General features: G+C 69.8%; 58 protein-coding genes, 1 tRNA gene and 2 pseudogenes (1 of these 61 running past the window's edge). 32 read left to right on the top strand and 29 right to left on the bottom strand.

The features are described 5' to 3' along the window. The 3 genes from ACFFC4_RS05920 to ACFFC4_RS05910 all read left to right on the top strand — a co-directional run. A protein-coding gene (locus ACFFC4_RS05920) for a C40 family peptidase (RefSeq protein WP_375498740.1) crosses the window boundary here: on the top strand, positions 1 to 147 show its final stretch. 1,275 nt of this gene lie to the left of the window's left edge; only the last 147 of its 1,422 coding nucleotides appear in the window; its start codon lies beyond the left edge, outside the window; the stop codon is at positions 145 to 147. A gap of 16 nt (positions 148 to 163) precedes the next feature. After that, on the top strand, positions 164 to 1,189 hold the full coding sequence (gene moaA, locus ACFFC4_RS05915) for a GTP 3',8-cyclase MoaA (RefSeq protein WP_375498738.1): 1,026 nt from the start codon (positions 164 to 166) through the stop codon (positions 1,187 to 1,189). Positions 1,190 to 1,303: 114 nt separating this feature from the next. Continuing rightward, the gene (locus ACFFC4_RS05910; protein WP_375498736.1) at positions 1,304 to 2,689 is read left to right on the top strand and encodes a hypothetical protein; all 1,386 of its coding nucleotides are present in this window, start codon (positions 1,304 to 1,306) and stop codon (positions 2,687 to 2,689) included. On the opposite strand, the gene ACFFC4_RS05905 is transcribed toward ACFFC4_RS05910, so the two are convergent. Continuing rightward, positions 2,680 to 2,913, bottom strand: coding sequence for a hypothetical protein (locus ACFFC4_RS05905; RefSeq protein WP_375498734.1), 234 nt, complete (start codon positions 2,911 to 2,913; stop codon positions 2,680 to 2,682). The genes ACFFC4_RS05910 and ACFFC4_RS05905 overlap by 10 nt on opposite strands. Positions 2,914 to 3,087: 174 nt before the next feature. Between ACFFC4_RS05905 and ACFFC4_RS05900 the strand changes: the two genes are divergently transcribed. Genes ACFFC4_RS05900 through ACFFC4_RS05890 form a run of 3 tightly spaced genes read left to right on the top strand, consistent with a single transcriptional unit; the run spans position 3,088 to position 6,089 of the window. Further along, the gene (locus ACFFC4_RS05900; protein WP_375499012.1) at positions 3,088 to 4,140 is read left to right on the top strand and encodes an AAA family ATPase; all 1,053 of its coding nucleotides are present in this window, start codon (positions 3,088 to 3,090) and stop codon (positions 4,138 to 4,140) included. A gap of 24 nt (positions 4,141 to 4,164) precedes the next feature. Beyond that, the gene (locus ACFFC4_RS05895) at positions 4,165 to 5,124 is read left to right on the top strand and encodes a DUF58 domain-containing protein (RefSeq protein ID WP_375498732.1); all 960 of its coding nucleotides are present in this window, start codon (positions 4,165 to 4,167) and stop codon (positions 5,122 to 5,124) included. A gap of 11 nt (positions 5,125 to 5,135) precedes the next feature. Then, positions 5,136 to 6,089 (top strand): VWA domain-containing protein, encoded by a 954-nt coding sequence (locus ACFFC4_RS05890; RefSeq protein ID WP_375498730.1) that lies wholly within the window; start codon positions 5,136 to 5,138, stop codon positions 6,087 to 6,089. Here ACFFC4_RS05890 and ACFFC4_RS05885 read toward each other — a convergent pair whose 3' ends face one another. Continuing rightward, the gene (locus ACFFC4_RS05885) at positions 6,090 to 7,043 is read right to left on the bottom strand and encodes a zinc-binding alcohol dehydrogenase family protein (RefSeq protein ID WP_375498728.1); all 954 of its coding nucleotides are present in this window, start codon (positions 7,041 to 7,043) and stop codon (positions 6,090 to 6,092) included. It lies immediately after the preceding gene. Positions 7,044 to 7,118: 75 nt separating this feature from the next. On the opposite strand from ACFFC4_RS05885, the gene fabG reads away from it, so the two are divergent. Genes fabG through ACFFC4_RS05870 form a run of 3 tightly spaced genes read left to right on the top strand, consistent with a single transcriptional unit; the run spans position 7,119 to position 9,678 of the window. Beyond that, positions 7,119 to 7,838 carry a 3-oxoacyl-ACP reductase FabG gene (gene fabG, locus ACFFC4_RS05880; protein WP_375498726.1) on the top strand — a complete coding sequence of 240 codons (720 nt, stop codon included), beginning with the start codon at positions 7,119 to 7,121 and terminating at the stop codon, positions 7,836 to 7,838. 21 nt (positions 7,839 to 7,859) lie between these two features. Next, complete coding sequence (gene fabI / locus ACFFC4_RS05875; protein ID WP_375498724.1) at positions 7,860 to 8,627, top strand: enoyl-ACP reductase FabI; 768 nt, start codon at positions 7,860 to 7,862, stop codon at positions 8,625 to 8,627. 1 nt (position 8,628) lies between these two features. Further along, a complete protein-coding gene (locus tag ACFFC4_RS05870) occupies positions 8,629 to 9,678 on the top strand; it encodes a ferrochelatase (RefSeq protein ID WP_375498722.1) in 1,050 nt (349 codons plus the stop codon). On the opposite strand, the gene ACFFC4_RS05865 is transcribed toward ACFFC4_RS05870, so the two are convergent. Together ACFFC4_RS05865 and ACFFC4_RS05860 are read right to left on the bottom strand one after the other, a co-directional pair. Further along, the gene (locus tag ACFFC4_RS05865) at positions 9,671 to 10,681 is read right to left on the bottom strand and encodes an alpha/beta fold hydrolase (RefSeq protein ID WP_375498720.1); all 1,011 of its coding nucleotides are present in this window, start codon (positions 10,679 to 10,681) and stop codon (positions 9,671 to 9,673) included. The two genes, ACFFC4_RS05870 and ACFFC4_RS05865, sit on opposite strands and share 8 nt — an antisense overlap. 62 nt (positions 10,682 to 10,743) lie before the next feature. Further along, a complete protein-coding gene (locus tag ACFFC4_RS05860) occupies positions 10,744 to 11,502 on the bottom strand; it encodes a hypothetical protein (RefSeq protein WP_375498718.1) in 759 nt (252 codons plus the stop codon). 93 nt (positions 11,503 to 11,595) lie between these two features. On the opposite strand from ACFFC4_RS05860, the gene ACFFC4_RS05855 reads away from it, so the two are divergent. The 3 genes from ACFFC4_RS05855 to ACFFC4_RS05845 are packed head-to-tail and all read left to right on the top strand — an operon-like array spanning position 11,596 to position 14,206. Beyond that, complete coding sequence (locus tag ACFFC4_RS05855) at positions 11,596 to 12,414, top strand: DUF3097 domain-containing protein (protein ID WP_375499010.1); 819 nt, start codon at positions 11,596 to 11,598, stop codon at positions 12,412 to 12,414. 44 nt (positions 12,415 to 12,458) lie between these two features. Next, positions 12,459 to 12,929 carry an NfeD family protein gene (locus ACFFC4_RS05850; RefSeq protein WP_375498716.1) on the top strand — a complete coding sequence of 157 codons (471 nt, stop codon included), beginning with the start codon at positions 12,459 to 12,461 and terminating at the stop codon, positions 12,927 to 12,929. After that, a complete protein-coding gene (locus ACFFC4_RS05845; RefSeq protein ID WP_375498714.1) occupies positions 12,926 to 14,206 on the top strand; it encodes an SPFH domain-containing protein in 1,281 nt (426 codons plus the stop codon). Before ACFFC4_RS05850 ends, ACFFC4_RS05845 begins: the two co-directional genes overlap by 4 nt. Positions 14,207 to 14,283: 77 nt before the next feature. On the opposite strand, the gene ACFFC4_RS05840 is transcribed toward ACFFC4_RS05845, so the two are convergent. The 3 genes from ACFFC4_RS05840 to ACFFC4_RS05830 are packed head-to-tail and all read right to left on the bottom strand — an operon-like array spanning position 14,284 to position 17,767. Next, entirely contained in the window at positions 14,284 to 15,537 is a 1,254-nt protein-coding gene (locus tag ACFFC4_RS05840) for a GNAT family N-acetyltransferase (protein WP_375498712.1), read from the bottom strand. Positions 15,538 to 15,565: 28 nt separating this feature from the next. Further along, positions 15,566 to 16,363, bottom strand: a complete 798-nt coding sequence (locus ACFFC4_RS05835; RefSeq protein WP_375498710.1) for a CPBP family intramembrane glutamic endopeptidase — start codon at positions 16,361 to 16,363, stop codon at positions 15,566 to 15,568. 54 nt (positions 16,364 to 16,417) lie between these two features. Next, positions 16,418 to 17,767: an ice-binding family protein gene (locus ACFFC4_RS05830; protein WP_375498708.1), complete on the bottom strand. Its 1,350-nt coding sequence runs from the start codon at positions 17,765 to 17,767 to the stop codon at positions 16,418 to 16,420. Between the two features lie 386 nt (positions 17,768 to 18,153). Between ACFFC4_RS05830 and ACFFC4_RS05825 the strand changes: the two genes are divergently transcribed. From ACFFC4_RS05825 to ACFFC4_RS05815, 3 genes are all read left to right on the top strand, one after another. Then, a complete protein-coding gene (locus tag ACFFC4_RS05825) occupies positions 18,154 to 19,227 on the top strand; it encodes a helix-turn-helix transcriptional regulator (protein WP_375498706.1) in 1,074 nt (357 codons plus the stop codon). 253 nt (positions 19,228 to 19,480) lie between these two features. Next, positions 19,481 to 20,446, top strand: a complete 966-nt coding sequence (locus ACFFC4_RS05820) for a hypothetical protein (protein ID WP_375498704.1) — start codon at positions 19,481 to 19,483, stop codon at positions 20,444 to 20,446. Continuing rightward, positions 20,443 to 20,799, top strand: a complete 357-nt coding sequence (locus ACFFC4_RS05815) for an STAS domain-containing protein (protein ID WP_375498702.1) — start codon at positions 20,443 to 20,445, stop codon at positions 20,797 to 20,799. The genes ACFFC4_RS05820 and ACFFC4_RS05815 overlap by 4 nt, the downstream gene beginning before the upstream one ends. Here the strand turns inward: ACFFC4_RS05815 and ACFFC4_RS05810 are convergent. Further along, positions 20,741 to 21,274, bottom strand: a complete 534-nt coding sequence (locus tag ACFFC4_RS05810; protein ID WP_375498700.1) for a DUF4395 domain-containing protein — start codon at positions 21,272 to 21,274, stop codon at positions 20,741 to 20,743. The genes ACFFC4_RS05815 and ACFFC4_RS05810 overlap by 59 nt on opposite strands. Positions 21,275 to 21,287: 13 nt before the next feature. After that, entirely contained in the window at positions 21,288 to 22,109 is an 822-nt protein-coding gene (locus ACFFC4_RS05805; RefSeq protein ID WP_375498698.1) for a thioesterase family protein, read from the bottom strand. A 196-nt stretch (positions 22,110 to 22,305) separates the two neighbouring features. On the opposite strand from ACFFC4_RS05805, the gene ACFFC4_RS05800 reads away from it, so the two are divergent. The 5 genes and pseudogenes from ACFFC4_RS05800 to ACFFC4_RS05780 all read left to right on the top strand — a co-directional run bounded on the left by ACFFC4_RS05800 (position 22,306) and on the right by ACFFC4_RS05780 (position 26,657). Further along, positions 22,306 to 23,565 carry an NAD(P)/FAD-dependent oxidoreductase gene (locus ACFFC4_RS05800; protein WP_375498696.1) on the top strand — a complete coding sequence of 420 codons (1,260 nt, stop codon included), beginning with the start codon at positions 22,306 to 22,308 and terminating at the stop codon, positions 23,563 to 23,565. Beyond that, positions 23,496 to 24,251 (top strand): annotated as a pseudogene (locus ACFFC4_RS05795) (DUF1365 domain-containing protein); the annotation flags it as partial. The gene ACFFC4_RS05800 and the pseudogene ACFFC4_RS05795, both read left to right, overlap by 70 nt. A gap of 57 nt (positions 24,252 to 24,308) precedes the next feature. Beyond that, positions 24,309 to 25,598: a class I SAM-dependent methyltransferase gene (locus ACFFC4_RS05790; RefSeq protein ID WP_375499008.1), complete on the top strand. Its 1,290-nt coding sequence runs from the start codon at positions 24,309 to 24,311 to the stop codon at positions 25,596 to 25,598. After that, a complete protein-coding gene (locus tag ACFFC4_RS05785) occupies positions 25,595 to 26,404 on the top strand; it encodes a DUF1295 domain-containing protein (protein ID WP_375498694.1) in 810 nt (269 codons plus the stop codon). The genes ACFFC4_RS05790 and ACFFC4_RS05785 overlap by 4 nt, the downstream gene beginning before the upstream one ends. Before the next feature lie 40 nt (positions 26,405 to 26,444). After that, positions 26,445 to 26,657, top strand: a complete 213-nt coding sequence (locus tag ACFFC4_RS05780) for a hypothetical protein (protein WP_375498692.1) — start codon at positions 26,445 to 26,447, stop codon at positions 26,655 to 26,657. Between the two features lie 27 nt (positions 26,658 to 26,684). Here ACFFC4_RS05780 and ACFFC4_RS05775 read toward each other — a convergent pair whose 3' ends face one another. The 8 genes from ACFFC4_RS05775 to ACFFC4_RS05740 form a co-directional block, all read right to left on the bottom strand. After that, the gene (locus ACFFC4_RS05775) at positions 26,685 to 27,059 is read right to left on the bottom strand and encodes a hypothetical protein (protein ID WP_375498690.1); all 375 of its coding nucleotides are present in this window, start codon (positions 27,057 to 27,059) and stop codon (positions 26,685 to 26,687) included. Between the two features lie 13 nt (positions 27,060 to 27,072). After that, positions 27,073 to 27,810 carry an anti-sigma factor domain-containing protein gene (locus ACFFC4_RS05770; RefSeq protein ID WP_375498688.1) on the bottom strand — a complete coding sequence of 246 codons (738 nt, stop codon included), beginning with the start codon at positions 27,808 to 27,810 and terminating at the stop codon, positions 27,073 to 27,075. Further along, entirely contained in the window at positions 27,807 to 28,370 is a 564-nt protein-coding gene (locus tag ACFFC4_RS05765; protein WP_375498686.1) for an RNA polymerase sigma factor, read from the bottom strand. Before ACFFC4_RS05765 ends, ACFFC4_RS05770 begins: the two co-directional genes overlap by 4 nt. Positions 28,371 to 28,394: 24 nt before the next feature. Continuing rightward, positions 28,395 to 29,702, bottom strand: coding sequence for a citrate synthase (locus ACFFC4_RS05760; RefSeq protein WP_375498684.1), 1,308 nt, complete (start codon positions 29,700 to 29,702; stop codon positions 28,395 to 28,397). A 14-nt stretch (positions 29,703 to 29,716) separates the two neighbouring features. Further along, complete coding sequence (locus tag ACFFC4_RS05755; protein ID WP_375498682.1) at positions 29,717 to 30,112, bottom strand: PaaI family thioesterase; 396 nt, start codon at positions 30,110 to 30,112, stop codon at positions 29,717 to 29,719. Positions 30,113 to 30,183: 71 nt separating this feature from the next. After that, on the bottom strand, positions 30,184 to 31,689 hold the full coding sequence (locus tag ACFFC4_RS05750; protein ID WP_375498680.1) for a flavin-containing monooxygenase: 1,506 nt from the start codon (positions 31,687 to 31,689) through the stop codon (positions 30,184 to 30,186). A gap of 8 nt (positions 31,690 to 31,697) precedes the next feature. Then, positions 31,698 to 32,204 (bottom strand): NUDIX domain-containing protein, encoded by a 507-nt coding sequence (locus tag ACFFC4_RS05745; protein ID WP_375498678.1) that lies wholly within the window; start codon positions 32,202 to 32,204, stop codon positions 31,698 to 31,700. A gap of 2 nt (positions 32,205 to 32,206) precedes the next feature. Beyond that, entirely contained in the window at positions 32,207 to 32,710 is a 504-nt protein-coding gene (locus ACFFC4_RS05740) for an SRPBCC family protein (RefSeq protein ID WP_375498676.1), read from the bottom strand. A 63-nt stretch (positions 32,711 to 32,773) separates the two neighbouring features. Here ACFFC4_RS05740 and ACFFC4_RS05735 point away from each other — a divergent pair, with 63 nt between their 5' ends. Beyond that, positions 32,774 to 33,412, top strand: a complete 639-nt coding sequence (locus ACFFC4_RS05735; protein WP_375499006.1) for an HD domain-containing protein — start codon at positions 32,774 to 32,776, stop codon at positions 33,410 to 33,412. Here ACFFC4_RS05735 and ACFFC4_RS05730 read toward each other — a convergent pair. Next, positions 33,391 to 34,875 (bottom strand): flavin-containing monooxygenase, encoded by a 1,485-nt coding sequence (locus ACFFC4_RS05730; protein WP_375498674.1) that lies wholly within the window; start codon positions 34,873 to 34,875, stop codon positions 33,391 to 33,393. The two genes, ACFFC4_RS05735 and ACFFC4_RS05730, sit on opposite strands and share 22 nt — an antisense overlap. Positions 34,876 to 34,937: 62 nt before the next feature. On the opposite strand from ACFFC4_RS05730, the gene ACFFC4_RS05725 reads away from it, so the two are divergent. The 3 genes from ACFFC4_RS05725 to ACFFC4_RS05715 are packed head-to-tail and all read left to right on the top strand — an operon-like array spanning position 34,938 to position 38,894. After that, entirely contained in the window at positions 34,938 to 36,278 is a 1,341-nt protein-coding gene (locus ACFFC4_RS05725; RefSeq protein WP_375498672.1) for a threonine/serine exporter ThrE family protein, read from the top strand. Positions 36,279 to 36,296: 18 nt separating this feature from the next. Further along, on the top strand, positions 36,297 to 37,538 hold the full coding sequence (locus ACFFC4_RS05720; protein ID WP_375498670.1) for a threonine synthase: 1,242 nt from the start codon (positions 36,297 to 36,299) through the stop codon (positions 37,536 to 37,538). A 9-nt stretch (positions 37,539 to 37,547) separates the two neighbouring features. Continuing rightward, on the top strand, positions 37,548 to 38,894 hold the full coding sequence (locus ACFFC4_RS05715) for a cytochrome P450 (protein ID WP_375498668.1): 1,347 nt from the start codon (positions 37,548 to 37,550) through the stop codon (positions 38,892 to 38,894). Here ACFFC4_RS05715 and ACFFC4_RS05710 read toward each other — a convergent pair. Then, positions 38,891 to 39,733 carry a class I SAM-dependent methyltransferase gene (locus ACFFC4_RS05710; RefSeq protein ID WP_375498666.1) on the bottom strand — a complete coding sequence of 281 codons (843 nt, stop codon included), beginning with the start codon at positions 39,731 to 39,733 and terminating at the stop codon, positions 38,891 to 38,893. The two genes, ACFFC4_RS05715 and ACFFC4_RS05710, sit on opposite strands and share 4 nt — an antisense overlap. Positions 39,734 to 39,860: 127 nt before the next feature. On the opposite strand from ACFFC4_RS05710, the gene ACFFC4_RS05705 reads away from it, so the two are divergent. The 4 genes from ACFFC4_RS05705 to ACFFC4_RS05690 all read left to right on the top strand — a co-directional run bounded on the left by ACFFC4_RS05705 (position 39,861) and on the right by ACFFC4_RS05690 (position 43,567). After that, entirely contained in the window at positions 39,861 to 40,697 is an 837-nt protein-coding gene (locus ACFFC4_RS05705; protein ID WP_375498664.1) for a class I SAM-dependent methyltransferase, read from the top strand. Continuing rightward, on the top strand, positions 40,688 to 41,671 hold the full coding sequence (locus ACFFC4_RS05700; protein ID WP_375498662.1) for a phytanoyl-CoA dioxygenase family protein: 984 nt from the start codon (positions 40,688 to 40,690) through the stop codon (positions 41,669 to 41,671). Before ACFFC4_RS05705 ends, ACFFC4_RS05700 begins: the two co-directional genes overlap by 10 nt. 64 nt (positions 41,672 to 41,735) lie before the next feature. Further along, entirely contained in the window at positions 41,736 to 42,317 is a 582-nt protein-coding gene (locus tag ACFFC4_RS05695; protein ID WP_375499004.1) for a TetR/AcrR family transcriptional regulator, read from the top strand. Further along, a complete protein-coding gene (locus tag ACFFC4_RS05690) occupies positions 42,314 to 43,567 on the top strand; it encodes a glycosyltransferase (protein WP_375498660.1) in 1,254 nt (417 codons plus the stop codon). The genes ACFFC4_RS05695 and ACFFC4_RS05690 overlap by 4 nt, the downstream gene beginning before the upstream one ends. Before the next feature lie 51 nt (positions 43,568 to 43,618). Here ACFFC4_RS05690 and ACFFC4_RS05685 read toward each other — a convergent pair whose 3' ends face one another. The 3 genes from ACFFC4_RS05685 to ACFFC4_RS05675 all read right to left on the bottom strand — a co-directional run bounded on the left by ACFFC4_RS05685 (position 43,619) and on the right by ACFFC4_RS05675 (position 44,870). Further along, positions 43,619 to 43,810, bottom strand: coding sequence for a hypothetical protein (locus ACFFC4_RS05685; protein ID WP_375498658.1), 192 nt, complete (start codon positions 43,808 to 43,810; stop codon positions 43,619 to 43,621). Beyond that, positions 43,807 to 44,202, bottom strand: coding sequence for a gamma-glutamyltransferase (locus ACFFC4_RS05680; RefSeq protein ID WP_375498656.1), 396 nt, complete (start codon positions 44,200 to 44,202; stop codon positions 43,807 to 43,809). The genes ACFFC4_RS05685 and ACFFC4_RS05680 overlap by 4 nt, the downstream gene beginning before the upstream one ends. Before the next feature lie 230 nt (positions 44,203 to 44,432). Beyond that, on the bottom strand, positions 44,433 to 44,870 hold the full coding sequence (locus ACFFC4_RS05675; protein ID WP_375499002.1) for a pyridoxamine 5'-phosphate oxidase family protein: 438 nt from the start codon (positions 44,868 to 44,870) through the stop codon (positions 44,433 to 44,435). 104 nt (positions 44,871 to 44,974) lie between these two features. Between ACFFC4_RS05675 and ACFFC4_RS05670 the strand changes: the two genes are divergently transcribed. Then, complete coding sequence (locus tag ACFFC4_RS05670; RefSeq protein ID WP_375498654.1) at positions 44,975 to 46,030, top strand: aldo/keto reductase; 1,056 nt, start codon at positions 44,975 to 44,977, stop codon at positions 46,028 to 46,030. A gap of 24 nt (positions 46,031 to 46,054) precedes the next feature. Here ACFFC4_RS05670 and ACFFC4_RS05665 read toward each other — a convergent pair whose 3' ends face one another. From ACFFC4_RS05665 to ACFFC4_RS05650, 4 genes are all read right to left on the bottom strand, one after another. After that, positions 46,055 to 46,987, bottom strand: a complete 933-nt coding sequence (locus tag ACFFC4_RS05665; RefSeq protein WP_375498652.1) for a zinc-binding alcohol dehydrogenase family protein — start codon at positions 46,985 to 46,987, stop codon at positions 46,055 to 46,057. Positions 46,988 to 47,068: 81 nt separating this feature from the next. Next, on the bottom strand, positions 47,069 to 47,479 hold the full coding sequence (locus tag ACFFC4_RS05660) for an ATP-binding protein (protein ID WP_375498650.1): 411 nt from the start codon (positions 47,477 to 47,479) through the stop codon (positions 47,069 to 47,071). Positions 47,480 to 47,595: 116 nt separating this feature from the next. Beyond that, the gene (locus ACFFC4_RS05655) at positions 47,596 to 48,345 is read right to left on the bottom strand and encodes a hypothetical protein (protein WP_375498648.1); all 750 of its coding nucleotides are present in this window, start codon (positions 48,343 to 48,345) and stop codon (positions 47,596 to 47,598) included. Between the two features lie 389 nt (positions 48,346 to 48,734). After that, a tRNA-Leu gene (locus ACFFC4_RS05650) sits at positions 48,735 to 48,819 on the bottom strand. A gap of 483 nt (positions 48,820 to 49,302) precedes the next feature. Here ACFFC4_RS05650 and ACFFC4_RS05645 point away from each other — a divergent pair. From ACFFC4_RS05645 to ACFFC4_RS05635, 3 genes are read left to right on the top strand one after another with little or no spacing between them, the layout of a single operon-like run. Further along, positions 49,303 to 49,773, top strand: coding sequence for a hypothetical protein (locus ACFFC4_RS05645; RefSeq protein ID WP_375498646.1), 471 nt, complete (start codon positions 49,303 to 49,305; stop codon positions 49,771 to 49,773). Positions 49,774 to 49,815: 42 nt separating this feature from the next. Beyond that, positions 49,816 to 51,120, top strand: coding sequence for a M20/M25/M40 family metallo-hydrolase (locus tag ACFFC4_RS05640; protein ID WP_375498644.1), 1,305 nt, complete (start codon positions 49,816 to 49,818; stop codon positions 51,118 to 51,120). Continuing rightward, positions 51,114 to 52,658: an ATP-dependent DNA ligase gene (locus ACFFC4_RS05635; protein WP_375498642.1), complete on the top strand. Its 1,545-nt coding sequence runs from the start codon at positions 51,114 to 51,116 to the stop codon at positions 52,656 to 52,658. The genes ACFFC4_RS05640 and ACFFC4_RS05635 overlap by 7 nt, the downstream gene beginning before the upstream one ends. A gap of 6 nt (positions 52,659 to 52,664) precedes the next feature. Here the strand turns inward: ACFFC4_RS05635 and ACFFC4_RS05630 are convergent, their stop codons facing one another. The 3 genes and pseudogenes from ACFFC4_RS05630 to ACFFC4_RS05620 all read right to left on the bottom strand — a co-directional run bounded on the left by ACFFC4_RS05630 (position 52,665) and on the right by ACFFC4_RS05620 (position 54,198). Further along, positions 52,665 to 53,102, bottom strand: a complete 438-nt coding sequence (locus tag ACFFC4_RS05630) for a DUF5313 family protein (RefSeq protein WP_375498640.1) — start codon at positions 53,100 to 53,102, stop codon at positions 52,665 to 52,667. A gap of 87 nt (positions 53,103 to 53,189) precedes the next feature. After that, positions 53,190 to 53,515: pseudogene (locus tag ACFFC4_RS05625) on the bottom strand (HNH endonuclease family protein); the annotation flags it as partial. A 464-nt stretch (positions 53,516 to 53,979) separates the two neighbouring features. After that, positions 53,980 to 54,198 carry a hypothetical protein gene (locus ACFFC4_RS05620; RefSeq protein WP_375498638.1) on the bottom strand — a complete coding sequence of 73 codons (219 nt, stop codon included), beginning with the start codon at positions 54,196 to 54,198 and terminating at the stop codon, positions 53,980 to 53,982. Positions 54,199 to 54,512 lie beyond the last annotated feature (314 nt).

The raw sequence follows: 54,512 nt of genomic DNA, 5'->3' as shown, positions 1-54,512 counted from the left end.
AACGGGGGGATCAGCGGGATCCACCACGTCGCCATCTACATCGGCAGCGGGCAGATCGTCCAGGCGCCGTACAGCGGCGGTAATGTCGAGATCAGCTCGATGTACGACCCCGGAACGATCTTCGGTGCCACTCGGCCGCTCACCTGACGCGTAACCTGACCGGATGACGTCCGCCGGCCCGCTTCGTGACCGCTTCGGCCGCGTGGCAACCGACCTGCGGATTTCCCTTACCGACCTGTGCTCGCTGCGCTGCACGTACTGCATGCCGGCCGAGGGTCTCGATTGGCTGACCAAGGCGCAGCGCCTAACCGATGACGAGTTCGTTCGGCTCGGTGCGATCTTCGTGGGCCTGGGCGTCACGTCGGTGCGGCTCACCGGCGGTGAGCCGCTGGTGCACGCCACCCTGCCCTCGGTGATCAACCGGCTCGGCGCGTTGACGCCCCGGCCCGCGCTGTCGCTGACGACGAACGGCGTCGCCCTGGCCACGCAGGCCGAGGCGCTCGCTGCATCCGGGCTCGAGCGCATCAACGTCTCGCTGGACACCCTGGACCGGCAGCGGTTCGCCGAACTGACCCGGCGCGACCGGTTGCCTGAGGTTCTCGCAGGTATCGAGGCCGCGGCGGCTGCCGGGCTCACCCCGCTGAAGATCAATGCGGTGCTTGCTCGTGACAGCAACCTCGACGAGGCACCCGGGCTGCTGGCCTGGAGCCTGGAGCGCGGCTACCAGCTGCGCTTCATCGAGCACATGCCGCTCGACGCCGACCACACCTGGTCGCGCGACGACATGGTCACCGCCGAGGAGATCCTCGAGCTGCTCACCGGCGCCGGCTACGAGCTCGTGTCCTCCGGGGCTCGCGGCAGCGCGCCGGCCGAGGACTTCGTCGTGCTCGATGGCCCCCGACGCGCGTCGTGGGCCGACCCGGCGCCGCGCGTCGGGATCATCGCCTCGGTCACCCGGCCGTTCTGCCGCGACTGCGACCGGTTGCGGCTCACCGCCGACGGCCAGCTGCGCACCTGCTTGTTCGCGCAGTCCGAGACCGATCTGCGGGGACCGCTGCGCAACGGCGCGTCCGACGACGAGCTCGCGGCGGTGATAGTCGAGGCAGTCGCGGGCAAGCAGGCGGGGCACGGCATCTCCGCGATCGGTTTCGTGCAGCCCGCCCGGACCATGTCGGCCATCGGCGGCTGAGCCGCTAGCAGTAGCGGGCGACGTCCTGCGTTGCGTTGTCCACAACTGGGTCGGGCGTCCACAGGCGACTCGATCCGCAACTCGACGGCCGGCGGTTGCGGGCACGGTGGTCGCATGTCGATCTTCTTGCCGGCTCGGATCCGGCTGCTGCTCGTTGGCCTGCTTGCGTGCATCGTCGCTACGGTCTGGGTCGGCGTTGCGTCGCCCGGCTCAGCCGCTCCCGCGCCGCTGCGCACCGGCATCGGATACCAATTGCCCGGCGGCGACTTCGTCGGCAACTACCTGACGCGTGCAGGTGTGCGGGTGTACTGCATCGACCCGGGCAAACGCGCCCCGCGCTCGGTGTCGCTGACGTCGATCGGGCGCTACCGCGGCATGTCGCGGCGCACCGCCGCCGAGCTGTCCTACGCCCTCGCCACCTGGGGCAACGCGACGACCAGAGCGCAGGCTGCGACCGTGAGCCAGGTCGTGAATGCCATCGTCGGCCACGCCGATGCAGTGCGCCGCCGGGCCGCGCAGCTGCCGCACTCGGTCAACTCGCTGGTCGCGGCGCGACTGCACACGGTCCGGGCGCGCAGCGGGCCGTACGCCGTGCAGCTGCGCGCGTCCCGTGTCGCAGCGACGGGGCAGACTGCCACCGGATCGCTCGGTGTGCTGTCCGGGAGTCGCGGCGGTGTGCCCGGTGTCGCGGTGCGGCTGCGGGGCAGCAGCAACGTCGTCCTGCCGGCGGCCGTTCGCACCGGTCGGCACGGCAGCGCGTCGTTCCGTTACACGGTCACCGGCCCGGGCCCGGTGCGCATCGACGCAACGGCAACAGGACTGGCGCCACCGCGCTTCACCGGAAGCCACCCGGGGTCCGGGCAGCAGCGCATGGTGTCCTGGAGCGCGACGGTCAGCGCGGCGGCGCACCTCGGCTTCGAGGCGCGGCTGGGCGCGCTCGCGCACGACTATGCCTGTACCACCACCTGCAACGGTCGGCCGGAGACGACGCTGCGCGCGTGCGCAGTTCCCAGCGCCTACCCGTCGCGGCTGGCGTTCCGCGCCGGGCCGAACGTCCGATCGATGGACTTCCCGGCGTCCACCCGCACCCGCTGCTCGTCCGTCGCCCTGGTGCTCAGCGACGGCGATCTGGTGTCTGCGGCCTGGACGTTCCACGGGCCGCACGGCTGGACCCGTCCCGTGGCGGCGAGCGGTGCGTTCACCGTCGACTGCCCCGCAGTACCGGCTGTGCAGGTCGCCCTGAGCTACGACTGCGACCAGGGCACGCTGGCCGCCACGGTCACCGCGCCGGCCGCGCATCCGGTCGTGCTGGTGATTGCCGGTGCCACCACGCAACGAGTCATGGCCGGTCCGGGCGCGGTCGCCCGCTTCGCGACCGCGGTGCGCTGCGGGACGGTGCTGACGTACACGGTGCAGGCCGGCATCCAGCGCGGCGCCGGCGCCTGGAACTACGGTCCGGCGGCGCTGATCAGCACGCCCGGCACACCGCGTCAGCCGTGATCGGTCACGAGCGGCCCGCGGTCGAGCAGAAACCCGCGGCGGCTCAGGAACCCGGCCAGGTCGTCCGCGTGCTCCGGACACGCCAGCCAGTGCTTAACCCGCGCTGCATCGTGCAACCGCGGGTTGCGCCACGACAGGTCGGTGGTGGCGTCGGCGCGGCATCCCTTGGCCGAGCACCGGGGCGGCTCGGGTCCCGCCGCCGGGTCAGCCGGGGTCGCAGACACCCAGGCACCGTACAGGCTGCCTCGCCAGTTCTTCAGCGTTCTTCGACGCGCGGTCACGTACCGTGAATGCGACCGCTCGGAGCCGACTCCGGGCCAGCATCGCGCAAGGGAGAACACGTGTCCGAGCCCCACCAGCACACCCCGGCCGGCGACGCCGCGGCCCTCGAACGGGTGATGTTCGAGGTCAAGCGAGTGATCGTCGGCCAGGAGCGCCTGGTCGAGCGCCTCGTCGTCAGCGTCCTTGCCCAGGGGCACTGCCTGCTGGAAGGCGTGCCCGGTGTCGCGAAGACACTGGCCGTCGAGACGCTCGCCCGCACGGTTGCCGGGTCGTTCTCCCGGCTGCAGTTCACCCCGGACCTCGTCCCGTCGGACATCGTCGGCACTCGCATCTACCGGCCGGGTTCGGAATCGTTCGACACCGAGCTCGGGCCGATCATGGCCAACTTCGTGCTGGCCGACGAGATCAACCGCGCGCCGGCCAAGGTGCAGTCGGCGATGCTCGAGGTGATGGCCGAGAAGCAGGTCACGATCGGCGGCAGGCGCTTCGAGGTACCGCGGCCGTTCCTCGTGCTCGCAACCCAGAACCCGATCGAGTCCGAGGGCGTCTACCCGCTGCCCGAGGCGCAGCGCGACCGCTTCCTCATGAAGGTGACGGTCGACTACCCGTCCGCGGCCGAGGAGCGCGAGATTGTCTACCGGATGGGCTCGCAGGTGCCGGTCGCCAACGCGGTGCTGTCCACGGCCGATTTGCAACGGCTGCAGGCCACGTCCAGCCGGGTCTTCGTCCACCATGCGATCGTGGACTACGTCGTGCGTCTGGTGCTGGCCACCCGGGCGCCGCAGCAGTACGGCCTCGGCGACGTTGCGCAGTGGATCTCCTACGGCGCCAGCCCGCGCGCCAGCCTGGGTCTGGTGGCCGCGTCCCGCGCGCTCGCCCTGACCCGCGGCCGCGACTACGTGCTGCCGCAGGATGTCCTGGACATCGCGATCGACGTCCTGGCCCACCGCCTCGTGCTCAGCTACGACGCCATCGCCGACGGCGTGCCCGCCGGGCACGCGGTCCGCCGCATCCTGCAGGCCGTGCCGCTCCCGCAGGTCGCCTCCCGCCAGCGCGCCGGCGGCCCGCAGGGCGGACCTGGCGGCGGCGACCCGCGGCTGGTCTACGGCACGGCCGCCCCGCAGGGTCAGCAGCCGGGGAACGCTCCATGGGGTGAGCGCTCTGCGTAACCAGCGGTTACGGGGAGTGATCGCATGAGCAGGTCAGAGGATCACGGCCCGAGCCTGGACCTGCACGAGGGCGATGCGCTGCTGCGCCGGCTCGAACTGACCGTGCGCAACAAGCTCGACGGCCTGCTGCAGGGCAATTACCTCGGGCTCGTACCGGGCCCGGGTAGTGAGGCGGGGGAGTCCCGCCAGTACGTGCCGGGCGACGACGTCCGTCGGATGGACTGGGCCGTCACGGCGCGCACCACGGTGCCGCACATGCGCCAGACGGTGGCCGATCGCGAGCTGGAGACCTGGCTGGTCGTCGACCTCTCGCCGAGTATGGATTTCGGCACCGGGCGCGCCGAGAAACGCGAGCTCGTGCTGGCCGCGATCACCGCGGTCGTCGAGTTGACGGTGCGTGGCGGCAACCGGGTCGGCGCGGTCGTCGGCAACGGCTCGCAGTCCTACGTCATCCCGGCGCTCGGCGGGCACGCGCACGCCCGACACCTCATTCGCCGGATCGCCGACACACCGCGGGTAACCGACGGCGCGACCGACCAGCTCGGTCGGCTGCTCGAGCAGCTACGCCGACCGCAGCGACGCCGTGGGCTGGTTGCCGTGATCTCCGACTTCGTCGAGGCCGGCGCGCCCGAGGCGCCGTTGACCTGGGAGCGGCCGCTACGGGCCCTGGCGGCCCGTCACCAGCTGCTGGGTATCGAGATCGTTGACCCGCGCGAACTCGAGCTGGCCGCCACCGGACTCGTCACCTTCGTCGACACCGAGACCGGGCGCCAGCTCGAGGTCCAGACCGACGACCGGGGCGTCCGCGAGCGCTACGCCGCTGCGGCGCAACAGCAGCGCACCCGGATCGCCACCGGTCTGCGGCACTGCGGTGCCGCCCACCTGCAACTGCGCACCGACCGCGACTGGGTGTCCGACGTCGTGCGTTTCGTCATCACCCGCCGGCAGCATGTGGCCGGCGCGGTCGGATCCGGAGTGCGGTAGGACGTGTCCAGTTGTTTCTGAAGCCTGTATATCTGCTGTTGCTGCTCGTCGTCGCCGCGCTGCTCGCGGTGTACGTCGTACTGCAGCTGCGCCGCAAAACCTATGTCGCCCGGTTCAGCAACGTCGAGCTGCTGGGCAGCGTGGCGCCCCGCCGTCCCGGGTGGCGCCGACACTTGACTTTCGCGCTGCTGCTGATCGGGTTGTCGGTGCTGTCGGTAGGCGTGGCCAAGCCCGCCACGAGCGTCAAGGTGCCGCGCGACGAGGCCACCGTCATCCTGGCCATTGACGTCTCGCTGTCGATGAAGGCCACCGACGTCACACCGAGCCGGATCAAAGCTGCCCAGGCCGCGGCCCGCTCGTTCACCGCCCTGCTGCCGCCGCGCATCAACCTCGGCCTGGTCAGCTTCGCCCGCACCGGCAACGTCCTGGTGTCGCCGACCACGAACCGCGCCCAGGTGAACCGCGCCGTCGACGGGTTGCAGCTGGCCAGTTACACCGCCATCGGCGACGGCATCGTCAGCTCGTTGAGCGCGATCAAGAGCTTCGCCACGGCGACGCAGGCGACGGGCGTCAAGCCGCCGCCCGCGCGCATCGTCCTGCTCAGCGACGGAGAGCGCACCGTCGGTACCAGCATCGCCACCGCGATCGCCGATGCGAAGGCGGCGAAGGTCAAGGTGTCCACGATCGCCTTCGGCACCGACAACGGCACGGTCACCGCCGACGGCCAGACGGTGCGGGTGCCGGCGAACCGCCCGCAGCTGCGCTCCATCGCCGAGGGCACCGGTGGCACCTTCGACACCGCGGTGTCGGAGTCCCAGCTGCGCAAGATCTACGCCGACATCGGCTCGCAGATCGGCTACACCACCGAACACCGCGACATCAGCTATCGGTTCCTCGTCGCCGGCCTGCTCGTGCTCTTCGGCGCCGGGGCCGCGTCGATGCTGTGGGCCGGACGGCTCGTATGACTACGACCACGGGTCGAGCACGAGCTTGCCCACCGAGCTGCGGTCCAGCAATGCGCGGTGCGCGTCGATGACCGTCTCCAGCGAGTAGGTCTCGCCGACGATCGGGCGCAGATCGCCATCGCTGATCAGCGTGAACAGGTCGGTCAGCGCGGCGCTCATCAACTCCGGCCGGGTCGCGATGTGCATCAGCCAGAACCCGATCACCGCGGTGCTGCGGGCCATCAGCTTGGATGGTTCGACGGCCGTGCCGGGCGCGCGTCCAGCCATGCCGAACACGGCCAGCCGCCCCAGCGGCGCGAGCGCGTCCAGGCTCTGGTCGAAGACCGTGCCGCCGGTCATCTCGAGCACGACATCGACGCCGCGACCCCCGTTTGCTTCGCGCAATGCCGCCTTCAGGTCCGGCGTCCGCGAGTCCAGCGCGACGTCGGCGCCGAGTTCGAGTGTCAAGGCCCGCTTGTCCTCGCTCGACGCCGTTGCGATGACCCGGCCGGCGCCCCACCGCTTGGCGAGCTGGATGGCCAGGGTGCCCACCCCGCCGGCGCCGGCGTGCACCACGACCGTTTCGCCCTCCTGCAGGTGGGTGCTCGTCCGCAACAGGTGCCATGCGGTGACGCCCTGGACGAGCGAGGCCAGCGCCTGCCCGTCGGACACCGAGTCCGGGATCGGCAGGAACCGCGCCGGGTCGGCGGCGACCCGCTGCGCGTAGCCGCCCGCACCGACGAGTCCGAGCAGCCGTTGCCCGGACGCGTCGCGCACGACGACCTCGCCGCCCGGGATGAGCGGCAGCTGCTGCTTGGCGAGGTAGGAGTCCTCGGTCTGGTGGGTGTCGGCGTAGTTGATGCCCGCGGCCACGACGTCGAACACCTGCTCGCCGTCAGCGGCAGCAGGCTCGGGCAGCTCGGTGGGGATCAGGATTTCGGGGCCGCCGAAGGCGGTGATCTGGATGGCGCGCATTCCGCCGAAGCTACGCGGGTCGTCGTACTGGTCGGTAGCGCAGGTGCGGCCGGCTGATCCGCTAGCGTCGCAGTGATGAGTGAGATGACGGACGGGCGGACGGTGCTCATCACGGGTGGCAACCGGGGGATCGGGTTGGCCATCGCGCAGGCCTTCGCCGCCACCGGCGATCGCGTCGCCGTGACGCATCGCGGTAGCGGCGCACCCGAGGGCCTGTTCGGCGTGCGGTGCGACGTCACGTCGACCGATGACGTCGACGCTGCGTTCGCCACTGTCGAGGCCGAGTTCGGGCCGGTCGAAATCCTGGTCTCGAACGCGGGCACCACCGACGACACCCTGCTGCTGCGCATGAGCGAGGAGTCGTTCACCAGCGTGCTCGACGCGAACCTCACCGGCGCATACCGCGTTGCCAAGCGGGCGACCCAGGGCATGCTGCGAGCCAAGAAGGGCCGGCTGATCTTCATCTCCTCGGTCGTGGCGCTGGTCGGCGCGCCGGGGCAGGCCAACTACGCCTCGTCGAAGGCCGGGCTCATCGGTCTGGCCCGCTCCATCGCCCGCGAGCTGGGCAGCCGCTCGATCACGGCCAACGTCATCGCCCCGGGTTTCATCGACACCGACATGACCGCGGCGATGACCGAGGCCCGCAAGAGCGAGGTGCTGGCGACCGTGCCGCTCAAGCGTTACGGGCAGGTCGAGGACATCGCCGCGGCGGCGCTGTACCTGGCCTCGCCCGGTGCGGGTTACGTCACCGGCGTGGTGCTGCCCGTCGACGGCGGCGTCGGCATGGGTATCTGAGATGCATCTGAAGGGAACGACATGGGACTGCTCGACGGCAAGCGGCTGTTGATCACCGGGGTGATCACGGACGGCTCGATCGCGTTCTCCATTGCCCGCCTGGCGCAGGAGGAAGGCGCCACGGTCGTGCTCACCGGCTTCGGCCGGATGTCGCTGGTCGAGCGGGTTGCGCGGCGGCTGCCGCAGCCGCCGCCGGTGATCGAGCTGGATGTCGCGAACCAGGAGCACCTCGACACCCTCGCCGACCGGGTGCGCGAGCACGTCGACGGTATCGACGGCGTCGTGCACGCGATCGGGTTCGCGCCGGCGTCCTGCCTGGGCGGTGACTTCCTGGCCACGCCGTGGGCCGACGTCGCCACCGCGCTCGAGGTGTCCACGTTCTCGCTCAAGTCGCTGGCCGTGGCCACGCTGCCGCTGTTCGGCGAGACCGGCGGCTCGATCCTCGGGCTGACCTTCGACGCGACGGTGGCCTGGCCGGCCTATGACTGGATGGGCGTCGCGAAGGCCGGACTCGAGTCGACGTCGCGCTACCTGTCGCGCGAGCTCGGGCCGCGCAACATCCGCGTCAACCTCATCTCGGCGGGGCCGCTGCGCACCATGGCCGCCAAGAGCATCCCCGGGTTCAGTCAGTTCGAGGACGCGTGGACGGGCCGTGCGCCGCTGGGCTGGGACAACACCGACATCGAGCCGGTGGCCCGCAGCAGCGTGGCCCTGCTGTCGGACTGGTTCCCCTCGACGACCGGCGAGATCGTGCACGTCGACGGTGGCTTTCACGCCATGGGTGTCTGACGTGCCCTACGAAGCATTGCTGCTTCTGTCCTTCGGCGGTCCCGAGGGGCCCGACGACGTCATGCCGTTCCTGCGCAACGTCACCCGCGGGCGCGGCATCCCCGACGAGCGGCTGGCCGAGGTCGCCGAGCACTACCAACACTTCCACGGCGTCTCGCCGATCAACGAGCAGAACCGGGCGCTGATCGACGCGGTACACGCCGAGCTCAAGCGTCGCGGGCACGACCTGCCGATCTACTGGGGCAACCGCAACTGGAAGCCCTACGTCGCAGACGCGGTGCGCCAGATGCGCGATGACCACGTGGGCAGCGCCGTCGTGTTCGCCACCAGCGCGACGTCGTCGTACTCGTCGTGCCGGCAGTACCGCGAGGACCTCGCCCAGGCCCGCACGATGGCCGGCAACGGCTCGCCCGAGCTCGTCAAGATCCGGCACTTCTTCGACCACCCCGGCTTCATCGCCGCCAATGTCGAAGGCCTTCGGGCGGCCCTCGAGTCCCTGCCCGTCGAGCACCGCGCCGCCGCCCGCCTCGTCTTCACCGCGCACTCGATCCCGCAGAGCATGAACGACGTGTCGGGCCCGGAGCGCAGCGGCCTCTACGCCGCCCAACAGCACGAGACCGCGCGACTGACCGCCGAGGCAGTGCGCGGCACCGGCGCGGAGTTCGACATGGTGTGGCAGTCGCGCTCGGGCCCGCCGCAGGTGCCGTGGCTCGAGCCGGACGTCAACGACCACCTCGAGAAGCTGGCAGCTCAGGGTGTGACGGCCGTCGTGGTCGCGCCCACCGGGTTCGTATCCGACCACCTCGAGGTGCTGTGGGATCTCGACACCGAGGCGAAGGAGACCGCCGCCGGCTTGGGCCTCGCCTTCGCCCGTGCGGCCACCGCCGGCACGCATCCCGCGTTCGTCGGCGCGATCTGCGACCTCGTCGAGGAACGCACGTCCAACCGCGAACCCGAGCACCTCGGTGACCTCGGCCTGTGCGGCATCGACTGCCCCGTCGGCTGCTGCCCCGCCCCCAGGCGCGGCGGCCCGCCGGCAGCCACTACGTAGCGCTGCGCTCGCTGGCCTCGCGCAGCTCGTCCTGGTAACCCCGCGACTCGGGTGTGCGGACGGCAGCCGGCCGGCCGGCGCGTAACAGGTCGCGCCAGTCGTCAACGCCCCATTGCGACGGTTCGGTCGAGGCCAGGAACCGCTCGACGGTCTCGAGGAAACGCGCAGGATCGGTGTGGAACGGGAAGTGCCCGGCCCCGTCGAAGACCTCGAGCTGGCTGCCGGGCATCGCGGCGTGCGCCTGGTAGGCGTGCCCCAGCGGGACGACGGTGTCGAGGGCACCCCAGATCAGCAGGGTCGGCAACGCGCGGACCAGGTAGGCGCGGTCGAGCATCGTGACGACCTGACCGCGCCAGTCGACCACCGCCCGCAGCGTGCGGATGAACGCCGCGCGTGATGTTGCATCGGGCAGGGACTCGACGACCCGGGTGATGTCGGGGGCGTCGACGCGAATGCCGGCGTCGAGTCGACCGAGCACGGCGACCGCGGTGTGCACGGCCAGCCGCGCGCCGGGCAGCCGCAACGACGCCAAGAGGGCCTGGGCTCCGGGCAGGCTGGCCGCACGCAGCAGCGGCGAGACGTGCTTGCCCGCACCACCGGAGGACACGAGCACCATGCGCTCGGTGCGCTCGGGGAACTGGTAGGCGAATTGCATGGCGACGCCGCCACCGAGCGAGTGCCCGACGAGCGTCACCCGGTCGATGTCGAGGACGCCGAGCAGGTCACGCATGCCGTTGGCGTAGGCCGCCACCGAGTAGTCGGCGCGGGGCTTGGCGGAGCTGCCGTGCCCCAGCAGGTCGGGAGCGATGACGAGATGGTGGCGGGCCAGTTGGGGTATGACCGTGCGCCAGGTGGCCGAGCTGTCGCCGATGCCGTGGATCAGCAGCAGCGGGGGTCCGCTGCCCGCAACGCGGAACACCCGCCGGTAGCCGTGCACGACGCGGGACTCGATGCGCACCGCCGGACCGTCCTCGGGCACCGCCGCCAGCGATCGCACGCTCATCCGGGAAATGCTGTCCGCGGCGTGAGTCGGCCCTGTTGCCGAGATGTTGCGAGGTGAGTGCCTCAGTCCCGCCGCGCCGCGGACGGGTCGGCGTTACAGGCAGCCAACCGGGCACGGCGCACCGCAGTCGCCAGCGGACGCAGGGCTTCGGTACGCGCCGCCATCCCGTACTGGTCGACGGCGCCGCCGAGCGGGTCACCCGTCGCGAGGTCGAGCACCGCCTGCAGCCGCTCGGCCTGAGACAGCAGCGCGACGGCCGCTGCCGGGTGATCGGGTGGCAGGTTGACGAACTCGCCGGCCCGGCGGGCGCCGGACAGCAGGGCCGGGACATCGGCGTTCGACCCGCTGACGCCGGCGCTGAGCAGTGCCGTTGCCGACGCGCGGATCGCGGTGGTGAGGTCGTACTGCGCTTGCCGAATATCAATCTGGTCGGCGGGTACCGGGTCGGCGACGAAGGCGGTCCACTCGACGCTCGGCGGCGCGCTGCTCGGCGCGTGGTGCGTCACCGTCGGCACAACCGCAAGACCGTCGGCGACCACCGCCTCACCCGCCTCGAGCGCCGCAGCTCGCAGCGCAGCGGGACCGGGTAGCCCGCGGACGTCGCCGGGGACGGGCAGGACGAGCCGGGGCGGGACGCCGCGTCGTCGCCACGCCACCAGGACGTCGCGCAGCGCAACGACCTCCTCGAAGCCGGGCAACCCGGTGACGACGTGTGGAGCGTCATCGCCGGTCGTGGCATCGACGACCTGGTCCAGGCTGATCCGCCCGGCCAGCCAGGCACCGGCCCACGCGGTCAGGACACCGGAACGGACAGTCGACACGCTGTCCGAGGGTAGGAGCATTTCCTGGGCGTGGTGCCACCGCCTGGCCGACGAGCGCCCGTAGCGTCCGTGCCTGTGCGTGATTACGGCGACGTGTTGGCCGGGCCGAGCCGGCGCAGAGAGCTCCCGCAGGTGCCGGCCGAGCGCGACCTCGTCGTCGAGACCGCCGACGGCGGCTTCTGCGGCGCGGTCGTTGCGCTCGGCCGGGCCGTCGACGCGGGTGAGAAGCGCGACACCGTGACGCTGGAGGACCGGCACGGCAAGCGGCGTGAGTTCGCGATGCTGCCCGCCGCGTTCCTGCTCGACGGCCGTCCCGTGACGCTCGTCCGTCCCGCTGCAGCGCCCAAGGTTGCCGGCCCACGTGCCCGCACGGCGTCCGGGTCCTACGCGGTGGCCGGCGTGAAAGCCCGGGTCGCGCGGGGGAGCCGGCTCTGGGTCGAGGGTGTGCACGACGCGGCGCTGCTCGAGCGCGTCTGGGGCGACGACCTGCGCGTCGAGGGCGTGGTCGTCGAGCCGCTGGACGGCATCGATGACCTGGTCGACAACGTGCGGGAGTTCGCGCCGAGCCGCGAGCGGCGCATCGGCGTGCTCGTCGACCACCTGGTGCCCGGCAGCAAAGAGACCCGGATCGCGACGCAGGTGCGCGATCCGAACGTGCTCATCAACGGTCACCCTTATGTCGACATCTGGCAGGCGGTGAAGCCGGTTGCGCTGGGTATCGACGCGTGGCCCGTGGTGCCCCGCGGGGTGAACTGGAAGGACGGCATCTGCGCCGCGCTGCGCGTCAGCGACCCGCGCGAGATGTGGCGTCGGGTGCTGGGCAGCGTCGACAGCTATGCCGACGTCGAGGTGCCGCTGCTGCGCGCCGTCGAGGAACTGATCGACTTCGTCACGGCCACCGACAACCGGTAGCCCGCACACCGGCGTCGCGCGGTCCGCGGTGCCACTATGGAGGCATGCCCGATTGGTTGCTGTGGTTGATCGCGGCCGGCGTCTTCGCCGCCGCTGAGGCGGCCACGCTCACCCTCGTCCTGCTGATGGTGGGCGGGGGAGCGGCCGCCGCGGCGGTCACGGCCGCGCTGGGCGGCCCGGTCCTGCTGCAGTTCGCGGTGGCGATCGTGGTCACCTTCGCCCTGCTCGGCGTGGTCCGACCCGTGGCCCAGCGGCACATGCTGCCCGGCAGCGGCACGGTCACCGGCGCCGAGGCGCTGATCGGACGCACCGCGGTAGTGCTCTCCACCGTCGACGCCACCGACGGGCGGGTCCGGCTCAACGGCGCCGAATGGTCGGCCCGCTCGCTCGACGAGCAGCAGGTGCTGCCGGCGGGTCGTGAGGTGCGGGTCGTGCAGATCAGCGGGGCGACAGCTGTCGTCTACGACGAAACGGACGACCGCTCGGTCGCCCAGAACGAGGAGCAAGCCCCATGACCGCTGGTGCCATCGCCGCGATCGTCGTCCTGGTGATCATCCTATTCGTGCTGTACCGCAGCGTGCGCATCGTGCCTCAGGCACGGGCCGCGGTGATCGAGCGGCTGGGTCGCTACACCCGCACCGCTACGCCGGGGTTGACGCTGCTGGTGCCGTTCATCGACCGGATGCGGCCCATGATCGACCTGCGCGAGCAGGTGGTCAGTTTCCCGCCGCAGCCGGTGATCACGTCCGACAACCTCACCGTCGGCGTCGACTCGGTCATCTACTTCCAGGTCATGGAACCGCGCGCGGCGACGTACGAGATCGCGAACTACATCCAGGCCGTCGAGCAGCTGACGATCACCACGTTGCGCAACGTCATCGGCTCGCTGAACCTCGAGCAGGCGCTGACGAGCCGCGACGAGATCAATGGCAAGCTGCGCGGTGTGCTGGATGAGGCCACCGGGCCGTGGGGCATCCGTGTCGCGCGCGTCGAGATCAAGGCCATCGACCCGCCGCCGTCCATCCAGGACGCCATGGAGCAGCAGATGCGCGCGGACCGCAACAAACGCGCGCTGATCCTCACTGCCGAGGGCCAGCGGGAGAGCGCGATCAAGACGGCCGAGGGCAACAAGGCGGCGCAGATCCTGGGCGCCGAGGGTCAGAAGCAGGCCGCGATCCTGTCGGCCGAGGCCGAGCGGCAGTCGCGCATCCTGCGCGCCGAGGGTGAGCGTGCGGCGCTGTACCTTGCCGCGCAGGGTGAGGCCAAGGCCATCGAGACGAAGTTCGGCGCCATCCACGCAGCCAAGCCCGACCCGGCGCTGCTGGCCTACCAGTACCTGCAGACCCTGCCGCAGATCGCGAAGGGCGACGCGAACAAGATGTGGATCGTTCCGTCGGAGTTCAGCAAGGCATTGGAAGGACTGGCGGGTTTGTCAGGTGGAGGCAACGGCGACGCGCCGAGCTGGCTCGCCCAGACCGGGACGGACGTCGACGCCGCGGCGCCGATCGACACGAGCAGCTGGTTCGACTCGAACCTGCCGCCTGCGGCCGAGCAACCCGAGGCGGCCGTGATCCGCTCCTCGGACGACGACCCCGACTCCCAGCTGGCCCGCGCCGGCCTGTCCGACGGGTCCGCTCCCGACGTCGCCGAGATCCTGCGTCAGCGGGTGCCGACGAGCGACGACCCGCCGCAGGGCGAGGCGCCCCGGCCGACCCCCGCGCCGCCGGAGTATCCCCGTTCACCCGGCTACCAGTACCCGCAGCAACCGCCCTACCAGCCGCCAGGCACCTAACCCCAGCGGTGATCAACAGCGTCCAAACGTCGTAGAGCGACGGTTTGGCGCTGTTGATCACCGAGAGAGACGCCAGGTCAGAAGCCGGTCTGGTTGACGGGCAGCAGCGTGGTCGCGAACATAACCGACGCGCGGTCCAGGGCCCCCGGTGTGAGCTCCTCGACCCGGCCGGCAATGGCGACTTCGTGCAGGCGGTGGCCGCCGAGATAGACGGACGCAAGGTCGCGCTGGTCGATGCGCAGGTCGGCCGGCGCGGTTGTGCGCGTGCACCGCGCGCCGGAGATGTCGGAGACGAGCTCGTAGCGCCCCGCTCCGTAACCCGGCTCGGCCGTGTCGACCACGTCGAGGACGAGCGATCCTTCGACGCCGTACGCGCGCGCGGACAGCGCGGCCGGGACGTCGAGCAGTCGCAGCCACACGTGGTCGAAGACCGTCTTGGTCTCCAGCGCCCGGGCGTCGGCGAGCAGGAACCGGACCTGCTCGTCGACAGCACGCTCGCCGAGGTTGACCTCGTCGACGACGTCCATGCCGGCGAGGTAGCCCCACAGGTCGCGGTACGCCTCGGGCGTCGCGGCAAAGAACTGCGGTACGTCGATCGCCGCGAGCGGCCCGGTGAGGTCGAAGTCCCGTGTGGTGCGCCAGCACAGCATGCCGTCGGGACCGTTGGGTCCCTCGTGCACGTACCAGCTGGCGCGCGCCGACGGCTGGGGTGCCGCGCCGGCCGCACCGAACGGGCGGGTCCACCACTGTGGCAGGCGCTGCACCTGGCCTGCGCGCAGTCGACACGCGGCGTCGAAGATCACGGGTGCCAGCGTTGCCGCCTCGGCGAGGTCGACGGCCCTTACGGAGTGCGGGTCAGCGGCGGCCACGCCGCCCGAGCGTCGCGGCCGGAACGTGTAGGACGCACCGTCCACGGCGGGGGCGTAACCGAAGCGCCCGTAGATCGGCCATTCCGCGGCGACGAGCATGCTCAGCGCGTCTCCACGCTCGGCTGCAGCCTGCAGCGAGGTTGTCAACATTGTGCGCAGCAGGCCACGCCGCCGGTGCGTGGCGGCGACGCTGACGCCAGTAAGCGCATCGGCAGCGAGCTCGACGTTGTCGCCGCCGCACCCTGGGACGGTGATCGTGCGCGCGAGCGTAGCGAGCGTGGCCACCCACTGCCCGCGCTCGCGGGCGCCCCACGTGCGATCGGGGTCCAGGAAGCCGCGTCGCCGCTCGACGTCGGTGGTGAACTCGTCGCCATGGATGTCGCCCATGAGGGCCAGGATGAGCTGGCGGGACCACCCCTCGACGTCGTCGGACGGAACGGGGTGGACGAGTTCGGGCGCCATGGCTCTGACCCTTGCAGGCGCGGTCAAGTCAGATCCAGCTGACCCGGTCGTGCAGGTAGATGTAGCCGATGAAGCTGACCGCGTCGATGACGGCATGGGCGATGATCAGCGGCCACACCCGCTTCGTGCGCTGGAACCACCACCCGAACAGCAAGCCCATGATTGCGTTGCCGGCAAAGCCACCGAAGCCTTGGTACAGGTGGTACGAGCCGCGCAGCACCGACTCGAAGGCCAGCGCCCGGGAGTTCGTCCAACCCAGCTGCGACAGCCGGGTCAGGACGAACGCGCAGACCACGACCTCCTCGCCGATGCCCTGCTGGAAGGCCTCGAGCAGCAGCGTGGGGATGCGGTACCAGACGTCCGGGAAGCTCGTCACCACGATCTCGGCGTTGAGCCCGAGCTCGCGGGCAACGTAGACCAGGCCGAGGCCTGGGATGCCGATCAGGCCGGCGAAGCCCAGCCCGACCCCGATCTCGCGCGGCCCCAAACGATGCAGCCCGATGCCGAGTCCGCGCCCGGCGGGCGAGCGCATGAGCAGGACCACGGCCAGGAACGCCGGGGCAAGGCCGGACAGGATCGACGCGATCTGGTCAAGGATGTCGAGGTACTGGTAGTGGACGGTGTTCGAGCCGCTCTTGATGGGAGCGGTGGCGACCTTGCTAAACCCGAGGCCCTTCTGGATCACGATCTGCGAGCGCAGGAAGCTCAGCAGGGCCGTGAGTCCGGACAACCCGTAGCTGACGCCGAGGACGGCCAGGAGCTCCAATCCGTAGCGTGGCGGCGCAGCCGGTTCAGCGATGACGCGTTCGGTGTTGGCGTCGCGCACGATGACAGTCTGCCGCAGCCGGCTGCTGCAACGGTTGGAGCTCCCGCCCTCGGTTCAGGCCCGATGCAATGCGTGCCGCCGACGCCGACCGGTCCAGGTGAGAGCAAGGCCGAGAGCGAGCAGGCCCGCTGAGATGGCGCTGAAGGCGACGACCGGGAACCCGGTCTCGGACAGCGGCGGCGTCGCGGTGGTGCGCGTTGTGGTTCTGCGCACCGCGGACGTGCTCGGGGTGCCGGACTTGGCCGGCGTGCTCACCCGGCCCGGAGCGTTGATGCGCGGAGCGATGACGGTGTTGGGCGTGCCCACGCCGGGAGCGGGAACGGTGCCCGCAGTAGTGCCGGTGCCCGGAGCAGGGACCGTGCCCGGAGCAGGGACCGTGCCGGGAGCGGGGACGGTGCCCGGTGCAGGGACGTTGCCCGGAGCAGGGACGGTCGGCGCGGCGAGCGCGACCGGAGTCGACACCGAGGAGAACAACGAGCGGTTGCCGGAGTAGCTGGCGGTCATCGGACTCGTCCCGGGCCCGGCGCTTGCCGGAACCGTCAGCGTTGCGCGACCGGCGTCGTCCACGGCCGCAGCGCCGAGGGTCACGCCGTTGCTCGTGAAGGTGACCGTTCCCGTCGGTGCGGAGTCGCCGGTCACCGTGGCTGCCATGGTGACCGTGCCGGCGGTCGTGGCCGTGATGCTCGCGGTAGTGGCGCTGGGGGTTGCCTCGGTCGTGTCACACGTGGGCGACGTGAAGGTGTCGTTGTCCAAGGTCACGGCGCCGTTGCGGGCCAAGGCACGCCCGTGCACGGTGGTATCGGTGTTGACCGAGATCGAGGTCAGGGCCATCAGGTTTCCCCGGAACGTCGAAGCGGTGCCCAGGGTTGCCGAGCTGCCGATCTGCCAGAAGACATTGCACTCCTGGGCGCCGTTGATCATGTCGACGTTGCTGGCCGATGCCGTGATGAGGGTGGACGCGACCTGGAAGATGAACACGGCGTTAGGGTTTCCCTGGGCGTTGAGGGTCACAGTGCCGCTCAGGCCGAGCGGTCCGCTCGAGGTGTAGACCCCGGACGTCAGGGTCTTGCCGACGAGGTCGCCCGCGACACTCTCGGTCGTGGCACGCCCGGCAGCGTCGTTGTAAGCAGTCGTCAGGTCGGACTGGGCCTGCAGAGCCACCGCGTCCGCGGCATGCGTGGCGCCGCCGACCTGGCCAGGCGGAAACCCAGTGATAGCCGTACCGGGGCTGACCCCGAGGTCGCTGTCGAGCGAACTGGGGCCGGTGTTGGTGACGGTCTGGCCACCCAGCACCGAGTAGGCGCCTGCTGTACCCAGCCCGACCGGTGAGTCCGCTGCGGCGGCCGGCCCGGCGCCGCCGAAGACGGACAGCAGCGCACCGCTCACCAGAGCGGGCAACAGCACTGCGGCAAGGCGGCGGCGTCCAGGGGGACCTGCCGTGAGGGGGTGCCGAGGTGCCGGGGTTGCAGTCGAGCCCATGGGGTAGCCGCCTTCGAAAAGCCCGCCCCCCGGCCGGATTGCGCGTCAGGTTTTCCTAACGCGGTTCTTACATTGCCGGGCCTACCCACTACGTCACTCTGACATGCAGCGTCGACGTAACGTCTCTCACCAGTCCGCGAACCAGCTATCCAACGCCGTCCGTTCCCGCCTACGCAGCGCGAGCGCGGCGAACCGGGCGCTTAACACCTACAGTACGAAGGACAAACCAGGCCGGACGAGCATCAATGTCCGGTCCAGGTCGACGCCGGAGGTACGGGGACCTTAGGCGGCAACGCGTTCCGGGAGGTGAGATGGCGACGAGCTCCAACCCGCCAGGCGACGAGACCCCCAGCGCTGACGAGATCTCCCGCATCGCCGTAGGGGTCCTCGACGCGATTCCCTTCCCGGCACTCGTGCTGGAAGTGCCCTCGGAGCGGATTGTCGCCTCGAGCCCGGCCGCCGCGCGCCTTCTCGAGCCCGACGGGGCCGGCGTCGACGGCCGCCTGCTCCATGACTTCACGACGGATCGCCCGGCATCCGGAGCGGACGTCACCGCTGGGGCCCGACTCGACGGAGCCGAAACGCTGCGCGTCCTGCGCCGGTCCGGTAGCGACGACGTGCAGATCCGGTTGTGGATCCGCACGTTCGACCACCAGCCCTCGTCGAACTTCGTGGTCGCGCTCATCATCGCCGATGAACTCGCCGGACCCGAGGACGTCGATTCGACCGATGACGACGGCACGGAGGCGGACGCTGACTCGCCCGACGCACCAGCCGTGGTCGGTCTGGTCGATGCCAGCCTGCTCGTCGAGCGGATCAGCAGCGACGCGGAGGAACTCTTCGGTGTGCCGGTGACGGAGCTGCTGCACAAGTCGCTACTGAGCATGGTCGGACAGGACGACGTGGCTCGCTGCCTGATGGCATTCGGCGAGTCGAGCTCCACCCGGAACGGGATCACGCTGCACGTCCACGTCTCGGCGGGCGGCAGGCCGGAGCCCGTCCGTTGTGAGCTCCTGCTGCTTCCGCTGGAACCTGCGCCGAGCTGCGTCTTCGTCCTCATGCCCATCTCGCAGGCGGAGGCGGACAGCAACGACCCGAGCGACATCTCCGGGATCCTGTTGCGACTGCGGCGTGGCGCCGAGATCGCCCACATCGCCCAGGGCGCGTTCGCCGGCGTCTCCGAACGCGCTCGGCCCGGGCTCGACCGCCTCACGACTCGCGAGTTCGAGATCGTCACCCGCCTGCTCGACGGGCAACGGCCGCCGGCCATCGCCCGGGCGCTGTTCCTCAGCCAGAGCACCGTCCGGAACCACCTGGGCTCGGTGTTCGCCAAACTCGGTGTTGCCTCGCAGCAGGAACTACTGGACCTGCTCCGGTCGGCCTAGCCACAACCTTGCCTAGCCACAACGGCTAACTTCACACCGAACTTAAGTCAGGGCAATCCGTCTATTGGAACAGCGCCCGTGCTGGGTCATGCTGAATCAGCACGAACAACTCGGATCGTCGCCCCGTGACCCCCCGCACCGGGGCGGCGGTCCGAGCTTGATCTCCGCACCGCTCAACGGGAACCTGCCCGTCGTGTCACCCCGGGGTCGATAACCCGCTCGAGACATCGCGCGGGCAAAGGACGCTGCGACGATGACTCAAACAGTCCAACAGCCGCATTCCAGCTCTGCTCGCGAACGAGTCGATCAGGCCTTGAGCCTGGACCGCAACGGCGCACGCGTGCTGCAGCTCATGACAGCCCAGGTCGGCGCCGCCCGGGCCGACGCCGATGCGTGCCTCTTCGATCGGCCTGCTACCGCCGTGTCGGCTGCAGCCAACCGGCTGGAGATCGCGATCGCCGCTCAGGTCTTCGCCACCGACTACCAGGCCAGCTGCCATACCATGCTTGCGTACGCACTCGACGATCTGGCCGGAGCCGGGTTCCTCCGTAGCCTCCCGGCAGCGGACCCCATCGCGTTGACCGATCCCGCCACGTCGGCGAACTCGGCGGCTGCTGCGGTCGTTGTGGCCGAGGCAACCGCGATCGCTGCGGCAGCCGAGGAGCGCCTCGCCGCGGAGATACTGGCGAGCACCGTCCTGGCTGCGAAGACGGCCCACGATGCCGCGATGGCGGCCGCCGCGACGGTCGCTCAGGCGGCTGAGGACGCCCGCCGCGCTCGCAGCCTGGCCGACGCGCTCGCCGCCGTCGATGTCGCCACCGCTGCGGCAGTCGCTGCATCTGACGTGCAGCGTCGTGCAGAAGAAGTTGCCGCAATGGTGTCAGCAGCCGCATCGGTTGCTGCGTCCCAACTCCCCGCCCCGCAGGATGCCGCAGGATCCATCGCAGCGGACCGTCTCGCCAGCTTGGTCGCGGCCACCGCCACGTCCAAAGCGCAGGAGACCGCCGACGCAGCCTCTATCGTGGCCGACGCCGTCAGCCGGGCCGCCGCCGCGGTCGCGTCGACAAGCGCAGCATCGGCGGCCGTCACCGAGTACGAAGTCCGCGATGCCGCACGCGCGATGCGAGCGACGGCCGAGGTCACGGCAGGGGAACTCGCCGAGGCGTCCTCGCACGCGCGTGATGCAGCAGCGGCCTATGCGTCTGCTGAGCCGACGTGAACGAGTCGGACGCGCGCAGCGTCATGACCGATCTCTACTTCGATCTGCGCGTCGACTACCGCAGCCGGCGCATAGCCGTCCACGGCGGGATAGATATCGCGTGTGGACCGAACGTGGCCACTGCCGTCGTCCGGCTGCAGCGTGCCGCTCCCGGCGACATCACCATCCAGCTCGACGAAGTGACCTTCATCGACATGGCCGGACTCGGCATCCTCGTCGGCGCGCGGTCAGCTCAGCAGGCTGGGGGACACCGGCTCATCGTCTCCGGAGCCTCTCCGCAGGTGCGACGCATCTTCACCCTCGGAGCGCTTGACGATCTGCTCGACTCGCCGGGTTCGACGATCGGAGGCTGAGGTCGGCGCAGGCCGCGCACGTCTGCGCCGGAATGACGCCGAGCCGCATCAAGACGGCGAAGGCCTTGCAGCCCAGGCACAGGCCCAGGATCGACTCGAGCCCGGCCGCGGCGACCAGCGCAGCGAGCAGGGCGACGGTGACGCCCGGCAGACCGACGGCGAGGAAGACGACGGCAGCAACGGTCAGAGTGGCGCCGATAGCTTGCGCGAAGCGCTTCGGCGGACCGGGGACGAGTCGCTCGTGCCCGATGCGCGGTGCGAGGACGCGGGTGGCCAGCTGGCCCAGCGGGCTGAGCTTCGGTCCGGTGAGAACGCGGGCCAGGAAGCCGTAGGCGAGCAACACCGAGAGCCAGAGCCAGGCCGAGCCGACGGCCGTGCCGAGCACGAGGATGCCGGCGGCCGAGATGACCACGCCAGCCGCGACGCAGCGCGCAGCGACCTCATTTACGGGGTTCGGGAAGCCGATCAAGGACACGTCGGAAGTCTACTCAGCCGGTAGGCTTTGCGGCCCGGATCGGCGCCACCACCAGGGTCTGCAGGCCCGCACCGACCACGCCATGGCGGTCGGAGATGGTCGAGCGGGCGAGCGCCGAGCCGTGGGCGCCGAGCTGGGTCACCGCGTCGAGCAGCACCCATTCGCCGAGCAGCGGTCGGGCCAGGTGGACGTCGAGGTCGACGTTGAGGAACGACCACTGGGACCAGTCGAGCTCGGAGGACAACCCGTTGCCGCTGTCGGCGACCAGGACTGCGCGGGCCAGCCCGCTCCACTGGTAACCGTCGAACAACGCAGTTGTCGCACGGGCCCAGGCTGCGCCGGGCCCGCGCTCGAGCAGTCCACCGGACAGGCGCCGCCACTCGAGGCTGGCGCCGTAACCGAAGTCCGCGTCGAGCCCGGGCAGACCGTCCGGCAGCTCTACCGCGGCCTGGGGCGGCGCAGCCTGCGCAGAGGTGTCGGCGTCGCGAACGAACCACACCCGTGAGATGAGACAGTCTCGTCCGCCTGCGGCGATGATGACTGCGGCCAGTACCGCGCTGCGCGCAGCGCGCACCACCTTCGCCCGGACCTCGAGGTCGGCCACCGGCACCGGCCCGACGAAGTCCGACGCGAGCCGCAGCGCGGTCAGGTCGGTGCGGCCGGTGATCTGTTCGACGACCTGCTCGGCCGCGGCCACCGCGAGTGCGTTCGGAGGCCCGCCATGTTGCAGGTTTGGGGCCCACGGTCCCGTCGTCGCAGGATGCGAGCGATATTCGCTGACCAGAACGCTGTCGTCGAGGCTCACCTGCGTGAGGTCGTAGTAGGTCTCAGACACGTCGTCAACCTAGATGGCTCGTCGCACATTCTTAGCTTAGAATGACGGCGAAAGGGCGTGCGGCACATCCCTCCCGTGCCGCCGCCCTTTCCCATGTCTAATGCCTTGTGCTCACCGGAACCGTGGTTACGGCCCGTCACGAATTATCGGTGTACCCCGCGCAACCCGCGCCAGGGAATGACCGAAGGACGACGCGGTGACCCGACGCAGGATCGCAGTGATCGGCAGTGGGGTGGCCGGTCTGACCGCGGCCTACGTGCTCCAGCGCGAGGCCGACGTGACGCTGTACGAGGCTGCCGACCGCCTGGGCGGGCACGCCGACACCCACGACATCGTCGGGACCGACGGCGTCCTGCGCAGCATCGACACCGGCTTCATCGTGCACAACCTGCGCACCTACCCGAACCTGCGCCGCCTGTTCGACGAGCTCGGCGTGGCCACCCAGGAATCCGACATGAGCATGTCGGTCTCCTGCGCCGGCTGCGGTCTCGAGTACGCCGGCGGCCGGGGTATCTCCGGCCTGCTGCCGAGCGCGCGGGCACTGGCCAATCCGCGCTACCTCAAGCTGCTCGGCGAGGTGGTGCGTTTCCACCGCCGGGCGCACGAGGTGCTGACCGGTACCGAGCACGAGCTCACGATCCGTGAGTTCCTGCGCCGCCACCGCTTCTCGGCCTACTTCGAGACCCACTTCATGACGCCGCTGATCGCGGCGGTCTGGTCGACGGCGCCCACCGGGGCGGGCGACTACCCGGCGCGTTACCTGTTCACGTTCCTCGACAACCACGGCATGCTCAGCGTCACCGGCGCACCGGTCTGGTACACCGTCACCGGCGGCTCCGCCCGCTACGTCGAGACGGCCGCCAAGGGCCTGACCTCCGTGCAGACGTCGACGCCGGTCCGGTCGGTCACGCGCGTCGGGTGGGGCGTCGAGATCCACGACGACGCCGACTCCCTCGAGAGCTTCGACGCCGCCGTCATCGCGAGCCACCCGCACCAGGCGCTGGGCATGCTCAGCGCCCCTACCCACACCGAGACCGAGGTGCTGGGCGCGATCGGCTACACGAGCAACCCCACCGTGCTGCACACCGACACCTCGGTGCTGCCGCGTGGGCCGCGGGTCCAGGCGTCATGGAACTACGCGCTCCCGGCCTGTGACAGCGTTCCGGGTGTTGTGCAGGTCAGTTACAACATGAACCGGCTGCAGCGGCTGGACGCTGCCCAGACCTACGTCGTGACGCTCAACGCCGAGGACCGGGTCGACGCCTCGACGGTCCTGGACCGAATGTCCTACGAGCATCCGGTGTACACGACGGCGTCGGTGGCGGCCCGTGAGCGGCTGCCCTTGCTCAACGACGAGGTCGTCGCCTTCGCCGGTGCCTATCACGGGTGGGGTTTCCACGAGGACGGCTGCCGGTCGGGGGTCGAGGCGGCCAAGAGCCTGGGCGTGCGGTGGTGACGGCCGCCCCCTCGTCGGCCGCACTGTACGAGGTGTCGATCGCGCACGTGCGCGCGGCGCCGGTACGCCACGACGTGCGCCACACCAGCTATCTGTGGTTCGTCGACCTCGACGACCTGCCCTCGCACGGCCCCCTCGCCCGCTTCCACTCGCGGGACCACGTCGGTGACCCGCAGCGCAGCCTGCGCGAGAACGTCGAGGCCTACCTGGCCGAGCACGGCATCGTTCTGCACGGCGGACGCATCACCATGTTGACCAACGCACGCAGCCTTGGCTACGTCTTCAACCCGCTGACGCTGTACTGGTGCCACTCGCTCGACGGCGCCGTCGTCGCGGTCGTCGCCGAGGTGCACAACACCTACTCCGAACGACACCGCTACCTGCTGCGCACCGACGACGCGGGCCGGGTGGACGTCGAGAAGGAATTCTTTGTCTCGCCGTTCTACCCGGTCGACGGCAGCTACCGGATGAGCCTGCCGGAACCCGGGGAACGCCTGGCCGTCACGATCACGCTGCACCGACCGGACGACGCCCCGTTCACCGCATCCGTCCGCGGCGTCCGCCGGCCGGCCACCCGTCGTGCCGTCCTTGCCATGGCCCTGCGCCACCCGTTCGAGACGTGGCTCGTCCGCGGCCTCATCACCGCCCACGGCCTGCGCCTGTGGCGCAAGGGCCTGCCCATTCAGCAGCGCCCGCCACACCCGTCCGACCTCGCAAAGCCCAGTTCTAGGAAAAGAGTCGCCATGTCGATCGCGGACCGCCTCGCCACCCTCGTCCGCGAGACGGCGGGTCTCGAACTGCCCGTCCGCATCCGCGCCTGGGACGGGAGCGAGGCCGGCCCGGTCGACGGCGGGCCGGTGCTGGTGATCCACTCGCGCCGCGCGTTGCGTCGCCTGCTCTGGGCGCCAGGGGAGCTCGGGCTCGCCCGGGCGTACGTCACCGGCGACCTCGACGTCGAGGGGGATCTGGCTGACGGGTTTCGCCGCGCGTGGAAGCTGGCCCGTTCGCGGCCGAGCACCGAGGTGTCGCTCAGCGCCGGTGCGAAGGCCAAGGCTGCGCTCGCCGCGACCCGGCTCGGTGCGATCGGCACGCCGCCCACCCCGCCGGCGTCCGAGGCCCGGCTGCAGGGGCGGTTGCACACCAAACTGCGCGACCGCGCCGCGATCTCGCACCACTACGACCTGTCGAACGAGTTCTACGAGCTGCTGCTCGACGACACGATGGCGTACTCGTCGGCGTACTTCACCCATGAGGGGCAGTCGCTGGTCGATGCGCAGCGCGCCAAGCTCGACCTCGTCTGCCGCAAGCTCGACCTCGAGCCCGGCAAGCGCCTGCTGGACGTCGGCTGCGGGTGGGGATCGATGATCCTGCACGCCGCCGAGCACTACGGCGTGCACGCCACCGGCATCACGCTGTCTGGGCAGCAACGCGACTTCATCACCAAACGGATCGCCGACCGCGGGCTGGCCGACCGGGTCGAGGTGCGGCTGCAGGACTACCGGGACTTCGCGTCGGACGGTCAGGTCTATGACGCGGTCAGCTCGATCGAGATGGGCGAACACGTCGGCGAGGGCAACTACCCCGAGTACGTCGGCATCATGTACGACGCGCTCAAGCCCACCGGCCGCCTGCTGCTGCAGCAGATGTCGCGCCATGAGAACACCGCCCCGGGTGGCGGCGCGTTCATCGAGTCCTACATCGCGCCCGATATGCACATGCGCCCGATCTGGCAGACGATGCGCCACCTCGTCAACGGCGGCTTCGAGGTCCGCGACGTCGAGGCGATGCGTGAGCACTACGTCACCACCGTCCAGCACTGGCTCGACACCTTCGAGGCCAAGTGGGATCAGTTCGTCGCCCTGCAGAACGAGGAGGTCGCGCGGGTCTGGCGGCTGTACCTCGTCGGCGGCATGCTCACCTTCGAGGAGGGCCGCATGGGCGTCGATCAGTTCCTGGCCGTCAAGCCGACCGGCGACGGCGTGAGCGCCATGCCGGCCACCCGACCCTGGGCCGCGGCTACCGTCGGGGAATGAGCTCCTTCGACACCTCGGCCTGGGCCGGGACGCTGGCCTGGGCCGGCGGCGCGATGGCCGTCGTGCTGTTGGCGACGTTCGTGGTCTCGAAGATCGTCGGGAAACACGCCGTCATCGACACCACGTGGGGTCTGCTGTTCGTCACCGCCGCGGTAGTGATGGCGGTCCGGTCGACGGGCGACGACACCCGGCGCTGGCTGCTGCTGGCCCTGGCGACGGTCTGGGGTTTGCGCCTGGCCTGGTACACGGGCAAACGGTCGATCGGCAAGCCCGAGGATCCGCGCTACGAGGAGATGCTCGACAAGCAACCAGGCAACGGCGATCTCTACGCGCTCACGCACATCTACCTGCTGCAAGGGGTACTGGCCTTCATCATCTCGGCGCCCATCCTCGTCGGCGGCTTCGAGCGTTCGTCCGTGGGCGTCCTCGCCTGGATCGGGGTCGCGATCTGGGCGGTCGGGTTGTTCTTCGAAAGCGTCGGTGACGCGCAGATGGCGCGCTTCCGGGCGGATCCGGCCAACAAGGGCAAGCTCATCGACACAGGTTTGTGGCGTTACACCCGGCACCCGAACTACTTCGGCGACGCCTGCATCTGGTGGGGGATCTTCCTCGTCGCTGCCGACGCGCTGCCCGGCGTGGCCACGATCTTCTCCCCGATCATCATGACGCTGCTGCTCACCATCGGCTCCGGCGCTCGGATCCTGGAGAAGTCGATGAGCAAGCGTGACGGCTGGGACGCCTACGCCGCACGGACCAGCATGTTCTTCCCCCTACCGCCGCGGGTGAAGAAGGCCGTCACCAGCTAGCGTCGGGGCACGAGCACCACCGCCCGACGAGAGGATCACCGTGCCCAACGAAGCTCAGGTCACCGACCTGGAGAACGAGATCGCCGAACTGCGACGCACCAACGACGAGATCCGTCAGCAGGTGGGCGGCCAGGGTGTCGGCGCGGTCGACCCCGAGGACACCGCGGCCGCGCTCACCAACATCGAGGAGAACGAGGCCGTCCTCGGCACCCTCGAGCTGCGCTTGGCCAACCTGAAAGCCGACGCCGAATAGACCCGTCCCCTCACCGCCAAGCGCGGTTCAGGGGTCGAGGCGGAAGCGGACGGCCTCGCCGGCGTCGGCGGCGATCTCGACCGACGCGCCGGTCGGCACGTCGGTGGCGGGCCAGATGCGGTGGTGGACGCGCACGCTCCCGCTGCGGGGTCGGTTCTCGCCGGTGAAGCGCAGCCGCAGGACGACGCTACCGTGCGTCACGGTGATGATGTCCCAGTCGAGCATCAGCGGGTCGACGGCGCTGCGGCGGTAACGCCAGCGGGTGGCTTCACCGGGGACGGCGCCGGCAACAACCCGCACCGCGCAGTCGAACTCGTCGGGATGACGTGCCCGCTTGGCCAGGACATGGCCCAACACGCTCGTCGACGACGGCGTCACCCAGCGCTCGGGTACCGATCCCACGTCCGGGATTGTGTCACTGCTGGTACTGCCCGCGCAGCACGCTGATGCCGCTGTACTTGACCTGGTTCGTCCGCTGGATGCTGACCTCGAAGTTGTCGTAGCGCTTCAGCGACTTCGACGGCACGGTCAGGTCGGCGGTGTTGTCGTTGCCCAGCAGCCCGACGCTCTGCATCTGCGTGCGCGCACCGTCGGTGAGCCACAGCTCGTAGACGTGGTTCGAGTCCAGGCGCGGCAGCTTGCTGGCGTCGATGCGAACTTTGCGATCGCCGACGATCGTCAGCCGGGCCTGGGTGTGACCCTTGTCGAACGCGGTGAGCGCAAGAGTGTGCTGACTCGACGACGAGGACGACGTCGAGACCTCGGTGATCGCGACGCCGCCGCCCACCAGGATCACCGCTGCAGCGGCCACCGCGACGAGCCGCCGGCGCTTGGGGGCGGCATGTTTGCGATGGGTGGCCTGCTCGGCCTCCTCGCGGATCTTCTCGAACATGCTGGTCATCGGCGGCAGCCCGGCGGGCGGACCGTCGTCATCCGAGCCGTCGTCCGTGCTGTCGTCCGGCCGGGTCGCAGCCACGATCTCGGGTGCGAAGCGATGAGCGGAGGTGAGCGAGGCGTGCGCTACCACGGCCGAGACGAGTTCCTGCTGGCAGTCCGGGCACGAGCGCAGATGTTCGGCCGCGCTGAGTACTGCGTCGCGAGTCGCCTCACCGGTCAGCAGGCGGGGGATGTCCTCGGTGATGTGGCTGCTCATCGGACACCTCGGGGATTCTCGAGCAGGCCGGCCAGACGTTGCAGTCCGCGCGACGTGCGGGTCTTGACGGTGCCCAGGGGGATGTCGAGGGCCAAGGCGATCTCAGTCTGCGTGTACCCCTCAAAGTAGGCGAGCTCGATGACCTCGCGCTGCAGCTCGGGCAGCGAGTCAAGGCCACCACGCACCTCGTCGGCCCACACCAGCCGGTCGGCGACCAGCCGGCCGTCATCACCGGTGATCTCGCGCATCGAGTCCAGCGGGACGACGACGTCCCGGCGTTTTCGCAGATGGTCGATGGCTCGCTTGCGGGCGATGCCCAGCACCCAGCCGCGCAGTGACTGGTTCGGGTCGTACCGATCGTGCACGCGCCAGAGTTCGTAGAACACCCGCTGCATGACGTCCTCGACGTCGGGCTGCGGGACGTAGCGCCCGAGGTAGGACATCACGAGCGGACCGAGCGTGCGATAGGCATCTTCCAGCGCCGCCGGGTCGCCCTGATTCAGGCGTTCGCCGATGTCGCCTAGGGCTGCCTCCACACTCGCTACTTCGTCAGCGGTCATGGCGTCGGTTCCGTTCGGGGCCGATCAGCGCTTCTCGATCTCCACGAAGGAACGCTCCGGCGCGCCCGTGTAGAGCTGGCGCGGCCGTCCGATGCGACCCTCCGGGTCGTCGATCATCTCCTGCCACTGGGCGATCCAGCCCGGCAGCCGGCCGATGGCGAACAGCACCGTGAACATCTTGGTCGGGAAGCCCATGGCCCGGTAGATCAGCCCGGTGTAGAAGTCGACGTTCGGGTAGAGCTTGCGCTCGACGAAGTAATCGTCCTCGAGGGCGTGACCCTCGAGCTCGATGGCGAGGTCGAGCAGGTCGTCGCGCTTGCCCATCGCCGAGAGCACCTGGTCTGCCGACTGCTTCACGATGGCCGCGCGCGGGTCGTAGTTCTTGTAGACCCGGTGCCCGAAGCCCATCAGCTTGACGCCGTCCTCCTTGTTCTTCACCTTCTTCACGAACTCGCCGACGTCGCCGCCGGTGCTGCGGATCTTCTCGAGCATCTCGAGGACTTCCTGATTCGCACCGCCGTGCCGCGGTCCGGACAATGCGTGGATGCCGGCCGACACCGAGGCGAAGAGGTTGGCCTGCGACGAACCGACCAGCCGCACCGTGGAGGTCGAGCAGTTCTGCTCGTGGTCGGCGTGCAGGATGAACAGGGTGTCCAGGGCCTTGGCCACGGCGGGGTCGACCTCGTAGGGCTCGGCCGGGAAGCCGAACGTCATGGCCAGGAAGTTCTCGACGTAGGTGCGCGCGTTGTCCGGATACAGATACGGCTGGCCCACCGACTTCTTGTAGGCGTACGCCGCAATGGTCGGCAGCTTGGCCAGCAGCCGGATCGTCGACAGCTTCGCGTTGGCCTCGACCTGCGGGTTGAGCGCGTCCTGGTAGAAGGTCGACAGCGCAGAGACGGCCGACGACAGCACCGGCATCGGGTGGGCGTCGCGGGGGAAGGCGTCGAACAGCCGCTTGAGTTCCTCGTGCAACAACGTGTGGTGCTGGATCTGGTCGGCGAAATCGGCCAGCTCGTCCGATGTCGGCAGCTCACCGTTGATGAGCAGGTAGCTGACCTCGAGGAACGACGAGTTCTCGGCCAGTTGGTCGATGGGATAGCCGCGGTAGCGCAGGATGCCGGCATCGCCGTCGATGTAGGTGATCGCCGACGAGCAGGACGCGGTGTTCGCGAATCCGGGGTCGTAGGTGACCATCCCCGTCTTGGCCAGCAGCTTGCCGATGTCGGCGGCCGGCGCCCCCTCGACGGGGCGATGGACGGGCAGCTCCAGCGAGTCCTGGCCGGGTACGTCCAGGGTTGCGTTCGTGATGTCGACGGCTGCGTCGGACATGGGTTCCCTCTCGGTTAGCTGCTCAGGTTCTGCAGTCGTACCTCGCCGCGGGCAATCGCCCGCTGCTGTTCGTCGGTGATCTCGACCAGCCAGAGCTGCTGGCTGCGGCCCCGGTGGATCGGCGTCGCAACGGCCGTCAAAATGCCCTCACGCGCTGAGCGCAGGAAGTTGGTGTTGTTCGCGACGCCGACGACCTTGCCGCGGTCGCCCAACCACATCGCTGCGCCCAGGCTGGCGCTGCTTTCAACCACCGAGCAGTAGACGCCGCCGTGCACGATCCCGTAGGGCTGCAGGTGCTGCTCGCCCACGGTCCAGCTCATGACCACCCGGTCAGGACCAAGCTCGTCTAGCCGAAGTCCGAGAGCCTTGGTCAAGCCCTGGTCGACGACGTCCCGCACGGCATCGGTCATGTTTTCGACCGTAGTCCAGGCCGTTGCGCGCGTGTGCCCGGCGGTCCGAAGAATGGCATGCAGTACGTCGCTCAGGAGGCCGCGGCCGCGGGTCGGGGCCTGCGCTGCGGTTCGACATTCTCGTGCGTCGTGAACTCCAGCACACCGTCGTCGATGGACCCGTGGCGCAGCGTCGCGGCGTCACGCAGGAAGTCGTTGGTCACCCGCCACGGTCCGCGGGCGCCCTGGCGGGGCAGGTGCGGGTCGCCGCGACGGACGTACCCGGAGTTCAGCGCGCCGAGCACCGAGCCCTGGCCGTGGTCGCCGGCGCTGCCGTGCGCCACGAACGTGGTGAGGCCGTGACGGTCGAGGTGGTTGAGCAGGCGGCACACGTACTCGCCTGCGAGGTCGGCCTTGAGCGTCCACGAGGCGTTGATGTAGCCGAAGACGAACGCGAAGTTGGGCACGCCCTCGATGAGCGTGGCCTTGTACGTGAGCCGCTCGTTGACAGCGACCGGTTCGGCGTCGACCTCGAGGGTGGCGCCGCCCAGGATCTGCACGTCGAGGCCGGTGGCCGAGACGATGATGTCGGCCTCGAGCCGGTCACCGGATTCCAGTTCGATGCCGTCGGCGGTGAAGGTCTTGATGCGGTCGGTGACGACGTCGGCCTTGCCGCTGCGGATGGTGCGGAACAGGTCGCCGTCGGGCACCACGCACAGCCGCTGGTCCCACGGGTCGTACTTGGGGGTGAAGTTGGCGATGTCCGATGAGCCGGCCAGGGCCTTCTCGGCGCCCTTCACCACGAACCGGCGGATGGTGTCGGGGCGCACCCGGGCCAGGGCGTACGTAGCCCGCTGCACGCCGATGTTGCGAGAACGGGCCAGCTTCCAGACGACGCTGTCGGGCAGGAACCGGCGCAGCCCGGCAGAGATCCCATCCCGGGCCGGCAGGGACACGATGTACGTGGGGGAGCGTTGCAGCATGGTGACGTGTGCGGCCTCGGCAGCCATGGCCGGCACCAGGGTCACCGCGGTGGCGCCCGAGCCGATGATGACAACTTTTTTGCCCGCGTAGTCGAGGTCGGCCGGCCAGTGCTGCGGGTGCACGACAGTGCCGGTGAAGTCCTGCTGACCGGGGAACTCAGGGCGGTAGCCGGTGTCGTAGTTGTAGTAACCGGTGCCGGCCACGACGACGTCGGCGGTGAAGGTCTCGGTGGCCTCGCCCGCGCCATTGCGCGTCTCGACTGTCCAGCAGTTCTGCGCGCTGGACCAGGAGGCCTTGACGACCTGTCGGTCGTACTCGATCAGCCGCTCGATGTCGTACTCGACGGCGGTGTCGTGCAGGTACTCGCGGATGGCGGCGCCGTCAGCCAGCACCTTCGTGTCGCTCCACGGCCGGAAGTTGTAACCGAAGGTGAACATGTCCGAGTCGCTGCGCACCCCTGGGTAGCGAAACAGATCCCAGGTCCCGCCGATCGTGGCGCGCCGCTCCAGTATGCGCACCTCCTTGTCCGGGCAATCGCGGGCCAGATGACAGGCGGTGCCGATGCCGGAGATGCCGGCGCCGATGATCAAGACGTCGGTGTGCGGTCCGGACATCGGTCCTCCTACGAAGCGGGCGATACGTGTGACACACCGTACTGGGATGGTGGAGCCAAGGCGTGCACCAGCCGGTCGACGAACGCGGCCTGCGCGATGATCAGCTTTACCCGCGCGATGTCCGGGACGAACCATGCTGCCCGGTCGATCTCCGGGAACCGCTGGACGCGGCCCGAGCGCGGTGGCCACTCCAGCTCGAAGTCGTTGCTGCGCACGGTGCTGACGTCGAGGTCGCCCGGCAGTGCCCACGCCGTGACGATCTTGCCGCTGGTCTGGCGGACCTCGCCCAGCTCCAGTGGTTCGCCGGCAGGCGGCTCGCTGCCCAGTTCCTCGGCGAACTCGCGCCGGGCCGCAGCGTAGGCATCCTCGGTCTCGAGGTACTCGCCCTTGGGCAGGCTCCACGCGCGGTCGTCCTTGCTGGCCCAGAGCGGGCCACCCATGTGCGCGAGCAGCAGTTCGACGCCTTCGTTGCTTTGGCGGTAGAGCAGTAGCCCGGCACTGCGTCGTGGCGGCACGCTCAGCGGCCGGCGGGGGTGGGTTCACCGGTCGCGGAGTTGTCGATACCGAGGTGACGCAGCAGGTTGGCTGCGAACTTCTCGCCCGTGCGGTTCATTGTGCCGGTCATGACACGGCTGACCGCGGGTGCGGCGCTGCGGGGCAGCGGCAGCTCGACGTGCAGGGTCAGGGTGATCGCCAGGTTCGTGCCGCCCTCGACGTCGGCCAGGCGGTACCACCCCTCGGCCCCGGTGCGTTCGACGGTGCCGGCCGGCGGCTCGTGCGTGTAGCGGATCTCGGTGCCTTCGACGAAGTGCATGCGCTCGGTGAACGCCGGTGCAATGCTGACGCCCAGCGCCGAGATGCTCATCATGTGCCAGCGCCACAGCTCGCCATCCGCGTCGATTCTCCTGAGCAGCGGCGTCAACTTCGGTAGCAGCACCGGGTCGGTGAGTGCCGCCCAGATCCTCGATCGCTCGGCTGCGACGACGGCGGTGGACTCGGTGGTGGCGGCGAACTTGTTCATCAGGTCAGGATTCCCATCCCGGGGGTGTCCTACCGGCCCTGGTAGGCAGGACTCATGCAGGCAATGGAGACGGCGTGGGTTGCGGCGGTCGCGACCGCAGGCGGCCGGGTCGGGCCGGCCGCGGACAGCGCCGATGACCTCGTGCGCCACTACGCCGAACCCCACCGCCGCTACCACACGGCTACGCACGTCATAGCCGTCCTGCGCGACAGCGCTGAGCTGGCGGACGCGCTCGGCCTGGACGACGTGCAGCGCGCCGTCATCGCGCTCGCCGCCTGCGCGCACGACGTCGTCTACAACGCGAGACCCGGCGATGACGAACGGGCCAGCGCGCAGTGGGCCCGCGAAGCGTTGCGGATGGCCGGTCTTGCGGCGGCGCACGTCGAGCGGGTCGCGCAGCTGGTGCTGACGACGCTGACCCATCACACCGATCCCGACGACGTCCCGGCCACCGCTCTGCTCGACGCCGACCTTGCGATCCTGGCGAGCGCGCCTGACACGTACGCGGCCTACGTCTCAGCCGTTCGGGCGGAGTACGCCGCAGTGGACGACGACGGGTGGCGTACTGGACGGGCGGCCGTGCTGTCCGGGTTGCTCGACCGGCCGCGGCTGTACCTGTCCGAACCCGGCCGGATGCGATGGGAGGCGGCGGCGCGGGCCAACGTCGCGGCCGAACTGGGTCAACTGACCGGCACGTCCTGACGGACGGGGTGCACGAGGTCGTAGTCGGTGGCGTCGAGCGTGCGCGTGCGGGCGGCGTAGTCGCGCATGTAGCCCGGCCAGTTCGTGACGATGCGCCCGGCCTCGTTGCGGTACCAGGAGTTGCACTGCAGCCAGGCCGTGCCGTGGAAGCGGCGCTGGGTCTCGACGTCGCCGGCGTGCTGGACCTCGGCCCGCACATCAACGGCTGCCCCCCGGTCGCGCGCAAGCTCAAGCGCCTGACGCAGGTAGGCCGCCTGGCACTCGAGGAAGAAGATGATCGACCCGCCCGAGGTGTTGGTGTTCGGGCCGTACATCAGGAACAGCGACGGGAAGCCGCTGACTGAGATGCCGAGGTGGGCCGTCGCGCCGGCGTCCCACTCCGAGCGCAGCTCGCGGCCGCCGCGGCCGATCACCTGCATGGGGAACATGAACTCGGTCGTACGAAAGCCGGTGCCGTAGATGATGCAGTCGACCTCGTGCACCCGCCCATCCCGCGTGCGCGGCCCGGCCGGCGTCATCCCCGTGATCGCGTCGGTGACCAGCTCGACGTTGTCGCGCTGCAGCGCGGGCAGGAACGCCGAGCTGAACAGCACCCGCTTGCACCCGAACCGGTAGTCCGGCCAGGCCTTGCGGCGGACCGCGGGATCGGTGAGCTGCCCGCGCATGAACAGCGCCGACGCCAACCGCCCGATCCAACCCAACGCCGTCGGGTGGCGGATCATCGCGGTCAGGAACTCCATGTACAGAAACAAGCTCAACCGGAACAACCGGTGCAGTGGCGGCACCCGCCGGAACAGCGTGTGCACGGTCGATGAGTAGTCCTTGTGCTCGCGCGGCAGGAACCAGTTGCCGGTGCGCTGGAAGACGGTCAGGGACACGACCTCCGACGCGATCTCGGGGACGAACTGCACGGCGCTGGCGCCGGTGCCGACCACCGCGACGCGCTTGCCGCGCAGGTCATAGGCGTGGTCCCAACGAGCGGAGTGGAAGGCGCGCCCGGCGAAGTCGTCGCGACCCCCGATGGGCGGATACGCCGGCTGGTTGAGCTGGCCGGTGGCGATGACCACGGCGTCCGCGGTGTACGACGTCGGGCCGCCGGGGCCGTCGGCATCGACCGTCCACGTCGCCGAAGCGTCGTTCCACCGGCATGACGTGACCGTGGTGTCGAGCACGACCCGGTCGGCGATGTGGAACGCCTCCGCCGTGCCCTGCAGGTAGTCCAGGATCTCGGCCTGCGGCGAGCAGAACCGAGACCAGTCGGCGCGCTGCGCGTACGAGAACGAGTAGAAGTGGCTGGGCACGTCGCATGCGGCGCCCGGGTACGTGTTGTGGTGCCAGGTGCCGCCGATCGCGCTCGCCGCCTCGATCAGCGTCACGTCGAAGCCGTGCTCGAGCAATTCCTTTGCCGCGGCCACGCCACCGAAGCCGGCTCCCACGATAAGCACGCTCGACGCCGTCGTCATGGCGATGAACCTACGCGGGAACCTTTCATATGACCACCCGGTCATACGTCAGAATCGGCGCGGTGGCCGAGAGACCGAGCGAGACCAACGAGATCTACCGGACGATGGACCTCGCGCTGCGGATCGGCGAGCTGCTGCTGTCCTCCGGGGCCGGTGCGGCCGACGTCGCGGCGCAGATGGACAACGTCGCGCAGGCCTGCGGACTACGCGGGACGAGTACGGACGTGACGTTCACCGAACTGGCCATGAGCCATCAGGCGCGCGTCGACGAGCCGGCGCTGATCCAACTGCGGCAGGTGCGCTACCGCCAGGTCGACTTCGGGCACCTGACCGAGGTCGACCGGCTGGTGCGCGACCTGGCCGCCGAGCGCGTCACCCGGGATGAGGCGTCGATACGCCTGAAGAAGATCGTGTCGTCGGGGCACAGCCGCCCGCGGTGGTCGGTGACGCTCGGCCAGGGCCTCGTTGGCGCTGGGGTCGGCATGGTGCTGGGCGGCGACTGGGTGGTGATCGGCATCGCCCTGGTCGGAGCGGTCGGCGTCGACCTGATCCAGCGCCGGATGAGCAGCCGACGCTGGCCGGTGTTCTACCAGCAAGTGGCCGGCGGGCTGTTCGCGACGCTGCTGGCGGCGGGTGTGGCCAAGACGGGTCTCGACGTCGCGCCCAGCCGGGTGATCACAGCGAGCATCGTGCTGCTGCTGGCCGGCGTCAGCTTCCTGGGCGCGGTGCAGGATGCGCTGACCGGTTTTCCGCTGACCTCGGGGGCGCGCATCCTCGAGGCGGTGATCGCCACCGCCGGTGCGATCGCCGGGGTGAGCGGTGGGCTGACGCTCGCGCGGGTCCTCAACATCGGCCTCGGCACCCTCGACCCAGGGGCCGTGCGCTTCGCCGAATTACCCATGCTCACGCTCGGCGGCGCACTGACCGCCGCGGCGTACGCGTTCGCGTCCTACGTGCCGTACCGTGCCATCCTGCCGATCGCGTTCATCGGCGCGCTCGCCATGACTGTGTACTACCTCGCGGCACATCACCGGGTGGGCACGAACTGGGCGTCCGGGGTGGCCGCGGTCGTCATTGGCCTCGTCAGCTGGGTGATCTCGGGCAGGGCAAGGGTGCCAGCCCTGGTGGTCGTCACCACCGCCATCGTGCCGCTGCTGCCTGGTCTGTCGATCTACCGCGGGCTGGCGCTGTTCGGCGCGGGGAACAGCAACGGCCTGCTGGCGCTGGCGAACGCGGCTGCCATCCTCATCGCGTTGAGTTCGGGCGTCCTGCTCGGCCAGTACATCGCCCAACCGCTCAAGCGCGAGGCCAGGCGCCTCGAGAGCCGGCTGTCCGGACCGCGCCTCGTCGGGCCGCTCAGCGTGCGCACCGGGCGTCGCCGGCGTCGCAAGCGTCCGTCCTGACAGGTGCGACCATGACGCATGGCCTTCTCCGCGCTCAGCCATCTCGAGTCCTCGCGGGACGGGTCGCGCTACGACGCCGACGTGGTGCAGGGGCTGTCCGACCGCGGGGCGCCGCTGCTGGCCCGTTACGACCTGGACGCGGTGCGCACCACGACCTCGCCGGCCGACATCGCCACCCGACCTCCAACGCTCTGGCGCTATCACGAGCTACTGCCCGTCCGGGACCCTGCGCGTGTCGTCACGCTCGGCGAGGGGATGACGCCGCTGCTGGACCTGCCGCGGCACGGCGCCCGGCTCGGCGTGCCGACGCTGCGGATGAAGGACGAGGGCCTGGTGCCCACCGGGGCGTTCAAGGCGCGCGGGGCGGCCGTCGGCGTCTCTCGCGCCGCCGAGCTGGGCGTGCGGGGCATCGCCATGCCCACGAATGGCAATGCGGGCGCGGCGTGGGCGGCGTACGCGGCACGCGCCGGGCTGCAAGCGCTGATCGTGATGCCGGTCGATGCGCCGGTGATCACCCGACGCGAGTGCGTGATTGCCGGTGCCGAGCTGTATCTGGTCGACGGCCTGATCGGTGACGCAGGCAAGCTCGTCGCGGCCGCGGTGGCCGAGCGCGGCGGTTACCAGGACACCTCCACGCTCAAGGAGCCCTACCGCATCGAGGGCAAGAAGACGATGGGCTTCGAGATCGCCGAGCAGCTCGACTGGCGCTGCCCGGACGTCCTGCTCTACCCGACGGGTGGCGGCGTCGGCATTATCGCCATCTACAAGGCGCTGCTCGAACTGCGCGAGCTCGGGTGGCTCACCGGTGACCTGCCCCGGTTGGTCGCCGTGCAGGCCGACGGGTGCGCACCCATCGTCGACGCGTTCGCGGCCGGCCTCGACGAGAGCACCGCGCCGGCGGACCCGCACACCGTCGCGTTCGGTATCACCGTGCCCAAGGCGCTCGGCGACTTCCTGGTCCTTGACGCCGTCCGCGCGACCGGCGGCACCGCCATCGCGGTGAGCGACGACAAACTGCTCGCGGCGCAGCGTCAGCTGGGCCGCGACGAGGGGACGTGGGTGTGCCCCGAGGGGGCCGCGTGCTTCGCTGCAGTGGCCCAGCTGCGTGAATCCGGCTGGCTCAGCGAGCACGACGACGTCGTGGTGCTCAACACCGGCACGGGCCTGATCTACCCCGACACCGTGCCCGTCGACGTCCCCGTCCTGGCCCGCGACGGCGCGATCCCGCACGGGGCTGCGACCACACGGCGTCACAGCTAACCTCGCAGGATGGTCACCGCGCCCGCACCAGTCCGTCAACGCATCGACCGCAACGTCAAGCCGCGCGTGCGGTGGGCGTTCGGCCACCTGTTGCCACGCACCGTCCTGCAGCGCGCCGCCGGCAAGGGCGACCTGCAGGGCAGGCTGTTGGAAGCCAGCCGCGGCGGCGACCCGTTCCCGGTCTTCGAGGAGATCCGCGCGCACGGCCCGGTGTACTCGGGCAAGTACGCGTCCGTCACGACGTCGCTGCCGGTCGTGCGCGAGGTGTTGGCCAGCAACGACTTCCGCGCCGGTTTCGATGCCTCCGAGGTCGCGGGACCGCTTGGGCGGTTGTTCACGTGGGCGCTCGACCCCACTTTGCTCGGGCCGCTGGAGCCGCCGTCGCTGCTCGTCACCGAGCCGCCCGATCACACCCGGTACCGCAAGCTCGTCACGCGGGTGTTCAGTGTCCGCGCTGTCGAGAAGCTGCGGGCGCGCACCGAGATTATCGCCGCCGACCTGCTGGATTCGCTCGAGGGGCGTGACACCGTCGAGCTCGTCGAGTCGTACTGCACGTTGCTGCCCGTCACCGTCATCGCCGAGGTCCTCGGCGTCCCGGCCGGCGAGCGCGAGCGGGTGCTCGGCTTTGGCGCCGCCGCGGCCCCGAGTCTCGACCTCGGGTTGAGCTGGCAACGGTTTCGCAGCGTCGAGAACGCACTCGCCGAGTTCAGCACCTGGCTAGGTGAACACCTCGAGCGGCTGCGTGCCGAGCCGGGTGAGGATCTGCTCAGCCAGCTGGTAGCCGCGCGCGAGGACGGCGTCGGCCTGGACGAGCGCGAGCTCAAGGCCACCGCCGGGCTCGTGCTCGCCGCCGGATTCGAGACGACGGTCAACCTGCTGGGCAACGGTGTCGCGCTGCTGCGCGAGCATCCGGATCAACTGCAGCTGCTCATCGACGACCCGAGCCTGTGGCCCAACGCCGTCGACGAGATGCTGCGCATCGACCCGCCGGTGTTGCTGACCGGACGCAGCGCGGTCCGCGACACCGTGATTGCCGGACAACCGATCCCACGCGGCCGGGTGTTCACCACGGTGCTAGCTGCCGCGAACCGCGACCCGGAAGTGTTCACCGACCCCGACCGCTTCGACGTCACTCGCGCCAACGCCAAGGACCACGTCGCCTTCTCGGCCGGCCGGCACTACTGCCTCGGCGCTGCGCTCGCGCGCATGGAGGGCGAGGTGGGTTTGCGTGCCCTGTTCGACAGGTACCCGGAGCTGCAGACGCTGCCCGGCGCCCGCCGCCGCGACACCCGCATCCTGCGCGGCTACGACACGCTGCCGGTGCGGCTCGGCCCCCGGGCCCGCGCGGCGGTCTAGGCGCTCTTGCCGGCGGCCAGCACGAGCGCGTCGACGGGGTGCGCCACCACCGTGCCCGGCCCGGGCAGCGCCTGCTCGACGAGCGCGGCACGCACCGCCCGTTGCAGCGCCGGCGGCAGCCGGGCCTGGACGGTGAAGTCGAGCAACTGACGGTCCGTATCGGCGTCGCCGGTTTCGGCTACGTCGAGCCGGCCGTCGATCCGGGTGATCGTCGGGTGTGGGCCGATCCGGGTGAGCGCGAGCAGGACCTCGTCACTGAAGCCCTGTCGCGGCCCCGGTGCCAGCAGCCGCACCAGCTGGTTCAGCGGACCCAACGGGGCATGCAGCACCACCAGCACGCCGCCCGGCGCGAGCAGCGCGTAGGCGCGGGACAGCGCGGCGGCCAAGTCGTCGACGTAGTAGAGCGAGTGCACGGCGAGTACGACGTCGAAGGTGCCCTTCGGGCGAGCGACGGCGAATCCGCACGGCAGTACGGACGAGTCAACCCCGGACACCGCGCGCAACCGAGCCGTGCAGGCGTTGGCACTCGGCAGGTGCGGTTCGACACCCACGAAGTCGACGCGCTGCCCGCGCGCCGCCAGGGCGGTCGCGACCTGGACGTCGACGGTGCCGTCGCCGCACCCGATGGACAGCAGCCGCGTCGGACCGCTCGCGCGAGGTTGCAGGTAGTCGACGAGCCAGTCGATCAGCCGGCGGCGCTGGTCGGAATGGGCTTCGAACACCGCGTGGCCGGCGACGTACTCGGCAGGACCGAGGGGGAGGAGCGGGCCGCTGTCGTCAAGCGTGGCTTGCAGGTCGTCCCAAGCATTCGGATGGTGCACTACGGCGTTGCGGGACATGCGTCCTCCTGGCAGGTGCCCGTGGGTTGGGCCCTTCGACCGACAGTAGGACCCACCGTCCAGCTAAGGCCTACTGTCGAATCCGTACGGCTGCTCCTGCAGCGTGCGCGACGGCCGGAAGGCGATCATGAGCACCGACACTGACACCCCTGGCGGCGACGCCGATACGGCCGCGCGCAGCCTGGCGCACTGGAGCGAGGCGGGCCGGGCCGAGATGGAGGCCTTCTACGCGCTGGCCACCGAGGACTACCGCCAGCTCGCGCTGGCCGCGGATTGGCCCACGGTCTTGCGTGCGGTGACGCATGACGGCTGGCGGGTGCTGGACGTCGCGTGCGGCTCCGGCAAGTTCCCGACGGCGTTGGACCGCTATACCGATCTCTCTGCACTGCCCGAGGCATCGTACGACCTGCTCGACCCGTCGACGTTCAGCATCGCCGAGGCCCGAGCGCAGCTGCGCCCGCCGTTCTCAGCGGCTCGCGAATTCGCCGTGACGCTGCAGGAGCTGCCCGCCGATGCCGGACCATACGACGTGGTATGGGCGACGCACGCGCTGTACGCGCTGCCGCCGGCCGAACTCGCGCAGGGCGCCGAGCAGTTCGTCCGAGCGCTGCGCCCGGGTGGGCTGGGCTTCGTCGCGCAGGCGACGGCTCAGTCGCACTACCTCGCCTTCTACGACGCGTTTCGTGCCGGGGTACGCGACCGCACGCCGTACACGAGCGCCGAACAGGTTGCCGACGCGCTGCGGGCGGCCGGGGGGGACGTGCGTACGCAGACCGTCGAGTACACGAGCGGCACGGCCGACCGCGCCGTCGCCGAGGGCTTCCTGCAGCGGTGCGCGTTCGACGACGCCGTCTCGCTGGATCAGATGGAAGCCGCTCCCGTCCTCGGCGACTACCTCGCGGGCTGCCGCGATGCCTCCGGCGCCTACACCTTCCAGCACGAGGTGATGCTGATATGGCTGTGACCGAGTCGAACCCGTTGCTGCCGGAAGCCAACCGAACCGGGACCCTCGAGCAGGATTGGGCGGGCGACGACCAGCAGTGGTGGGACTGGTACGTGACGCTCGCCGCCAACGGCGCCGATGCCCCGCTCGTGCCCGGTCCCGGGTTGCCGGACGTCGCGCCCGCTTCGGACTCGGAAGTGGCTGCGGCGTTGGCGCAGCCCTACGAGCTGAGTCCAGACGACGTACAGCGCTTCGCCGCTCAGTCCTTCGTCAAGCTGCCCGGGGTGCTCACGCCCGCCGTTGTGCGGCGCCTGGCCGAGCGGCTCGACGAGCTGCTGCGAGCCGAGCACGGCGACGACACCGCCGGCCGCTTCACCGCGCTCGAGCAGATGTGGCGCCACGACCCGCTGATGCGCGAGGTCGCGCTGTCCCCGCGCCTCGGTGCGATCGCCGCCGGCCTGCTCCATGCAGATGTGCGGATCTATCACGACAACGCGCTGTCCAAGGAGCCCGGCTGCGGCCGCACGCCATGGCACCACGACGCCGAACACTTCCCGCTGGCCACGTTGTCGGCCCTGACCGCGTGGATGCCGATGTCGGCGATCCCGGTCGAGATGGGTCCACTGTCGTTTGCCCGCGGGGCCGACCTGCGCTCGATGCTCGACGGCCTCGAGTTCGACCGAGTCGGCACCAGCTATGACGAGGCGGTCTCGGCCCGCTTCGCTGCGGCGCGGGTGGCGGTCGAGGACGGCCCGTACGCCGTCGGCGAGGTCAGCTTCCACGGCGCCACCTGCTTCCACACCGCGGGCCGCAACGGCACCACCCAACCCCGCCGCGCCCTGGCCACCACCTACTTCGCCGACGGTGCTCGGGTCATCGACGCCCCCACGATGATCAGCGGTACCTGGCAGGAGTTCCTCCCCGGTGCCGTCCCCGGTGGGCCCGCGGCCACCGAGCTCAACCCGGTCGTAGGGCGGCGCGCTCACCCGCACTGACTCGCGTCCGACCAGCGCGAGCAGAGCAAATCCATTCGGTCACTTTCATGTTAGCGTGACTAACATGAAAGAGCGCAGCTACGACATGCGTTCCCGTGCCGATTCAACGGCCGCTACCGGTGACCGAATCCTGGCCGCAGCGGGCGTCCGATTCGTCGATCAGGCGTATGACGAAGTCAGGCTCGAGGACGTCGCGGCTGATGCCGGGGTGACCGTCCAGACGGTGCTGCGCCGGTTCGGCTCCAAGGAGGGGCTGGTCCGGGCGATCGTGGGGCTGCGGCAGTCGGACGTTGTCTCGGCGCGCGACTCGGCTCCGGCGGGCGATGTGCCCGCTGCGATCGCGAATCTCGTCGATCACTACGAACTCGAGGGTCCGACCGCGCTTCAGCTCCTACGCCAGGAGCTCCGTGTTCCGATCTTCGCCGAGATCACGGCGTTCGGCAGGGCGTACCACCGTGCTTGGGTGGCCCGGGTGTTCCGGCCGTGGCTGATGCGGGTGGCCGGCCGTGATCGTGCGCGTCTGCACGCCCAGCTCGTGGCGGTGTGCGACGTCTACACCTGGCACCTGCTTCGCGAACAGGCCGGCCTGTCCAAGGCGCAGACCGAGCGAGCGATCCGTGAACTGGTCGAAGGAGTGCTGCCGTGAAAATCCTTGGCTACACGTCACCGGCGCGCGGGCACCTGTTCCCGCTCATTCCGATCCTGACCGAGCTTCGCGATCGTGGGCACCTGGTTTCGGTGCGAACGCTTGCCGGCTCCGTTGACGTGGTTCGGTCGCTGGGTCTCAGCGCGCACGCCGTTGATCCGCGCATCGAGGCGATCGAGCACGATGACTTCACCGCTCGGTCCGCGGTGGGCGCGGTCAAGCGCTCGACGGCGACGTTCGTCAAGCGCTCCGAGTTCGAATCGTCCGACCTCGCGTCCGCGATCTCGTCGGACCGACCCGAACTGCTGCTGATCGATACGAACTGCTGGGGTGCGGCCGCCGTCGCCGAGGCGTCCGGCCTGCCCTGGGCGTCCTGGCTGCCGTACCCGGCGCCGTTCCCCGGAAAGGGAATACCCCCGTTCGGGCCGGGCTTCGCTCCGGCTGGCAACCGGCAAGGACGGCTGCGTGATGCGGTTCTGGGGCGCTTGATCACCACGAGCGTCGCACGAACGATCAGACCACCGCTGAACGCGGTCCGCGCCTCGATCGGGGTGCCGGAGCTGAGGGACACGCGCGAGGTGTTCACCAGACCTCCGCTGACCCTCTATCTCACCGCTGAGCCGTTTGAGTACCACCGCGTCGACTGGCCCGCGTCATTCCGCCTCGTGGGTCCGGTGTCCTACGACCCTCCCGCGGACCCGCCGCCGGGGCTTGCCGAGATCGACAGACCGATCGTTCTCGTGACGACGTCATCGGAGTTTCAAGACGACGCGCGCCTGGTGGCGACGACCCTGACAGCGTTGGAGGACGAGGACGTCTTCGTCATCGCAACCCTGCCCGCCGGCGACCCGGCTGGCATCGACATTCCTGCGAACGCGTGGGTCGAGCACTGGATCCCGCATTCCGCACTGCTGCCAAGAGCGGCGTGCGTGATCACCCACGGAGGTATGGGCGCAACTCAGAAAGCGCTCTCCCACGGGGTCCCCGTTGTCGCGGTGCCCTTCGGCCGTGATCAGTTGGAGGTCGCCCGGCGGGTCGAGGTCAGTGGTGCCGGAGTTCGGCTCCCGTTGAGGCGGCTCACTGCTGCGCGGCTGCGAGCCGCGGTCCGCGAGGCCACCGCGCGCAGCGGTCGTGCAGGCGAGCTCGCGCAGGCGATGAATTCCGCCGGTGGTGCTCCGAAGGCCGCAGACGAGATCGAACAGCTCGCAGCGACCTGGACGGCGGGTCCAGAAGCGACCGTGCCGAGCTAGCTTGCGTGATCCTCTCCCGACGAGCAGGAATGCGGACGTGGACCTTCGGCGTCAGCGGCGCCGAGCCGGAGTGACCACCCCGGCCGAGGACCCGCCTCGCCGGGTCGGCTCGCCGGCGGCGATGACCCGGCCGTGCGGGCGGAACTCGAGGCCGGCCGCGACGCCGATCGTGGGTGGGATCGTGATCGTCGGGTCGAGCGGGGAGGTGTTGCTGATCGCGAACGTCTGCCCGTACGACTTCAACCGGGGTGTTGTCGGCTCTTGAGGAACGCGGGCTCGACCTGGGTCGTGGCGCTGTTGCGTTGCGACGCGCGCTGCCAGGTCGCGAGGGTGCCCGGGACGCCGACCGACCTGCCGCTGGTCACCGCGGTCGGGGAACTGTAGGGCTGGCCCGTGCGCGGATCGATGAACATCGTCGACGTGTCGCCGGCCGGCGTCGTCTCCCGTCCATCGATCGTCGAGATCCGGTGCGTCCTGGCGTCGTAGTAGACGAAGTACCCACCGCCGCCGATGCCGGCGACGAACGGGTCGGTCACGCCGAGCGTGGACGCAACCGCGACCGCCGCATCCGCCGCCGTCCCGCCGCGCCGCAGGATGTCCAAGCCCGCCTTGGTCGACTCAGCCGTATCGGACACCACGGCCCGTGGTAACCCGTGGCAACGGGCTGCTTCGAGAAGGCCGGGTGGTGCCGCGGGTGAGCGTCGGCCGAAGCAGTGCCGACGAGCACGAGAACCCGGTGGCCAGGACCGTAGCGCAGCGACCGCGCACGATGAGGCCTTCCTGTGGGATCAGTGCTCCGTTCCTACTACGTGTAGACGAGCAGGTCGGTCGACGATCTACACGCATCCGAGCAACGGCTCGAGCGCTACGTGCGGATGATCCGCCAGCGACGGTGTGAGTTCTCGTAGTCGCTCAGGCGCCAAGCAAGTGCCCGGGTGGGTCGAAGGGCAACGAGAACGTCGAAGGCCGGATCCGATGAGGGCAGGAAGGGCACATCATCCGGACGCGTGTACTTGGCTGCGAACGCTTTTACGACGTCGCTGCGGCCGTTGGGCGGGCCGATGTCGACCAAGGTGCCGTGCACGATGAGCACGTCTTCTGCATCGTCGAGATGTACTGCAACCCGCGGGTCGCCCGCGAGATTGCGTGCCCTTGACGTGCTGCGTTCGGTGTAGCTGTACCAGACACCGGAGAGCACCGCTCCCCAAACCGGCACGACATGGGGCCCGCCGTCGCGGTCCACCGTATTCAGCCAATAGCTGCGAGCCGGGGCGAGCCGTTCGGCTATCGACGGCCACGTCATCGGCTCGGTTGCGACGCCCACCGCGACATCGTCGCACTCGGACTGTCTGGGCGCCGGTGAGCCCTGGCAGTGCCGTCGACCTGCCGGGTCCTACTGTCGAGGCCATGGACTATCGCAGCCTCGGACGCACTGGAATGCAGGTCAGCCCGCTCTGTCTCGGAGCGATGATGTTCGGCGCCTGGGGTGAGCCCGATCATGAGGTTTCGGTCGGGATCATTCATCGCGCGCTGGACGCGGGCATCAACTTCATCGACACCGCGGACGTCTACTCGCTGGGTGAGTCCGAGACGATCGTCGGCAAAGCGCTCGCCGGCGGGCGGCGGGACGACGTCATCCTGGCGACCAAGTTCCACGGCCCGATGGACGTGCCGATGGGCCAGCCCGGCGGCGATCCGAACCGGAAGGGCAACTCGCGCCGTTGGATCGTCCAGGAGGTCGAGAACAGCCTGCGCCGGCTCCAGACGGACTGGATCGACCTTTACCAGGTGCACCGTCCCGATCAAGACACCAACGTCGAGGAGACCCTGTCGGCTCTTACGGACCTGCAGCGCGCGGGCAAGATCCGCGCGTTCGGTTCGTCGACCTTCCCGGCTCACGAGGTGGTGGAGGCGCAGTGGACGAGTGAGCGCCGCGCTCTCGGTCGCTTCGTCACCGAACAACCGCCGTATTCGATCCTGGCGCGCGGTATCGAAGCCGACCTACTGCCGGTGGCGGAAAAGTACAGCTTAGGAGTGCTGCCGTGGAGCCCGTTGGCCGGTGGCTGGTTGTCGGGCAAGTACCGCAAGGGCCAGGACGCACCCGCGTCCCACCGAGCGGATCGGATGCCCGCGCGCTACAACCTCGACGATCCGGGCAACCAAGCCAAGCTCGACGCCGCCGATGCATTGGCAGAGCTGGCGGAGAAGTCCGGGCTGAGCCTCGTCCACCTCGCCTTGGGCTTCACGCTGGCGCACCCGGCGGTGACGGCACCGATCATCGGCCCGCGAACGATGGAACACCTCGACTCGCAGCTCGGTGCGGCCGACGTTGTCTTGAGCTCGGACGTCCTGGACGAGATCGACAACATCGTGCCGCCCGGCACGACCTTGGCCGACTTTGACAAGGGCTACGTCCCGCCGGCGTTGCAAGATCCCTTCCTGCGCCGCCGCCGCTTTGCCTAAGCGGGCTCCAGACGAGGCGGCAGCTCAGGGCAGCAGAATGATCTTGCCGTTCGTGTGCCCGGTCATCAGCTCGCGCATGGCGTCGCCCGCCTGCGCCAGCGGGTACGTCGCAGCGATTGTCAGTTTCAGGGATCCGTCGGCGACCGCATCGAGCAGCGGACCTCGTGCGCCCTGGCGGATCTCGGTGCCCGGGTCGGCGCCAGGCCCGCTGCCGATCAGTCGGAGGCCGGTGTCCGCACGGCCAAAGGCGGCGATAGACACGAAGCGGGTGACGTCCGGCAGAACCTGCAGGGTGACGTCGACTGCCTCATCCGTGCCCACCAGGTCGAGCGCGGCGTCGATGCCGTCCGGCGCGGCCTGCTCGATGCGTTCGCGCAGACCCTCGCCGTAGACGATCGGATGTGCGCCGAGTTCACGCAGCTGCTCGTGCCGAGCCGCACTGGCGGTGGCGATCACGGTCGCACCGCGGCTTGTCGCCAGCTGCACAGCGAGCAGGCCGACGCCGCCGGCCGCACCGTGGATCAACACCGTGTCACCGGCCGCGACGTGCACCGTCTCCAACGCTTGCACGGCGGTGCCGCCGGTGAGCAACAGGCCAGCCGCCGCCTCCCACGACACACCCGCGGTCTTGGCTACCACGGCGTCGGCGTCAACCACGATCTCCGCGGCGTAGGCGCCGGTTGCGGGGTACACGGCGACCTCGTCGCCGATCGCTACCGACTCGACGCCCTCGCCGACTGCGGTGACGACACCGGCTGCCTCCGCGCCCACCGGCCACGGCAGGGTGCTTTCGTCGGCACCCATGGCGCCGCTGAACAGCTTCCAATCGATGGGGTTCATTCCTGCGGCGCGAACCGCGACCCGCACCTGGCCGGCAGCAGGCTCGGCGGTGGGACGGTCGATGACGGACAGGACCTCGGGGCCACCGAAAGCGGTGGCAACCACAGCAGCACTCATACCGGTCCGAACGTGAACCGCGCTGGCGTCATTCCAGATCAACGCCCGAGTCCTGACGACCGCTCGGTCCTGGCGGTTGCCTCAGCCGGCGTGGTGACAGTCGAGCGTCGAGGTGAGTTCGTCTTGCAGTGCGATCTCGGCCCACACGGTCTTGCCCAGCCAGCCCGGCCTGGCGTACTTGACGCCCCACGCGGCTGTCAACATGTTGACGATGGCCAGCCCGCGTCCATGATCTTGCGTGGCATCGGCCGTCTGCACCGTGGGCCAGCCTTCGGCGCGGTCGATCACCGCTAACCGCAACACGTCCCGATGCAGGTCCATTGTCACGGTGACCGTGTCCGAACCTGCACGCACGGCGTTGGTGACGAGCTCGCTCAGCACTACGAGAACGTCATGGACGACGTTGTCGTGGACATCCGAAGTGAGGATCAGCTTCAGTTCTGCCCCGGCCAGCCTGCGAGCCCGTGCCGGAGTGGTCATATTGGCGGCCATGACGTGCTTCGTGTGCCAACACACTCGCAAACCCTCAGAGGCGTCAGCTACTGCCTAACCACGCCGTACATCGTCGTGCTCCTCGATTTCAGGAGCGGAATACCCGGGGGGCATTGCTAACAAACAGTCACATAAGACGGAGCCGTCTCCAACCCGTCACGCGTTTGAAGTGACTCGATCGCGTTGAGCTTCACGTCTTGGACGTCAGAGGCATTGGACTCTCCAGGCTGTTCGCAGACAATGTCAATCGAGCCGCCGGCGAACGACACGATTCCCTGCAGCGCCGGTGACTGCGTTCCGTCCTCGGCGGGCCGATCGACGGATGACTGATCCACGACCTGGCCGTTCTGTCGCAGCTCGCAGGTGTAGAACGCGTCATCCTCAAAGCTTTCATTCTCCGGCGTCATCTTCGCGTCGACGGCGTACACAACGGCCGGGACCGCCTTGGAGATGATGGGGACGAACCCGCCCGCGCCGTCCACGTGGACGACGGCTGCGTCCGCGCCGTACACGATGCTCGTGCCGGGGACCCCCTGCGGCCCCTGCTCGTCTTCGGGGCCTTGGGGACCTTGGGGACCTTGGGAACCATCGTTGCCGTCGGCCCCGTCCTGGCCCGCAGGGCCGGTGGCGCCGGTGGCGCCGGTTGCCCCCGTGACGCCCAGCGCGTTCCACGTCACGGCCCGCTCATCCTTGCCACACGTTCGGGCCGAGGATTTGTAGACCACGTCCGTCAACGCGTGGGTGTGCTTGTTCAGGCAGGCGTGATAAAGCCTGGCCAAGCCCGATGGCCGCGTCGCCGCGTCCCCGCTCGTCAGCCCAACCCCCATCACCGCCAGGCAGGTCGCACTCGCCACCACGGTCTGCACAGCTCTATGAGTCGCCACGCTGCGACGCTGGGGTTGCCGAGGCCTTGACGAATCAGGGAAGTCCCTACGTCTCACCGAGCGCTTGTCGCCGTAGAGCTGCCGGACTACCCGCACGCGCGACCTCGGACACAGGGGCGAGCCCGAGCGCATCGACGTCGGCCTGCCGACGTCCGGCCGCCCACGCGTGGTCGACGTTGATCCGCAGAGGGACGCGGTGTGGACCAACGTCCGAGAGCTTCTTGAGGACATTCCTCGCAACGAGGACAGCGCCGATGACCGCGTACCGGCGGAGAATCTTGAGCCGCTCCCGGGTGATCCTGCTGCCCTTGACAACAGGCCCCAGCCCCGTGTTTCGGGGGCCGGAGCCCTAGGACTGTCTCAACACAGCGTGTCCGAGGGGGGACTTGAACCCCCACGCCCCGTAAAGGGCACTAGCACCTCAAGCTAGCGCGTCTGCCATTCCGCCACCCGGACGAGTGCGGCGCCAACTCTAACTCACGCAGTAACGGCAGTTCTGCATGGTCGCCGCCGCCGAGTGGCGCCGAACTTTACAAGAAGCTAACCTCAGCGGCATCGTGACGGGGCGGCTGCCTCGTCACACTCCGGTACGGCCTGGAGGTTCCCGTGACGCTCTCTGCGCGCATCTCTCGTGCAGCCCTGGGGTGCGCGCTGGGCGCCGTCCTCGGCAGCGGTTTGCTCCTTGTCGATCCGCACCAAGCGGCTGCCACGCCAACGCCGCCGCCTCCACCGGCGGTCACCGTGCTGCCGTCGGTTCCGTTGTCAACGACGCTGCCGACCGTCTCGCTGCCGTCCGTACCGCTGCCTACTCTACCGTTGCCTTCTCTACCGTTGCCTTCTCTACCGTTGCCTTCTCTACCGTTGCCTTCCTTGCCACTGCCGCCACTACGGAAGCCGTCAGTCCCGTTGCCGGCGACGCCGCCAGCTGTCGGCGCTGTCGTGTCAACCGTCAACGGGGTGGGCGGTTCGGTGCAGCACTCGGTGGGCAGCGCGCGCAAGCCGTCGACCTCGACGGCGCCCGTTCAGCCCGCCACGACGGCAGCGACGTCGTCGCCGGCCGGCGCAGGCCGCGGCTCGAGTGCCGGCCCGCCGTCACGGACCCCGGTGACGACGGCGCCCAGCACCAAGAGCACGACCGAGATCACCACCCTGCAGCAGGGCATCGCGACGCGTCGGCCGGGCGCCGCGACCGTGCTCGCGGGTGGCTCCGGTCTGACCCGAACAGGGGTCACCGTCGTTGCCGCGCCGGCCCTGACCCGGGAGCCCGCAGCGCTGGTGCAGCGGGCCGTCTACGCGGTGATGCATCCGGGCCGGGCGTTGCTGATGATCGTCGCGATCACCGTCATCTGTGCGCTCGGCTTTCTCGCCCTCGTCACCTCGATGGGGCGCCGACCGCTCGAATCCGGCTGACCGCCGGTTCGCCGGGCGACGGGCCTGGTAGGACTGGACGACATGAGCGACGCGCAGCACCCCACCGCCCAGGACGAAGTGACGCAGCTGCTCGTCGACCTGATCCGCATCAACACCTCGAACCCGACGCACCCCGAGCGTCCGGCGGCCGAGTGGGTGGCCGAGAAGCTGGATGAGGTGGGTGTCAAATCCCAGATCATCGAGGCCGAGCCGGGTCGCGCGTCGACGATCGCCCGGATCGAGGGCGCGGACAGGAGCCGTCCGCCGCTGCTGGTCCACGGTCATCTCGACGTCGTCCCGGCCGACGCGAGCGAGTGGTCCGTCGACCCGTTCGGCGGCGAGGTCAAGGACGGTTACGTCTGGGGCCGCGGCGCGATCGACATGAAGGACATGGACGCGATGGTGCTGGCGCTCGTGCGCGAGTGGCAGCGCACCGGGGCCAAGCCGTCGCGTGACATCGTGCTGGCCTTCGTCTCCGACGAGGAGGCCGGTGGTCGGCAGGGCGCGCACCCGCTGGTCGAGAACCACGCCGAGCTGTTCGCCGACTGCACCGAGGCCATCAGCGAGGTCGGCGGCTACAGCATCTCGCTCAACGAGCAGGCCCGCGTCTACGCCGTGCAGACGGCCGAGAAGGGCATCAACTGGCTGCGGCTGCGGGCCAAGGCGCGACCGGGACACGGCTCCTTCGTACACCCCGACAACGCGGTCACCTACCTGGCAGAGGCCGTTTCGCGCATCGGCAACTACGAGTGGCCCATCGTCATCACGGACAGCGTCCGCGGGCTCGTCAAGGGCATCGGCGAGGTGCTGCAACGTGACCTCGACCCCGAGAACCCCGACGAGTGGCTGCCGCTGCTCGGCGGCGCCGCGCGCATGATCGGCGCCACCGTGCGCAACACGTCGAACCCGACGATGCTTAGCGCCGGCTACAAGACGAACGTCATCCCCTCGACCGCCGAGGCCAGCATCGACACCCGCTTCCTGCCCGGCCAGGAGGACGCCCTGCTGGCAACCATCGACGAGCTGCTCGGCAAGCACGTCGAACGCACCACCGAGGTCAGCGACATCGCGGTCGAGACGTCCTTTGACGGCGCTCTGGTCGACGCCATGAGCGTGGCGCTACGCGGCGAGGACCCCGATGGCGTGCTGGTGCCGTACCTGATGAGCGGCGGCACCGATGCGAAATCGTTCTCGACGTTGGGGATGCGCTGTTTCGGCTTCTCACCGCTGCTGCTGCCGCCGGACCTGGACTTCATGTCGTTGTTCCACGGCATCGACGAGCGGGTGCCGATCGAGGGCCTGCAGTTCGGTGTACGCGTGCTCGACCGGTTGCTCAGGAATTGTTGATCCATGACGTCGCCACCGCCTCGGCCGACGTCGGGTCCACGTCCTCGCGGCTGGCCAAGACGGCGCGCATCGCCGAGGTGCTACGCCGCGCCGAGCCTCGTGAGGCGGCGATCGTGGTGTCCTGGTTGTCCGGCGAACTGCCACAGCGCCAGATCGGCGTCGGCTGGGCGGCCCTGCGGTCGCTGCCGGCACCAGCTGAGCAACCGTCACTCACGGTTACTGACGTTGACGCTGTGTTCACCGAAATCGGAGTTACGGCCGGCGCCGGCTCGAAGGCGAGGCGGGCCGGGCAGCTCGAGACCATTTTCGGCGCGGTCACCGAGGTAGAGCAGGTCTTCCTGCGCCGGCTGCTCGGCGGCGAACTTCGCCAGGGCGCCGCGGTGGGCGTCATGGCCGACGCGGTGGCGGTCGCGGCCGACGTCCCCAAACCCGCCGTGCGCCGGGCCGCGATGCTCGGCGGCGACCTCCCGGCCGTTGCGGCTGCGGTCCTGGCCGAGGGCGAGCCTGCCCTGCAGCGGTTCCAGCTGCAGGTGGGCCGGCCGGTCGGCCCGATGCTGGCGCAGACCGCGACGGACGTCGGCGACGCGCTGACCCGGCTTGGCGGTCGGGCCGTCTTCGAGGCCAAGCTCGACGGTGCACGGGTGCAGATCCACCGGCGGGGCGATGAGGTGCGCATCTTCAGCCGCAGCCTGGACGACGTGACCGCGCGCTTGCCCGAGGTCGTCGAAGCCACCCTGGCGTTGCCCGTCGAGTCGTTCGTCGCCGACGGCGAGGCCATCGCGCTGCGTCCCGACGGTCGGCCGCACCGCTTCCAGGTGACCGCCTCGCGCTTCGGGCGCAGCGCTGCCCACAAAACGGAGTCGGGCTCGGCCGCGCGCACGTCCCAGCCGCTGTCGGTCTTCTACTTCGACGTCCTGCACTGCGACGGCGTCGACCTGCTCGACGCGCCGGGGGAGCAGCGCTCCGCCGCGCTTGCTGAGATCGTCCCCGCCGGGTTCCGCGTCGACCGGTTGATCACGTCTGACGTCGACGAGGCGCAAGCCTTCCTCGACCGAACGCTTGCTGCCGGCCATGAAGGCGTCATGGCCAAGTCGCTCGACGCGCCCTACGAGGCCGGCCGGCGCGGCGCCGGCTGGCTCAAGGTCAAACCGGTGCACACCCTCGACCTCGTGGTGCTCGCCGTCGAGTGGGGTTCCGGGCGGCGGACCGGCTCGCTGTCCAACATCCACCTCGGCGCCCGCGACCCCGACACCGGCGGCTTCGTCATGCTCGGCAAGACCTTCAAGGGCATGACCGACGAGACGCTGGCCTGGCAGACGAAACGGTTCCTCGAACTTGCCGAGGGCCCGACCGATGGTTACGTCGTGCGCGTGCGACCCGAGCAGGTCGTCGAGATCGCCTTCGACGGCGTGCAGACCTCCACCCGCTATCCCGGTGGCGTGGCTCTGCGCTTCGCTCGCGTTCTGCGCTACCGCGACGACAAGACGCCCGCCGAAGCCGACACCCTCGACACCGTGCGCGCCCTTCACGGCGAGTGACTCTGGTCAGAGGCGACGCACGTACCCGATCCACTCGGCCAGCTCGGAGCGGCGTTTGCGCAGCTCGGGGCCGACCTCGGCGTACCAGCCCGCGCGCACCAGGCGCAGGTCGGTGGCCTCGTTGACCCACACGACCGCGAACAGGAACCCGCCGAGACCGGCCACGACCGCGGTCAGGACCCGGACGTGCAGCGGCCCGGGCAGGAATACGATCACCGCGGCGACCGGAAGCGACGCCACGATGAGCAACCGGCTGACGTGACGCAGCACCCACGTCGAGCAGGTGCCGTCATAGAGGACCCAGATCTGGAACCGCTCGGGCAGCGGACCCCAGAACGCGTACAGCAGCCAGCGCAGCGGGTTGGGGCGCTTCCGCAGCACCGGGTCGATGTCGAGCGATCGGGCGGCCTCGGTCCACGCGCGCTCACGCGCGTCCTTGCGCATCGACCTCACCCCCACTACGAGTGTCGATCGCCCGGTACTGGTTGCCTGGGCCACTCCATTCAATACCCGGATCGACGTCCGCGACCGTCACGGGATCGGGCAGCTCGTCAGCACCCGGGCCATGGCATCGCGCTCGGCCCCGGTCACCCACAGGTGGTAAGCCTGCTTGACGGCGATCTGCCGGGCGACGTACGCGCACCGGTACGCCCTGTTCGGCGGCAGCCAGCTGGCCGCGTCGCCGAGCGCGACGACGTGATCGATTTGCACGGCGCGGGACGTCGCGACTCCGCGCCGGAAGCTGATCGGCGGCCGGCGTAAGGGTCGTGCAGGGTGCCGACCAACACCACGTAGCCCGACGTGCCTGGTTTCAGCGTCTCGTCGATGAGGTCGCGCCGCAGGATGTCGTTGCGGGTTGTTCGCACTCGGAACACCTCGGCAGTGACGAGCGGTCTGGCAGCGACCCGGATTCGAGCCTCACCGTTATCCCGCACTTGTGAGCGACGGGAGCCTACGTTCCGGCTATGCCATGGCGGTCGGAGATGCCGATAGCGCCGGAGACCAACGCGCGGTCGTGGGTGGTCATCGACACGGCGACGCTCACGCCGCATTCGGAGGCGTTGCAGTTCGTGCTCTACCTGCGCGCGCGAGCCGGTCGCCGAACACGATGCGCCTACACGCGGGCCGTCGCGACCAATCTGACGTGGTGCGAGACGACTGGCAACGACTGGTCAACGGCATCGTTGGATGAGCTCGCCCGGTTCAAGATCGCGTTGGAGTCCACTTCGACCCCAAACGGCGGAGTCCGCTCGGGTCGGACGGTGGACCTGGCGTTGACGGCGTTGTGCGAGTTCCTTCGGCGGCCTCTGGCTACGCGGATTCAGCGGTGGCGGGGCGGTTGAGCGAGCGTCGTTACCTGACGCACCTGCCGCAGGGCTTCGACGCGGGCGAGAACGGCCAGTTCCGCCGAGTCCAGTCGCGGGTGCTGCGCTCGCGTGAGGCGCCGCTGCCGCCCGCAGTGCTCACGGCCGCACAGGTCGGCCAGGTGATCGCCGACTGCGCCTGCGAGCGTGACCGGTTCATCGGGTGCGTGCTGCACGAGACCGGCATGCGGATTGGCGAGCTGCTCGGCCTCTGCCTGCGTCAGCCCACCTTCTGCCCGACTCGACGTCGCTCGGCCGCCGCATCCCCGGTGCGCACCTGCACGTCCCGCCCCGTGGGCACAGCAGCAACGGGGCACGAAGCAAGACCGGTGGCCGCGCCGTCCCGGTCGCGGACATTGTGGTGCACGCCTGTCTGCCGGTGTGCCGTATGCGGATCGGCGAATTCAGGCGGTCGTCGCAACGATGGGCATTTCAGGGTTCGACAGTAGGCGCTGCATGGCTTGCGCGGGGGTGATTCCGCCGAGGGTTT

Source organism: uncultured Jatrophihabitans sp., assembly GCF_964244045.1.
In the GTDB taxonomy this organism is placed as follows: Bacteria; Actinomycetota; Actinomycetes; order Mycobacteriales; family Jatrophihabitantaceae; genus Jatrophihabitans.
The sequence above is the reverse complement of the archived record's forward strand: the minus strand, read 5'-3'. Positions and strand labels throughout refer to the sequence as shown.

What these genes read in the sequence shown, in the direction of transcription:
- ACFFC4_RS05640 (WP_375498644.1), top strand. Translation starts at nt 49,816, where the DNA reads ATGAGCGACGCGCAGCACCCCACCGCCCAGGACGAAGTGACGCAGCTG.
- ACFFC4_RS05760 (WP_375498684.1), bottom strand. Translation starts at nt 29,702, where the DNA reads ATGTCCGACGCAGCCGTCGACATCACGAACGCAACCCTGGACGTACCC.
- ACFFC4_RS05840 (WP_375498712.1), bottom strand. Translation starts at nt 15,537, where the DNA reads ATGGCGCCCGAACTCGTCCACCCCGTTCCGTCCGACGACGTCGAGGGG.
- ACFFC4_RS05770 (WP_375498688.1), bottom strand. Translation starts at nt 27,810, where the DNA reads ATGAGCAGCCACATCACCGAGGACATCCCCCGCCTGCTGACCGGTGAG.
- fabI (WP_375498724.1), top strand. Translation starts at nt 7,860, where the DNA reads ATGGGACTGCTCGACGGCAAGCGGCTGTTGATCACCGGGGTGATCACG.
- ACFFC4_RS05845 (WP_375498714.1), top strand. Translation starts at nt 12,926, where the DNA reads ATGACCGCTGGTGCCATCGCCGCGATCGTCGTCCTGGTGATCATCCTA.
- ACFFC4_RS05850 (WP_375498716.1), top strand. Translation starts at nt 12,459, where the DNA reads ATGCCCGATTGGTTGCTGTGGTTGATCGCGGCCGGCGTCTTCGCCGCC.
- ACFFC4_RS05665 (WP_375498652.1), bottom strand. Translation starts at nt 46,987, where the DNA reads ATGAGTGCTGCTGTGGTTGCCACCGCTTTCGGTGGCCCCGAGGTCCTG.
- ACFFC4_RS05755 (WP_375498682.1), bottom strand. Translation starts at nt 30,112, where the DNA reads ATGACCGATGCCGTGCGGGACGTCGTCGACCAGGGCTTGACCAAGGCT.
- ACFFC4_RS05750 (WP_375498680.1), bottom strand. Translation starts at nt 31,689, where the DNA reads ATGTCCGGACCGCACACCGACGTCTTGATCATCGGCGCCGGCATCTCC.
- ACFFC4_RS05900 (WP_375499012.1), top strand. Translation starts at nt 3,088, where the DNA reads ATGTTCGAGGTCAAGCGAGTGATCGTCGGCCAGGAGCGCCTGGTCGAG.
- fabG (WP_375498726.1), top strand. Translation starts at nt 7,119, where the DNA reads ATGAGTGAGATGACGGACGGGCGGACGGTGCTCATCACGGGTGGCAAC.
- ACFFC4_RS05720 (WP_375498670.1), top strand. Translation starts at nt 36,297, where the DNA reads ATGGCCTTCTCCGCGCTCAGCCATCTCGAGTCCTCGCGGGACGGGTCG.
- ACFFC4_RS05700 (WP_375498662.1), top strand. Translation starts at nt 40,688, where the DNA reads ATGGCTGTGACCGAGTCGAACCCGTTGCTGCCGGAAGCCAACCGAACC.
- ACFFC4_RS05820 (WP_375498704.1), top strand. Translation starts at nt 19,481, where the DNA reads ATGACTCAAACAGTCCAACAGCCGCATTCCAGCTCTGCTCGCGAACGA.
- ACFFC4_RS05895 (WP_375498732.1), top strand. Translation starts at nt 4,165, where the DNA reads ATGAGCAGGTCAGAGGATCACGGCCCGAGCCTGGACCTGCACGAGGGC.
- ACFFC4_RS05630 (WP_375498640.1), bottom strand. Translation starts at nt 53,102, where the DNA reads ATGCGCAAGGACGCGCGTGAGCGCGCGTGGACCGAGGCCGCCCGATCG.
- ACFFC4_RS05660 (WP_375498650.1), bottom strand. Translation starts at nt 47,479, where the DNA reads ATGGCCGCCAATATGACCACTCCGGCACGGGCTCGCAGGCTGGCCGGG.
- ACFFC4_RS05910 (WP_375498736.1), top strand. Translation starts at nt 1,304, where the DNA reads ATGTCGATCTTCTTGCCGGCTCGGATCCGGCTGCTGCTCGTTGGCCTG.
- ACFFC4_RS05785 (WP_375498694.1), top strand. Translation starts at nt 25,595, where the DNA reads ATGAGCTCCTTCGACACCTCGGCCTGGGCCGGGACGCTGGCCTGGGCC.
- ACFFC4_RS05790 (WP_375499008.1), top strand. Translation starts at nt 24,309, where the DNA reads ATGTCGATCGCGGACCGCCTCGCCACCCTCGTCCGCGAGACGGCGGGT.
- ACFFC4_RS05740 (WP_375498676.1), bottom strand. Translation starts at nt 32,710, where the DNA reads ATGAACAAGTTCGCCGCCACCACCGAGTCCACCGCCGTCGTCGCAGCC.
- ACFFC4_RS05825 (WP_375498706.1), top strand. Translation starts at nt 18,154, where the DNA reads ATGGCGACGAGCTCCAACCCGCCAGGCGACGAGACCCCCAGCGCTGAC.
- ACFFC4_RS05885 (WP_375498728.1), bottom strand. Translation starts at nt 7,043, where the DNA reads ATGCGCGCCATCCAGATCACCGCCTTCGGCGGCCCCGAAATCCTGATC.
- ACFFC4_RS05765 (WP_375498686.1), bottom strand. Translation starts at nt 28,370, where the DNA reads ATGACCGCTGACGAAGTAGCGAGTGTGGAGGCAGCCCTAGGCGACATC.
- ACFFC4_RS05705 (WP_375498664.1), top strand. Translation starts at nt 39,861, where the DNA reads ATGAGCACCGACACTGACACCCCTGGCGGCGACGCCGATACGGCCGCG.
- ACFFC4_RS05730 (WP_375498674.1), bottom strand. Translation starts at nt 34,875, where the DNA reads ATGACGACGGCGTCGAGCGTGCTTATCGTGGGAGCCGGCTTCGGTGGC.
- ACFFC4_RS05865 (WP_375498720.1), bottom strand. Translation starts at nt 10,681, where the DNA reads ATGAGCGTGCGATCGCTGGCGGCGGTGCCCGAGGACGGTCCGGCGGTG.
- ACFFC4_RS05735 (WP_375499006.1), top strand. Translation starts at nt 32,774, where the DNA reads ATGGAGACGGCGTGGGTTGCGGCGGTCGCGACCGCAGGCGGCCGGGTC.
- moaA (WP_375498738.1), top strand. Translation starts at nt 164, where the DNA reads ATGACGTCCGCCGGCCCGCTTCGTGACCGCTTCGGCCGCGTGGCAACC.
- ACFFC4_RS05710 (WP_375498666.1), bottom strand. Translation starts at nt 39,733, where the DNA reads ATGTCCCGCAACGCCGTAGTGCACCATCCGAATGCTTGGGACGACCTG.
- ACFFC4_RS05675 (WP_375499002.1), bottom strand. Translation starts at nt 44,870, where the DNA reads ATGACGTGGCCGTCGATAGCCGAACGGCTCGCCCCGGCTCGCAGCTAT.
- ACFFC4_RS05715 (WP_375498668.1), top strand. Translation starts at nt 37,548, where the DNA reads ATGGTCACCGCGCCCGCACCAGTCCGTCAACGCATCGACCGCAACGTC.
- ACFFC4_RS05695 (WP_375499004.1), top strand. Translation starts at nt 41,736, where the DNA reads ATGAAAGAGCGCAGCTACGACATGCGTTCCCGTGCCGATTCAACGGCC.
- ACFFC4_RS05670 (WP_375498654.1), top strand. Translation starts at nt 44,975, where the DNA reads ATGGACTATCGCAGCCTCGGACGCACTGGAATGCAGGTCAGCCCGCTC.